This is a genomic window from Bradyrhizobium sp. 76 (assembly GCF_023073025.1).
GTDB lineage: Bacteria > Pseudomonadota > Alphaproteobacteria > Rhizobiales > Xanthobacteraceae > Bradyrhizobium.
The window spans coordinates 1-57,671 of sequence record NZ_JADPIS010000091.1; the positions used below are offsets into that span (position 1 = coordinate 1).

The window sequence follows — 57,671 nt, forward strand, 5'->3', positions numbered from 1 at the left end:
TGGTCGTCTGCTCATCGTCTCTCCTGTTCACGGCGATTATCGCCGCCTTCAGGCAGAAACTCCACTTAGCGACCTGTTCAAATTTGCGAAGCCGGCTCTCTTGCCCTAGTTCTCACGCGAGCAGCACAACACGCAGATAGCCCAATGTCAATCTTGCAGCACAGCAATACCGAATTGGGCTAGTTAATGGCGCGTCGAGATCGCGAGAATTCGTGGTGAAGATAAGGAGCGTCGGCAAAGTCGCGGTAAACGCTGCATAATCGCGCGCAAGATGCTCTATTTTCCGAGCCAGAGTGCACTAGCTCAATGCGCGGCTGGTTACATTGCGGGCCGGAAATGCCGACCGCCTCGACGAAAAATGGCCCTGAACTCCGGATCTGCAGGAGCGATCAGCGCCCGCCTCTCTCAACATCCGGCGCAACTGACAACACCAAGAATTCAAGTGCTCGAAAAGGAAAGGCAACGAACAGCGGCGCTACGATGGGCTGAGTCGGAACACCCGGTCCCCGTCCATGGGTCTCTCGCGTACGAGGAGGTGATCGCGTTCGCGGACATGTCGCTGTACTCCCATCCTAACCACCTTGACGGAGCATACTGGAAGGCAAACGGCTGGGCCGCCGTCATCCAAGGTGTCGGTAATGCTGCAGTAGATTGCCGCGCGGCCTTGTCATACGGCGAAGGAGGTTTGCGCTTTGCGCGTTTTTGCGAGGTGCGACGAAGGTGCGCATCACTAACAGTGCGCACGAGTCAGTCGCCGTGGCGCCGCACATCGCCCATTTTAGGAACCCAGCCACTGGGCACGGTTACATCGCGACCCTGATACTGCGAACGGCTCCCTTACTCCCAAGCCGAGAGGGGAGCGTGGCCAGGTATTGGCATTTCGATTGGTGAAGACCGCCGCCTTATGCCTCGTTCTGGCGGAGCCGTTCCGCACCAACGACGGAAGGCAAAGGCCCTTGCGTCGAATATCTCATTCTCCCCGATATCTGGGCGGGCGCTTTTCAAAGAAGGCATCCATCCCCTCTTGCTGGTCCGAAGTCGCGAAGGCCACCCGAATTGCCTGTCGTTCGAATTCCACACCGGCATCCAGAGGCGTCTGATATGCGGCGAGCACGGCTGATTTGGCGAGTTCTACGGAGCGCGGCGGCTTCTGCGCAATGAGGCCTGCGATCTCGAGCGCTCGCGCGCTCGCCGTGCCGGTGGGGACGATGTCCGCGATGAGCCCGGCACGCAGCGCGGCCTGAGCAGAAATTGGCTGACCGCCCAGAACCATCAACATTGCCAATGATTTTCCTGCTACGCGGGTCAATCGTTGAGTGCCGCCGTCGCCAGGGATCACGCCTATATTGATTTCTGGCTGCCCAAACTGTGCATTCTCGCCCGCCACCACGATGTCGGCGAGCATGGCCAGTTCGTTCCCGCCGCCGAAACATACACCTTCAACGGCTGCAATGATGGGCTTCACGCAGGTCGTAATATCTCTCCAATTATTCCGCCTGATAGGGTTGTTGATGGCTTCGAACCCGCGCTGCTGCATTTCCTTGATGTCCGCGCCCGCACAAAAGAAGGCGTCACCTCCTGTGAGCACGATGCAACGTACATCCTCGTCGGAAACGGCAGTGCGGCAGGCTTGGGCAATATGTGCGATGAGTTCATTGCTCAGAGCGTTTCGTTTCGCATGTCTATTCATGCTCAACAGCCGAACATGTGGGGACGGCGTGGACGCGATGACGAGGTCTGATGTGGTCAAAGGATGATCCGTGAAGGTTTGGCTTGGAATTTATGGCGCTTCTTCGCGCTAGCCGCGAACGAAGGTCACGGCGGCTAGCCGAACGCCCTTCTATTGCGGGCCTCGGCAATGGCCTCGACTGAGAATCCGAATGAGGACAACACCTCGTCGGTGGCAGCACCGATCGGTGCTGGGTGGATCCGGATGCCTGGCGGGGTACGCGACAGGCTAATCGGAAGACCGGCCAACGGAACGGTTCCGCGCCCGGGTACATCTACTTGCCACATGATGCCATTGTGCGCAGTTTGGGCCTGACTGACGGCGTCCGCGATCTCATTGACGGCCGTGCAAAGGAGATCCACCTCAGACAGTCGCTGCACGACCGCCTCGGTCGTGAGTGAGGCTATCGCCTCCGCGCAATATTCCTGAACGGTCGAAAGGTTCGCAACCTGACCTTCGCGGGTTGACAGCTCAGGTCGCGTGCTGATGTCGGGCAGACCGAGCGCTTGGCACATCAGCCCAAGCGGATTGTCACGGAACAGCATAACCACCGAGACCCAGCCGTCTTTAGTTTTGAAGAAGATCGACTGACTGATCCAGTTCGTCTTCGTTCCGTAAATGCTCTCGCTCGCAATTTCACAGAGTTGCATGGCGAGTGCAACATCGTACAGACAGGTCGAGACGACTTGGCCGAGCCCAGAGGTTTGACGTTCAATAAGGGCGGCGAGAACACCTTGTACAAGCGACATTGCAGCGCCGTAGTCAACGATAGGCGAATTGGTCAAGTGAGGCGGTTGATGCTCTTCAAGCCCGCCGCGAGCAAGCCCGCTGAAAGCCTGCGCCAACATATCCTGGCCGGGCCGGCTCGCCAGAGGCCCGCTTTCACCGAAGCCGAACCCAGCGGCATAGACCAACCGAGGATTGCGCGCGCTCAGTTCGGGGAATCCGAGGCCTAGTCGCTCCATCACGCCCGGTCGGAAGTTATGCATGAGCACGTCGGCCTTATCGACCAGCTGAAGCAGGATTTCCTTGGCGACTGGATTCTTGAGATCCAAGGCGAGTGTACGCTTATTGCGTCCCATGGCTGCATAGTAGGAGCTCATTCCCCCAACCCGAGTCGCCTCGAAATCGAGCCCACGGGTGATGTCGCCCTGGGGTCTTTCGACCTTGATGACGTCCGCGCCGAGATCGCCCAAGACTTGGCCGGCAAGAGGGACCTGCATCACCATTCCCACTTCCAGCACGACAATTCCGTTGAGGGCGCCGGCTTTGGGGGCGAGCGTGTTGTCTGCGGGTTCAGCGATCACTTGGCGACCTCTCTAATGGATCTGATTTTGGTTGGCCACGAGCCGACACACGAAAGCTACAGCACAACCCTAAACAGGTCAAATCATATGCTAGCCCAATGTTTCATTGATATACCCCAATATATGTGGAATTGGATTGCGGCGCGGTCGAGCACTGTCCCCCGGGAATTCCGGTACCAACGCCGCTGACGCGTAGAGCGATGATGAATTCGCCATCGCGCCCGCATGGCATTTTTCGACAAACCTAATTTGGATGGACATCGATGACTTTGAATTACATCGCCGGGGAATGGCTTGCTGCGTCAAACGCAGTGCCGAACGTGAACCCTTCGAACACGTCCGACGTGGTCGGGGAATTTGCGCAAGCTTCGGCAGCCGATGTGGAGCGAGCGATTGACGCGGCATTCGACGCTTTGCGAGCCTGGTCCCATTCAACCATCCAGACCCGGCACGATTGCCTCAATGCGATCGCCGCCGAGATCCTTTCACGGAAGGAGGAACTTGGGCGGCTTCTCTCCCGCGAAGAGGGTAAGACCCTTCCAGAGGGGATTGGCGAGGTCACGCGTGCAGGACAGATCTTCCACTTCTTCGCGGGTGAATGTCTGCGTCTCCCAGGCGAGAAGCTGCCGTCCGTTCGCGCTGGGGTGGACGTCGAGATTACGCGAGAACCCGTGGGCGTTGTGGGGCTCATCACGCCCTGGAATTTTCCCGTCGCGATCCCTGCCTGGAAGATTGCTCCTGCTCTCGCGTGCGGGAACACGGTCGTATTCAAGCCAGCAGAGCTGGTGCCAGGATCGGCGCACGCGTTAACGGAGATCATCTCGCGCGCAGGTATTCCGCCAGGTGTGTTCAACCTCGTCATGGGCCGCGGCTCCGTCGTTGGTGAGGCCATGCTGAAGAATATCAAAATTGCCGCGATTTCATTCACCGGCTCGACCTCCACGGGGGAACACATCGCGCAGAGTTGTACGACGGCTCATCCGATGAAAAAGGTTCAGCTTGAGATGGGCGGGAAAAATCCGATGGTCGTTCTGGACGACGCCGACCTCAACGTCGCCATCGAATGTGCAGTGAACAGCGCCTTCTTCTCGACGGGCCAGCGTTGCACTGCCTCCTCCCGCTTTATCGTGACAGATGGCGTCCACGACGATTTCGTTGCGGCAATGGCAGAACGTATGAAATCCCTCGTAGTGGACGACGCCTGCAGAGCCGGAACCCACATTGGCCCGGTGGTCGATCAGCGTCAGCTCGATCAAGATCTCAGCTATATTCGTCTAGGCCAGGATGAAGGCGCCAAGCTCGTGGCTGGCGGCGAACTGCTTAGTCGAGATATGCCGGGCTTCTATTTATTTCCTGCCCTCTTCGCGGAAGTCGACAATCGAATGCGGATCGCACGAGAGGAAATATTCGGACCCGTTGCAACGGTGATCCGTGCTCGTAACTATGAGAATGCCCTGGAGATCGCAAACGATACCTCGTTCGGACTGTCGGCTGGGATCTGCACTTCGAGTCTGAAGTACGCGAGTCACTTCAAACGCAATGCTCAAGCGGGGATGATCATGGTCAACCTGCCAACCGCGGGGGTGGACTACCACGTTCCGTTCGGCGGCCGTAAGGGCTCGTCCTACGGACCGCGCGAACAGGGCAGATATGCCGCCGAGTTCTACACGACAGTCAAGACGTCCTATTCCTTCGGCGGCAACATCTGACCAGGTGCCACTCCCGGAAGACACAGCACAACCAGAATGCGCTTGGCGCATTCTGGTTTCAGATGATGGACATGTCAGCTTCGTTGGTGGGCTCTAACGATCCGGCCAATTGCCGCAAGGCCCACTCGAGATCCTCGATACGATCTGGCACGCCGATCGAGATTCGCAATCCCGAGATCAGCGACGGATCGACAAGCAGAGCGGAAGACGGCGTGGTGATCACTCCGCGTTGCAATGCTCGGGCGGCAACATGCTCGACGGCGCCACTCGGCAAATCCAGCCAGACGTGAAAGCTCGGTGGATGGTTGGGCCTAACATGCGGCCGTAGGATCTGTGAAGCGAGTTTGACGCGGTTCTTTGCTTCTTGTGCCAACGACTGACGCACCTTGGCGGCAAGGCCGTTCTCGATCCACTCGGAGGCGATCATGGAGGAGATGGGAGACGCCATCCAAACGGTCGCCCGCATGGCCTGATGGATACGGGGTATATACTGTTCGGGCACGACGAGCATGCCCAGGCGTAGGCCGGGCGCCAGACATTTCGACAGCGTATTGACGTAGAACGTCCGCTCCGGAGCCAGCGAGGCGAGAGGAATGCTGGCCTGGTCCAAGAAGCCGTAGGCATCGTCCTCGATGATTAGGATGTCGTGCTTGCGTGCAATTCGCACAATCTCCTGGCGGCGAGCGGCTCCCATGATTGTGGCCGTGGAACTCTGGACCGTGGGCATCGTGAACAGCACTCGCGCATTGCCCGAAGCCGCCGCTCTGTCGAACGCTTCCGGAACGAGGCCTTCGCTATCCATTGGAAGCCCGACCAGCTCAAGCTTGGCGAAATGAGCGTACGATTTCATGCCGTGGTAAGTGGCGGCCTCGACGAATACCTTGTCACCCGGCTGACAAATGGCGCTCAGTGTCAACGAGAACCCGTGTTGCGCCCCATTCGTGACGACGAGATTGTCAGGTCCGGTATCGAAGCCGGTATCGCGCAACAGCCTGGCGAACTGGCTACGATGATCCATCACCCCGGACTGAGAGAGGTAGCCGACATAATCGGAGATGTCACTGGGGAACGTCCACCTGCTATCTGCGAGCACTTTCGGCAACCGCGAGGGGCCTGGTATGTTCAAGCTCAGGTCGATCACCCGCCCGCGAGACTGGACGCTCTGGCGCTGTTCTGCAACAAACGTCCCTCGGCCAACGTGGCCAACGAGCAGGCTTCTGCGTTGCCCCTCTGCGTAGGCCTTGATCACCGTGCCGACGCTGAGACCGAGGCGCTCCGCCAAGTCACGCTGAGTCGGGAGTTTCGCCCCGACAGCAAGCGACCCGGACGAAACGTCCTTCTCAATAGCCTCGAGTAAACGGAGAAAAGCGGGTGCCTTGCCGGGGCGCAGTTCGGGATACCATTTTTGCATTTCAACCGCTTATCTTAGAGGACCTTGACCTTCAACTCCCGAGGCCGAGCTCGCAATCATGAATTTGGGCGAGAAGCCGCTGATTTTCAACGGATTTCCGGCGTGTCGAAAGACGGCGGAGCGCTCCGGATACAGGAGAGGTCAGTGACCGCCGCCTCGCCGCCCGGTCACTTGCTCCATGAAGGACCCAAGCGTCACTTAGGTAGACCTGCCTCGATTTTGAAACCTAAAGTACCTTGACCGAAAGGAGCTCCGTCTTTTCGTCCGCGATAAGTGGGTTGCGCAATGGTCGGCCAAACGCTTTCGATTCCACCTCGAAAACGTCACCGCTGCGCGGCCTGACCCCGGCGGCGAAGCTCAAAACGCTCGCGCCGAAGAAATGCACGTGAACATCACCCGGCCGACGGAAACCGCGATACTTGAAGTGGTGATGTTCAAGGTTGCGGATGGTATGTGACATGTTGTCTTCGCCGGAAATGAATTTGTCAGACCAGATCGTTGAACCGGCCCGCGATACGCGCACGGTACCCGTTACGTCACTCGGGAGCTCGCCGAGCAAGGCTTCGGGACCGTAAGAGCACTCGCGCAATTTTGAATGGGCGAGATAGAGATAGTTCTGCTGCTCCATCACGTGATCCGAGTACTCGTTGCCGAGGCTGAAGCCCACACGCAGGACCTCCCCTTGGTCGCCGATGACGTAGAGGCCCACGACCTCTGCTTCATCGCCGCCATCTTCGGCCCACGCCGGCAAACTAAGCGGATGCTCGGGAGGCACCGCCCACGAACCATCCCCCTTGTATGCCCACTCGGGCTGCACCCCGATGCTTCCATGATCCGGCTTGCCACCTTCAAGACCGAGTTTGAACATGCGCATCGAGTCGGAGAGATCATCTGCTGCTAATTTTGCGTGCATGGCATCTCGAGATTCGGCGCTTCCGAGATGCGTTAGGCCCGTCACGGAAATGGTGCAGCGGGACGGCTCCGCATGATCGAGCGGCAGAAGCAACCTCTTCTCGGCAACAATTTCGTCATAATCGACTTCTCCCTCACCCCCCCGTGCCGAAATAAGTTGTTCCAAGGACGCATCCGAGCGCGCGGCTTCCAGCGCAAGCTCGCGGACGCTCGTCGCATCTTTTACGACCACCGGCTGGGCACCATCATTGAGAATGGCGCCCACCTGCCGACGGCCTTCCGGCGTCACAAATTGAACTAGTCGCATCTCGCGTTCCTTACACCTCAGAGGGCTGCAGGCGACCGCTGAGCATCAGCAGCGCCTCAAACAAATAATAGCTACCGAAGATAAGCTCGGCATTTTTGACGTAGTCCTCGGGCCGAGAATCTTCCCGTTTGTTGAAGCAGCCCTCGACCAACATGCCGACGGGTCTGTTGTCATCGTCTCCCAACGGGGTGAGATAGCCATCGACGAGAGCGGCGGCCGTCTTTTCCGCAGCATCTTTGTATTTTTGACGCTTGCCTTCACAGGGCGCGACCGAACTCAGCTTGAACAGAGTAGACGCCATGAAGGCGCTCGCGGCTGTGTCTCGTTCAGTATTCGGGGCCGCAGGATCGTTGAAGTCCCAGTAAGAAATGCCATCGGCTGGCACGTGATCAATCCACCAATCCGCACCCTTGACTGCGGCAGCAAGGAAGCGCTCGTCGATGCCTCCCGAGAGGCAACTGATGGTCGCACCCAGCACGCCCCATGCCTGCGCCCTCGCCCAAACGCTGCTTTCGCTGTATCCCTTGTGCGTATAGCGTTGAAGCACTTCGCCACTCTGCACGTCTAGGGAAGAGGATTGAACGAAGGCACCATCTTCTCGTTGATGGATTGAGAGAACCCGGGCTGTATGTTTGGCGGCGACGTCCAGCATTTGGCTGTCGTTCGACTCCCTTGCAGCCCAAAAGAGCAGCAGAGATACGACCAGGCTATCGATGCTGCTTGCGGTCGCTCCAACATGTGATCCTTCTTCGGCATTCGCTCCGAGCGGCACCAAACCCAGCTTGGGGTCGAATCGATGTTTGATGTCTCTTGCCGCCGCGAGACCCAACTCTCGCGCTGACTTGCTTCCTCCGAGCAGCGCCCCCAGGCCCGCACCGTAGTAGAACGTCGCAGCCTTGAAGGCTGTGTCGGCATTTACGCGGGATACGAGACGCTTACAGACTTCGTCAGCCAAATGCTTGCAGCGCTCGCCCTCCTCGTCTCGCGACGCAAGCCACAACATTCCGAGCCAGTAGCCGCCGGTCCAATCACCATGAGCTGTCGTTCTCCAGATTCCGGTATTTGGATCAGCCCAATGCGGGAAACCATCGCCCACCTGCTGCGCTGTCGAACGAATGCGATCTTTGATGCGCTCGATCGCTTCATCCCAGTTCCTAGTCATCTCACGTCCTTGTTGCCGTTATCGGGCGCCTCTGTGGCCACTCCATACACATGGCAAGGTTTGCATGATTATTGAGATATATCAATTGCGGATTGGTTCAGCTCTCTTGGTTGACATCGGGGCATTGCCCTCTTATCGTCGCCCGACTAGCCCGCACTGGCTTGCCAAATTGCTCGTCGGGTCACGATTGGTGCGACGGTCTCGATCGCTGTCCTAAACAGCGCTCACATGGCCACTCGCGACTGGCTATCGGTCCGAGTCGCAACGGGCATCGGCCTCGAATACTGCGAACGTTCCCCTGCAGGAGCCGCGCGAATTCGTCCTCACAAGGCTAACGCAACGCCCAACAAGTTTCGGCTACGATCTGGCCGGACGCTTCGCGGTCGGAATGTACGAAGATCGGGCGGCGCCACCCGGCAAGAGCTCTACAATTGGTACAACCCTCTGTCGTGCCTAAGAGGAGGCCGGACATGCCGAAGATCACCCTTCCGAGACTGACGCGCGTGGAGGCTGAGCAGATATCAACGAGCATTGGAACGAAGACCTGCAGGTGCGTCGAGCCTGCGAGCGCCTCGGCCGACATGAGAGACCAGCTTCAGTAGATCGTTCGAGACGAACATTCCGCAGGTCATAGCCAAGATGAACAAGTTCTATCTTGAGCACCAAGAAAGTCTGCGTGCTTCTCCATCGCCGTCCTAGTTGTGTCCGGGATCGAGGACTTCGACTAGGAGGAGATCGCCGCGCCGTACAGACTTATCGGGTGTCGCACGCAGAATGCCGACCTGCTTTTACCTGCAATCTGATTAGTATGTCCGCGGAAGGACCGGATGGAGCCACACTCCTGCGAGTGCTTCGAAGATGGTCCCCCGCAGTTCAAAAAAGCACGCCTGCTCGGAAAGCTTCTGACGGAATGGGTGGCATCGCATGCCCTCACTGGCCCGGAACCTGAAAAAGAGGCCGCTGCTGGACTTCTCCAACAGCGGCTTAAGTCGAGGGAGGAAGCAGACAAGCCCGGTCTGCCAGCGGATCCGGCGTGCGCTCACATGTAGACCGGGTTCAAATCACGTGTAAGATCGGCGAATGATACGATGAGTAAAATCGGGTATAATGCGTTGAAAGTGACAGGCGTCGGGAAACTTGCCAGTCTTCTGCCCGTCGGCCGTAAAGGGGCGTCGTTGGAAATCTACGCACCATCTTTGCGCAGCCTTCCGAAGGGCTCCATACTCGTGATGGCTACCTTGCCCATTATCGATTGGAATGACTGTCTGCTGCGCGGCTTGCAAAACGTTTCCGAGATAACGCGCGCCCACACGTACGCGGCCATCATGATGATCGATCCGTTCGCGTGTTGGGAGGACGTTGCCGAAGCGTTGAAAAAAGCTGGGGTCAGCGGAGTAGTAAATTTCCCACCAGCGTCCATGATTGAGCGATCTGCGGCTGGCGAACCGGTCGATTCCGGCCAGGAGCTCGAACTTCGGCGCATGGAATGGTTTGCTAGCCTGGGGTTTAAGATCTTGTTCGCCGCTGCCGATGATGCTGCAATGATATCGGCAGAGAGACGACTTGGTCCGCATCTCCATGGCATTGTCTACTTGCCGGAAACGGCTCTCGCGCTGAGGATTTGCGACGAGATGGAATTGGCCAGGCTTGACCAACAGGGGTCGTCGACCCCAAAGTTCGCGCTCTTGGACGTGACAGCTTCAAGGCGGCCGTTGGGCAAAAACAAGAGGGCAACTGCTACTCCAAGATCCTCAGCCCCTTGATCTTGTTGTACAGAGTTTTTCTTGAGAGCCCCAGATACCGGGCAGTCTTCCCTCGATGCAGCTTGTTTCGTTTCAAGCCCTCGATGATCCACTCGCGTTCGGAGAACGCGCTTGTCGGCTTCAGAGGTGATGACGCCGTCAAGAGTGGCCTCAGGACATCAGCCGTAATGTGCGTTTGTTGCAACGTCACCAGCTGATTCACGATCTGGCGTAATTCTCTCAAATTGCCCGGCCAGTTGTGGCCTGCGAGCGCCAAGAACGCAGAATTTTCTATACCGAGCGTCTGGGCATTCGAATCTCCTTTAGCCTCCACCGTGAAATGCTGAACAAGTTGCGGAAGGTCCTCGAGACGATCGGGCAGCGGGGGTAACCCAATATCCAGCCCGGCAAATAGCGCAACAAGCCGAGGGCATAGTACAGCGTTAAGAGCCCCCCCGCGAGCAACGGTTGCAGTTGCAATGATCCGTGCAGAGGAACGTGCCAGTGCTACGCTATTCAGCGGCGTGAAACTGCCGGTTTCCAGATAGTCGGCAAGACGCTCTTGCCCGTCCCGCGACAATTGATCGACATGCATGAGCAGGATCGTAGAATCCGTTGCGGTTTCCAGGAGCGACACTTGGCGTCGCCTGGTCTCAGTCTGCCCGGCGCCGAACAGGACGCCGACCGTATCGATGGCTGGGCCGGGCCGACATTGAAACAGCGCAGGCTTGGTCAGTTTCTTGTCGCTGAAGGCGTGGACCAGACTGGCTATTCGTCGCTTTCCTGACCCCGCCTCGCCCCACACCAGCACAGGACTGGGATGGCCTGCCAAGCGCCTTGCGGTCTCGAGCACGCGCTTCATGATTGAGGATTGCGCGATCACACCGTGCCTGAATCCGCTCAGTTGGAGCTGACGCTCGAGAAGATCGACCTTCTCCCGCAACAAGTGAATGGTCTTGAAGCCTGAAGTCACCTCAAGGACCGACATTTCCAACGGGACGCGGTCGAGCGACGAGCCGCCGATGAAGCCCTGAACACCTGTTTCGCGGCAGATATCGAGGAGTTCGTCAGGCTTCGTAATTGGCCCGCCCCCCATCAGGCAGATCGTGTTCCTGTCGATGGATTGAGCGACGCGAGCAACAGCGCTTGTGCGCGCGGCGAGCTCGGACAGGCTGATCGTGGGGTCGCATCCGCTTTCGATCGGCCGGTTGAGATTGAAATTGATGCAGATGGCCTCGACGCCGGCTTCGACCATGCGCCTTGCCTCGGGCTGGGTGCGCGTATAGCCGATTGCCATCAGGCCGTGTTGTGCAGCTTTGACCAGGAGTTCGATTTCCCGCTCGTAGCCAAGGCCGGACTTTTCCAGCAGAGATCTTCTGTAGTCATCGATGTGGATCACGGAAGGAAAGTTGGTGACTCCGGAAAAGCCCCAGCTGATGATGCGCTCGAGAAAGCGGTCGATGTCGAGCTTTGGATCGAAGGTACAGGCCCCGAAAAAGACTGGCAATTTCGTTGAAGGCAGGATCTCGGTCCGACCGAAGCCAGCCACGAATTCGTTGCTGTTGCGGATCGGAAGAATTGAGGCAGGTGAAGAGCCACCCATTGCGCGAAACCGGCCAGCATTGAGCGCAAGCACGAAATCCGCGCCCGCCCGCTCGGCAGCTCTGGCGGCCATGCCTGATCCGATCCCCGCCCCGAGTACAAAAGAACGAGAGTTCCGGAAGAACCGCCTGATCCCGCCGCCCTTGACCTGGTCCACCCGCGTGTGCATGCCGTCCCGCCTCCTGCAGGGCAGGTCGGAAGGCTAGCTCCAATTTGCCGGCGCATGCAACCGTCGCAGCGCATTTCCGTTCATCATGAAGAGGTGGCAGTCCGCCGGCGAAGCCGCAAGACGAACCTTGCCCGACCTACTGGGCGCCGCCGCGTTCGGTGCCTTGGCAACCATCGATTCTCTGCCAGCATTGCCGTAGATGTAGGTGACGCTGCCAAGATGCTCGACGAAATCGACGTCGATCTCGATCCCAATATCGGTCTTCTCGGCCGCGGATGGAGAGAAATCATCGGGGCGAATTCCGACCGTGATCGGCTTGCCGACAAGCGACTGGTTCGGCTGGACGGGGACGAGGATTGTCGCGCCTGCATCGAGCTTGACGCCCATGCCCGTCGCGTGCGCTGATTCGATGTGGCCGCTGAGAAAGTTCATCTTAGGCGAGCCGATGAACCCGGCGACAAAGCGAGATGCCGGATTGTGATAGAGGTCGTGCGGACTGCCCACTTGCTCGATGTTGCCGTCCTTGAGTACGACGATCTTGTCGGCCATTGTCATTGCCTCGACCTGATCGTGGGTCACGTAGATCATGGTGTTGCCAAGCTGCTTGTGTAACTTGGCAATCTGCACCCGCATCTGCACCCGCAACTCAGTATCGAGATTCGACAGCGGCTCGTCGAACAGGAACACTTTGGGTTCGCGTACAATGGCACGCCCAATAGCCACGCGTTGCCTTTGTCCGCCTGACAGTTGCCGAGGCTTGCGTCCCAGCAGATGATCGATCTGCAAGAGTGATGCAGTCTCGGTGACCCTGGCCTCAATCCCGGCCTTCGGAACTTTGGCCATACGCAGGGGGAAGGCAAGGTTCTCGCGCACGGTCATGTGCGGATAGAGTGCGTAGCTCTGAAACACCATGCCGATGTTTCGGTCGGCGGCATCAACGTCATTGACGACTTCATTGTCGATCAAGAGCCGCCCGCCGCTGATACGCTCGAGCCCTCCGATCATTCGGAGCAGCGTCGACTTGCCTGAACCCGATGGTCCAACGAACACGACGAATTCGCCATGTTCAATGATCAGGTCGACATTCCGCAGGATTTGGATCGTCCCATAGGCCTTATTGATACCTTCCAGGCGAACGTCGGCCATCACGCTCTCCTCGGTCGCTGGCTTCCAATGGTGGCTCGGGCTATCCCAACCTCAGACAGGCTGGACACGATGAAATCGGGCGATACCAGTGAGGGATCATCTCGGGGCGGCACGCCGGTCGTGACCAGCACGGTCGGAAGCCCTGCTCTCTTGCCAGCCTGAATATCAGTTTGAATCTGGTCTCCGATCATCAAGGTGGCGCTGCGTACCGTGCCCAGGCGGGAAAGTGCAGTCTCGATCATATGCGGCTCCGGCTTACCAACAATCAAAGGCTGCACTTTCGTGGCAGCAGCCACGGCCGCGATCGTAGCTCCTGCCCCGGGCTCGAATCCACCTGCCGTCGGCAACAGGAGGTCGGGGTTGGTGCCAATAAAGGCTGCTCCATTTAGGATCGCGTCGACCGCAATCCGCAGCTTCTCATGCGTAATTTGTCGATCGAGCCCCATGACCACGGCGTCGGGCTTTCGATCCGTCACCTCGAGCCCCGCGTCTGTCATGGCTTTCGTAAGGGATGGCGCGCCGATGACGAATATACGCCCAAACTTCGGGTATGTAGCGCGGATGAGCTCGGCGGCGGTGATGGCGCTGGTGACCACGTCCTTCGGCGCAATAACAAGCCCAAGGCCTTCCAGTTTGCTGACGACATCTGCTGGCGTGTGCGTCGAGTTGTTCGTCACGAAGCAGATGGGCAATCCGGCTGCCTGCCACCGTCCAAATGCCTCCACGGAATCGACGATAGCCGCGTTGCCGCGGTAGACGACGCCGTCGAGATCCGAAATGATACCGTCCACTTGCGGCCAAATGGGGGGAGAAGCGACACTAGCCATTCATCAGCATCCCGCCATTCACGTGTACGATCTGCCCGGTCATGTAGGAAGCTGCAGGACTTGCAAGAAAAACAGCAAGACCTGCGATATCCTCCGGCACGCCGACCCGTCCGAGCGGGATACGGCCCCCGTGACGTGCCTCGGTTTCCTCGCGCGGGCGCCCATGCATCGGTGTATCGATGATCCCGGGCGCAATGGCATTCACATTGATCTTGTGTGGGGCACATTCATAGGCGAGCAGCTTGGTGAGGTCGTGAACAATTGCTTTCGACAAACAATAGTCGGCGCCGCCCGCCTGGTAGTTAAAGACTGCACCTTGGGACGATAGCGAGGATCCGATATTGACGATCCGGCCCCCTTTGTCCTTCATGAAGCGCTCGATCGCGAGCTTTGAGCAGCGCAGGACCGCGACCGAGTTGATCTGGATGGTCCGCTCGATTTTGTCCGCATCGCCATTCAGGAGCGGTTGGGCAGATTTGACGCCCGCATTGTTAACCAGCACATCGAGCCGGCCAAAGTGCTTGGCGACCGCGTCCAGAACCCTGTTAACATCGTCCTCGCTTGCGACATCCATCGCCATCGGTAGTACGCCGTTGCCATGGGGCAGGCTTGCCAGAGTGCTCCTGAGAGTTTCCAGGTTGGCATCGGTGGCAAGGACATTCGCTCCACCAGATCGAAACGCATTCACGATGGCAGACCCGATGCCGCCCCCGGCACCGGTCACGAGCACCGTTCTGTTTGAAACTGAGAACTGTTCGGTCATTCCAACTCCAGGATCGTTTGGGATTTCAGAAACTCGTCAACGGTCTCGGCGCTCGGCATGGAGCTTTGCGCGCCGCGTCTAGTCACACAGAGCGCGGCTACCGCCAGCGCTTTCCTAACTGCTTCTCTCAAGGGCAGCCGTTCGGCCAGTGATGCGGCGAATGCTCCGTTGAAGGCATCGCCTGCGGCGGTAGTATCGACCGCTCTCACGGGAAAGGCTCGCAGGGCAAAAGAGCGGGTCTTATCAGCATAATAGGCGCCCTGTGCCCCGAGGGTGATCAGCGCGGCACCTGGCCCGAGATCAAGAAGCTTGGACGCAGCGTGGGCGGCACCTTCAAAGTCGTCGACCTCGATACCTGTCAGCTCAAAAGCCTCTGTCTGGTTCGGTGTGACGAAATCAACACAGCTCCACGCTGTCGACGGAAGCCCGGACCTCACTGGCGCCGGATTGAAGATCAGCTCGAAGCCCTTGTCCCGCTTCAGCTCGAAGAGCCTGTTGAGCGCTCCGACCGGCATACCCATTTCGGCGACCACGATCGCATTGTGCTGAATGAATTCCGCGGCGTTCTCAATCATCTGCGGCGTGACGTTTAGGTTGGCGCCGGGATCTATGACAATCATGTTAGTGCCGTCGTCACCGACCATGACCAGAGCGGAGCCGGAGACTTCGCCCGGCGCGATTTTGATCGCGTCGGCGCAAACGCCGGCCTCTGTCAGGGACTGCAGGAGCCAATGACCCGCATCATCATCGCCAAGGCGCGTGTAAAAGTGCGGTCTCAAACCAAGCCGAGCCGCGGCCACAGCCTGATTGGCGCCTTTCCCTCCAGGGTGACGGGTCAGCGTTCCCATCAGGCTTTCACCTGGCGTTGGCAGCCGCTCGACATTGAAGCAGAGATCGAGGTTTGTCGTTCCGAAGAACATCAACGGCCTGGCACTCATTTTACAGCACCAAAGGTAAGGCCACGCTCCAGGTGGCGCTGGCCGATGACGATCAGGATCACGGGAATGATCATCGTCACGACCAATCCTGCCGCCATGACGGGATAGAATTGCACGCCCGGGTTTAGCAGCTTGAGCAGAGCGACGGTTACCGGCGCCTTGGTCGAAGAGAGGATCAGGCCGAGGGCAAAATTGTGCCACGCGAGCAGGAAGATGAGCAGAGAGGCCCCTATCAGACCGGGTTTCAAAAGCGGCAGCACGATGTGCAACACGACCCTGACCGGCTTGGCGCCATCCATGGCAGCCGCCTCTTCGATGTCCTTTGGGATATCTTCGATATAGGAGCGGCTCAGCCAAACGATCATCGGCAGTGTGACGACCTGGTAGACCCAGATCATGCCGATATAGGTGTCATACAGGCCAATCGTCTGGAAAACGCTGAACAGGGGGATGACGACCAGTAGGACCGGGGCAAAGCGGAAGCCCAGAATGAAGAAGGCAATGTCTTCTTTGAGGGGAATGTCCCGCCTTGCCAGCACGTAGCCGGCAGGGACCCCCACGAGCAGGGACACGAAGACAGAGCCAAGCGCTATGACGACGCTGTTCGTGATCGGGGTCAGGAAATCGATCTTGATAGTGCCGTAGCTGGTTGCTCCGGCTTGGGCGACGTCAAACAAGACGCGAAAGTTTTCCAATGTCGTCGAGAACAAGAAGGTCGGCGGCCAGGTCATGACCTCTGCCTGCTGCTTGAGCGACATCATCACGATCCAGACAAGCGGGAAGGCCAGGATCAATGCGCAAATGCCGACGAGCAGGTTCAGGATCAAATTGACGGAGGCGGCGCGTTTCAGTCGCATACGTTGGCCCTCAGCTGACGCGCTGCCGCACGACGCGCCACAGCTTGACCATGGCGAACGTTCCCACCAGCACGATGATCCAGTTGACGACCATGAGGGCTGCACCACGCCCGAAGGCGAGATTCTGGAATGCGATAATGTAGGCGCGCACGGAAAGAACGGAGGTGCTATCTCCAGGCCCGCCTTGCGTAGTGCCAAAAATGATGTCGAACTGATTGAGCGATTCGATCAGTCGAAACACCGCGGCGATCAGAATGTAGGGAGCGATCAGCGGCAACTCGATATGCACAAAGGTTGCCCACCCCTTTGCGCCATTGACACGCGCGGCCTCCCTCACTTCTTCATTGATACCCTGAAGGCCTGCGAAAATGATCAGCGCAAAGAATGGCGTGTAGGTCCAGACGTCAATCAGGACGAGCGAGAACATTGCGGTGTTGGGATCTGAAATCCATGCAAAACGGGCGATTCCTGCAAGCGAGAGCAGATAGTTAAGGATCCCGCTTTGCGGGTCCATCATCGTCGTCCACATGAGCGCTACGCTCATCGGAGGCAGCACGAGGGGCAAGAGGATGACCGGCCGCATCAGCCGTGCAACGATGACTTCGGTCGCGAACAATTTTGCAAGTGCAAGACCGAAGGCAGCCTCCGCAACCACCGCCGATCCGGCGTAGACAAGAGTTGCCCGAATGCTGTTCCAGAAATCATCCGACTTGATCAGCGCTGCATAGTTGTTGAGGCCGACGAAGTGGACCAGCGGTCGACCGAACTTGAGATCCGTCAGCGACTGAAAGACGCCATAGAAGAACAGAAAAAGAAAGCCGAGCAATATGGTGATCGCTGGCCCTATCGCGGCGATGCTCCACCAGTCAAGATGCGACTCCTCGGCGCGCGCGGCCGCCTTATCGTTTGACGCAACAAGTGGGCTGGCTGAAGACTGCAGCGTCACGAGCCCGTCGGATCCTCGAAGGTCCATCTCAGTCTATCTCTAAAATGCATGGGGCGGCGATGAGCTCGCCGCCCCATTTGTTTCACATTGACGAACGGATTTCCGAGGCAAGGGCGGCCAGCGTCGCCTTCACGTCGGCTCCGTTGACCATTTTCTGCATGGCTACGGCCCATGCGTTCATTGCTTCGGCAAAGCCGACGCGGGCTGTGAAGGCGAGTTGCGCCCGTTCCTGCACGGTTTTAAACGTGTCTACGAAATTGTTGAACTCTGGCTTTGCCGCATAGTCGAGCCAGGCCTTGTCGCTCCAGGTCGAGGCGCGCGGAGAGTTGACGAGCTTGCCGGCGATGGCGCCGTTCAGCTCGACTTGCTTCGATGTTGCCCATTGGATGAACAGCCAGGCGGCTCCTTTTTTCTGGGACGCAGCGTTCATCGCAAGCGACCAGATCCAGATATTCGACTCGAAGTTCTTGCTAGTCGGTGCGTGCAATGGGGGTGCGAACGCGATTTTGCCGGACGCGGGCTTGCCAGCCACGTCGTTCCAAAACCCGAACATATTAGAATCAATCGCCATCGCGGTGCGCCCTGAATTGATGCCATCAACGACCTGGTACCAGTTGTCATTGGCAAAGGACGGCGCCGCGCATTTCTTGATCATGTCCACATAGTCTTTGTGGAAGGCGATCGACTCGGGCGAATCCAGCCCTGTCTCCAACTTGCCGTCCTGGACGACGAAATCATGCACGCCATAGGACCTGGCAATCGAGATGGCAGCTGTGTGGATGCTGCTCCAAAAGCGCACGCCGCGCACGCCCAAAGGGGTGATGGCGGGATCCGCAGCCTTCAGCTTTTCGCAGGCGGCGGACATCTCTGGCGGAGTCGTTGGGACCCCGATGCCGTATTTGGCAAGTATGTCCTTACGGTAGAACAGCTGGATGTTCTCAAAGCCATGCGGGATCGCCCACACCTGCCCGCTTCCCGGCTCGATTTGGCCTTCCTTGACTTTCCAGGTCAGCGCATCCCGCAATGCAGGGAAGAAATCCTTGTAGTCGTAGCCCGCGGCCGTGAGCTTAGCGTCGTTCAGATACTGATCGAGCGGCTCGAGCAACTGGCCCGGTGCGAGATCCCAGGCCGGTTGAATGCCCGTGCCCACCACGTCCCAGCTGCGGGATTTTGTACTGAGCTGGATGGTCAGCTTATTCCAATAGGCATCGTCGGGATACAGTTCGGGCGTCACCTTGATGCCGGTGAGCTTCTCGAATTCCGGCAACTGGGCCGCGACCGCGTCGGCATACGGATGAATGTCGTAGGCCCAGACGATCGACGTACCTTCGAACTGGCGCCAGTTGATGTCGTCCGCCTTAGCTTGGGAAAACGCCATGGCCGTTCCGGCCAAAAGCGTGGAGCAGATGAGAGCTTTTTTTGCAAAACTAGCCGTATGGCCGCGCAAAGCGGCGAGCGTCCTTGGCATGATTCCCTCCGATGGGGTCTTTGGCCCGCAAACCACGCGCCCCCTCCTCTTCAAGCGGCCGCGGCGTTACCGAGGCTAATCTTCGCGCATCCAACGAAAGCGGCCTTTGAGGCTCGGATTGGGTAAGGTTGGGTAAGTCAAAAAGTCGGGCGATTGGGAAAGTATCAATTGGAAGAAGCGGAGTTTGGAATGGGCCCCGGTTGACGACAACAGCCTGGCGACCGCTGTGATGGCTGCGTTTATATCCCAGTTCGAGACGAACAGCACTAAGGCGCACAGGGCGAGCATGGCGATCGATGCTCCGTTGCCGTATACGATATGCGGCTTCTGGAGCGCGATCCAAGCGGCGATATGATGGGCGTTAGTGCAGCCAAGAGTAAGCGCTCAGCCGGGGCCCTATTGAGCCTGGCTTGACGCCTTGCGGAAGCGCCACGGCATGAGGTCGCCGATTCTGCTATGGGGATGGCCGTCGAGGATCGCCTCGAGTGTTTCGGCGATGTAGGCGGCCGGATTGACGTCGTTGAGCTTGCAGGTGGCGACGATCGACGCGAGCAAGGCCCAGTTTTCTGCCCCGATTTCATGACCGGCGAAGAGAGCGTTTTTTCTGGTCAAGCAGACTGGCCGGATGGCGTTCTCGACCGGGTTGGTGTCGAGCTCGAGACGCCCGTCTTCGAGGAAGCGGGTCAGCCCCTGCCAATGATTGAGCGCATAGCGGATATCCTCGGCGAGGGTCGAACCGCTGGAGATCATCGACAGCTGTTTTTCGAACCACGACTTCAACGCGGCTACCATTGGCAGCGAGTGCTCCTTGCGCGCGGCCAACCGTATGTCCGGCGATGAGCCGCGCACCATGGCTTCGATGGCGTAAAGCTGCGCGATGTGCCGAACAGCGGCCTCGGCGATTGGTGACTTGCTGTTGCGCACCAATTTGACGAAGCGCCGGCGCAAATGGCTCCAGCAATGCACGAGCGTCCATGGCCCTTGCGGTCGAACGACTTCGTTCAGCCGGTCATACCCGTCATAGGCATCGCATTGCAGGTAGCGTCCGCCAAAACCGTCGAGGAACTGCTCAGCAAAGGCACCGCTGCGACCGGGGGCATATCGGAACAGCACGATTGGCGGACTTGCCCCGCTGTGGCCGCGGTCGTCTGAGGCGATCGCCCAGAAGTAGCCTTTCTTCGTTTGGCCGCGCCCGGGATCGAGTACCGGCGCCTTGGTCTCATCCATGAACAGCCGATCCGCCATGGCCAGGTGGTGGCGCATGTGGTCGGCGATGGGCTGAAGATGGAAGCAGGCGCGGCCAGACCAGTTGCCCAGTGTCGCCCGATCAAGCCGGATTCCCTGGCGCGCATAGATCTCGGCCTGACGGTAAAATGGCGTATGGTCGCCAAATTTGGAGACGATCACGTGCGCGATGGCCGCTTCGGTCGGCAGCCCGCCGGGCACGACGTGCTCCGGTGCGTGCGCCTGCACGACGGGGCCCGAGCAGCGGCGACAGATATATTTCGGGCGGCGCGTGACCAGCACGCGCCATTGCGCCGGGATCACGTCAAGACGCTGGCTGACGTCCTCGCCTATCTTCGTCATGGCGCCGCAACCGCACGGGCAAAGCGTGCTCACAGGCTCGATAATCCGCTCCACCCGCGGCAAATGGACAGGCAAGCAGCCGCGATTGCGATGAGAACCATGATCTGGCGCGTTCCGTGATCGGCCCTGGATCGCCGCCTCGGCTCTCTCCTGCGCGGCATCCAGGATGCCTTGCGCGATCTCCACGTCTTCGAGCGGCAAATGATACTGATCTGGTCGCAGCTTCTCGGATTTCGCGCCGAACCTGTCGCGTCGCAATTCGCCGAGAATGATCTCCAGGCGGCGTCGGGCTTCTTCCGACGCCGCCAGCGCCCCCTGATGCTCGCTCAAGGCCGCCTGCGTTTGCGTCAAAAGCGCCTTCAGGCGTTCGTTTTCGTCGCGTAGCGCCGCGATGCTCATGCGCTATTTCGAGCACATCGCCGCCGCGTGTGCCACGATCAAAATAGCTGCCGAGTCATTCTGCCGCAGTTATCCCGCCGCCTGAGGGCGCCGTGCTTCTTCCGGGCGGACCAATCTCCAATCCAGCCCTTCGAACAAGGCAGCGAACATCGCGGGCGACATTCGCATCACGCCGTCTGCGATCGTTGGCCAAACAAACTTGCAACCTTCGAGGCGCTTGTGCACCAACACCAGGCCCGTTCGATCCCAGACCAAAATCTTGATCCGGTCCGCTCGTTTCGATCGGAACACGAAGGCTGCGCCGCTGAACGGATCAAGACGGAGCACCTCCTGCACCTTTGCCGCAAGCCCATCGTGGCCACAGCGGAAGTCGATCGGCCGCATTGCAACGTAAATCTTCAGATCAGCACCGGCCCCAATCATCGTGACGCTCGCACCGCACGGATCACCCGGGAGAGCTGCTCACCATCAATGTCCGTATCCGTCCGCAGCACGACATCACCGATCGCGATCTCAAGCTTGATCGCCGGAGTCTGACGCTCCTCCAACGCATGTTCCACGACCAGCGGCGCGAATGTCGGCGGGGACGCCTCGCACGGCGGCAACATGCCTCGTTGTCGAAACCGCCGTCGCCAATCGTAGATCTGCCAGCGCGTCGCTCCGTGCTTGCGCGCCACCTCGGACACCTGGGCACCGGGCAACAGACTCTCGGCGACGATCCGAGCTCTCTCAGCTTCCGAACGCACGCGGCGCCCCGACGGTCCTTCAAGAACTTCCAGCCGCCTCACCAACCGCGCCGATGGGCCGTCCAAATGGACGTCCTTTTTGCTGTCCAATCCCATCCCAAACCTCCGTCCAAGCCGGAGGCTTCTTCGCATAGTTATCCATATCCCGAAGCATGGGTTCCGGCTAAGCGCTTACAGCCAAGAGGTATGGGCGTAGCAATATTCGCGTTGAAGCGGTCGCCGCCCTGCACTGCAATCGTGTCAGGAGAAAGCGCTCAAATGAGTCTGCACCTACTCCATCCCGTCACAGGTGGAGAAGTCGTGAGATGCCCGGACGGATCGTCGTGCATGGCAATCAGCAAGCAACATAGACTCTAGAGAAGCTTGTGCGGCTTGGACCGCCCGCATACTCGCCTTCAATGAGCCGGCTCAACCATATCAGGAGGGGTCTCGTCTATTGGTTGAGACGGATCCTCCGATCCGTTTGCGGGCAAGAGGTATCAGCAGCCCCGATGGGATTGGCGGGACATCGGTCTCGGCGGGCAGTCTATTGGTCCCCAATCCACGCTAAACCTAACCGAAAGTACTGGCGCATTCATGCGACCTCTCCGCTGACGAGGATCGAGGAGCGATCGGTTGCGACAGGTCGGACGAGGCGAGGTACCGCAGCAATCAGACGTTTGGTATAGTCCGCCCGTGGATTGAGGAAAACCTCATCCGTATCGCCACTCTCGACGACGCGTCCATGCCGCATGACCATGACCCGGTCGCTGAGATGGCGAATCACGCCGAGATCGTGCGAGATGAAGAGATAGCTCATACCGAGCTGCGCCTTGAGATCCCCGAGCAGATCGAGCACCTGCGCCTGGATCGAGACATCCAGAGCGGAAACCGGTTCATCGCAGACGATCACGGCTGGCTTTGGCGCGATCGCACGCGCGATCGCGACGCGTTGGCGCTGGCCGCCCGAGAGCTCCAGCGGCCGGCGATCCAGGAATGCTGGCGATAGGCCCACCGACTCGAGCAGCTCAATAATGCGCAGGCGACGCTCCGACCCGGTGTCCACATCAAGGAGGCTGTCAGATATGATGCGGCCGACGGTCCAGCGTGGATCAAAGGAGCTGAGCGGATCTTGATAGATCACGGAGATCGAGCGGCGTCGCGCCCTACGCTTGCGTTCGGCGATTTCGCTCCACGCCTCTCCCTGGAACAGAACGGCTCCCTCGTCGGGAGTATCCAGAGCCATCGCCAGGCGGGCTGTGGTGGATTTACCTGATCCTGATTCCCCCACAAGGCCCAGCGTTTCGCCTGACCGAAGCTCGAAGGACACACCGTCAACCACCGTCCGCGCGACGCCATCAGGGCCGTTGAATCGCTTCACAAGATTGGTCGCACTGAGGATGATTGCAGTGGCTTTGGGCGAGGGTTGTTGTTGCAGCGGGCTCAGAGACTTGGGTAGCCGTGCAATCGCCGTGGACGACAAACGGGAGCCGCGGGGACGTCCCGAGGGTACCGCGTTCAGGAGCTGCGAGGTGTAATCGTGTTGCGGGTCGCCGAAGATCTGCGCAGCTGGTCCACGCTCGACGACCTCGCCTTCGCGCATGACCAGAACATCATCCGCCATGCGCGAGACCACCGCCAGGTCATGGCTGATCAGGATCAGAGCCTTGCCCCGTGCCTTGGTTTCCTCGAGCAGCGCCAGCACCTGTGCCTGCACGGTCACGTCGAGCGCGGTGGTTGGCTCATCGGCGATCAAGAGGTCTGGATCGAGTGCGAGCGCCGACGCAATGAGGGCTCGCTGGCGTTGGCCACCGGACAATTGATGCGGCAGCTGCCGGGCTTTGATCTCAGGCTCAGGAACCCCAACGAGTTCGAGCAGCTCAACCACGCGGCGTTTGAGTTCCTCACGGGAGTGGACAGCACGATGGAGAAGGAGGCCCTCGCCGATTTCTCTGCCGACCTGACGGAGTGGATCGAGCGAGAGAAGGGCGTCCTGCAGCACGAAGCCGATCTTCTTGCCCCGGATGAGCCGCCATGAACGTTCATTGAAGTCAGTCAGGTCTGTCCCTGTGAAGTTCATCTCGTGCGCATGAACATGTGCCCCATGGCCCGCAAGCCCGACGAGAGCGCGCGCGGTTACGCTCTTGCCCGAGCCGGATTCGCCGACGATCGCGAGGCAACGCCCCGATCGAAGCGAGAACGACACGCCACGCACGGCCGTGCCGTTTGGATTGTCGCGTCCGAATGACACGCGCAGCGAATCTACGTTGAGAAGACTTGGCTGAGGAGGCTGGGGAGGAAGAACATGCAACATGTCAGCCCTTTCCTTCGAGGCGGTTCTGCAGATAACGTCCGATCACCGTCACGCTGAGAGCAAAGATCACCACTGCCAGACCCGGCATGATCTCGAGCCACCACGCATAGATCACGTAGTTGCGGCCAGCATTCAGGAGCGCCCCCCATTCAGGGGCTGGAGGGGGAACACCGAGTCCCAGAAACGCAACGCCCGATGCCCAGATGATGGCCTGGCCGACGCCAAGCGTGATCATCGCGGTCAACGGGTTCATGGCATTCGGGAGGATGTGCCTTCGCACGATACGCCAATACGGGTGTCCAAGCGCCTTGGCTGCCTCCACATATCCTGCGCCCTTAACAGACAGGACCTGCCCCCTGATCATCCGGGCATAACCCGGGGCCGTTCCGATCCCGACCGCGATGACCAACGTCAGCACAGTCGTGCCGAAAACGGCCACGAACAGAAGCGCAAGGAAAAGCACCGGTAGCGCGAAAAGTGCGTCGAGCAAACGGCTGAGAACATTATCGATGGCTCCGCCGCAAAGACCGGCGGCGAACCCCAGAACGAGTGCAATTGACACGCTCAACGCGGTCGCGCCAAGACCGATGGTCAGGGACTGCCCTGCCCCTTCAACAATGCGGGAGTATAAATCGCGACCGGACTGATCAGTCCCCAGCCAGTGGCTGGGCGACGGGGCCTGTAGTGAGGACGTCAGGTCAATCGCCAGCGGATCATGGGTCTGTAGCAGCCAGGGCGCGGCCGCCGCTGTTAAGAAGAACGTAACGATGGTTATGGCCAAGCAAACCCGCAAAGGAATTGCCTGTGCCGTTGAAAGTGCTTCCTTCCAATAGTGAGATTTGAGGAGGTCTGGTAGCGCGGCAGAGCAGGTCATGCCAATTTGATCCTTGGGTCAACGATATTGTAGGCGAAATCGACGGTCACGCTGACAATGACAAACAGGCCAGCGGAGACCAGAATGACGCCGGAGACGACGGGAACGTCGCGCGTGGATGTAGCGGCGACCAGGACGCCGCCAAGTCCCTGTCGGGCAAAGACGGCCTCAATTAAAACGGCACCGGACAGAAGCTTACCGAACGCCCAGCCTGACAAGGTGATTGCTGGCAAAGCTGCATGGCGCAGGACATGACGAAACCGCACGCCGAGATCGCCCATGCCTCGCGTTCGCGCCGAAGTTACAAAGGGCAACTCGAGCAAACGTGTGAATTCACTCGTAACGACTTGCCCGAAGAGCCCAGACAGTTCCAACGCCAGCGCCAGGGTTGGAAGAATGAGGCCGATCGCCGAATTGCCTCCCACCACAGGAAAGATGCGAAGCTGTACGGCAAAGACGACGAGCAGGATGGTAGCTAGCCAGTAAGGCGGCACGGTCGCCAACAGAACCTGCATCCCGCTCAGCAGCTTCGCCCAGAAATTATCTCTCCCGGCTGCAAAAACTGTGGTCAGAATAGTGATCACCCACGCGGTTACGAGTGCGGCGACCGCAAGGAGGACGGTTGGCCCAATCTGTTCGGCAATGATGGCTGCCACTGGCCGATGCTGGTGGTAGGATTGGCCAAGGTCCCCCTGCAAAATCCCGGAGATGTATTTCGCGTATTGCAAGAAAATCGGCTGGTCGAAGCCATATTTTGCGTTGATTGCCGCAAGCTCTTGTCGAGGGGCCGCCCCTACATTGCCGCTGACGACGTTGAGGATGATTTGGGCGCGGTCACCTGGCAGCAGACATTGGACAAGGAAGGTGAATGTTGCCGCAGCCCATACGGTCGCTGCGGCGGACAGGATGCGATGTGCGAACCACACGGCCTGTCTGCGGGCTGCGACTTTCACGGGGCGGATTTCTTGTCGAAATAGCTATCATAGAAGACCGGCTCGCCGACGGAGCCGCGGTCGAGCCAAATGTCCTTTAGATGTGCTTGCACAGCTAGAGTGACGTCAAGGACTGCGAACCCCACGACAGGAGCGTCAGCGACGATCTTGCGCTCTGCTTCCTGATAGAGCGCGGTTCGCTCAGCATTGTCGAAGTGTTTTTCGGCCTTCTGAATAATGTCCCACAGTGCCCGGTCCTGGTAGCGGGAGGGATTGAAGCGATTGAGCTCACCATTAAGGTCAGGCTTCCAGGAGATGCGGAAGATTTCAGCGCCGGGAGCAACCCAGTAGAGAAGGACGACCTCGTAATCGTTCGGACCGAGATTTTTCCCGGCGAAGAAATCGGCCTGGTTCGTTGGCTGAAGCCGCACGTCGAAGCCGGCAGCCTTTGCTTGCTGTTGGATCACCTGCACGGCCTGCTCACCGTCGGGCTTCAAGAACGAACTCGAATAGGAGATGCGTACGACGAGCGGCTTGCCATGCTTGAGGCGAACGCCCCTGCTGTCACGCTCGCTCCAACCTGCCTGATCCAGGAGCTGATTGGCTTTGCCGACGTCATACCTGTATGACGGGGCAAGCTCGCTGATATATTCGGGCGAGCTTTGGCTTAGCGCGCCGTTGCCTTCAAACGGCAAGGAGCCCAGGAACGAGGACTCGACCGCGGCTTTTCGGTCGGCGGCATAGGCAAACGCCTGGCGAACGAGCAGATCGTCAAAAGGCGAGCGAGCCGTATACAACGCCAAGCGCAGGGGCGTGCCACCCGTAATGTGCCGCAAGACAGTGAAGCGCGAGTTGGCATCTTTCCAAGCGACGGCTGGAACGTCGTAAGCTGCATCAGATTCCCCGGTTAGCAGAGAGCCATACCGAACGGTCTGATCGGGGAAGAACTTCCACTGGATCCCGTCAACGTAAGCCGGTCCCTGGTGCTTGGCTGTTGCCGGCGCGGAGTTGTAGTCGGGATTGCGGCGGAATATAACCTCTTTTCCCCGATTCCACTTCTGGACGATGAATGGACCCGATCCGACCGGGTTCTCGCAGTTCACCGCAAGTCCACGCTTGAGCGCCGTTGGCGACAGAATGCCCTGGGACGACTGGGCCAGAACATTGAGCAACGGCTGGAACGGCGCCTTTAGCGTTAGTCGAAGTGTCGCGGGCGCGATTGCCGCTGCCGATTCAAAGTTGTCGCTGAGGTAAGGAGCGGCCGTCGGATTGCGGAGGTCCGGATTGGTGCTGAGCCAGCCATTGATGTTGTCGGCAACTGCCTGTGCATCGAGCGGTGTCCCGTCGGTGAATTTCACGTTCGGCTTGATCTGAAACGTGTACACTTTCTTGTCGTCGGAGATGGTCCATGATGTGGCCAGCCATGGCACAATCTCCCCGTCCTTGGTCCGGGCGACTAGATTGTCGCTATATTGCCGCTGTAGATACCATTGCTGGACCCATCCTCCGAACAAGCAAGGCGGCTCCTGAAAGTGGCCATATCGAATAATGCCACCGCGCCTCGTACTATCGCTCGAACCGTCCTGAGCAAAAGTGCTGGGCGCATAGGCGATCTGCGACAGCGTGGAGAGCGCGATTGCAATGGCTGCTGCCTTTTGCTTTCTGTAAGCGTGTGGCTGGCCCGCGAGAAACGCAGATGATTGTGTGTTGGACAGAGACATATCGAACTCCAAGCTATTGATAGTGAAACCGCGAGGCAGACGGGCGATCAGGCCGTCGCCCGCTCTTGCGACGGAACGCCCCCTGGGAGCGCAAGGCCAAAACGGTCACGCAAGGTTTCTTCCCGATACTCGGTGCGAAACAGTCCGCGGCGCTGCAGTGTTGGAACGACATGATCGATGAAGGCGGGCGCACCATCCTCCAACACATCTGGGATGATGTTGAAGCCGTCAACTGCGCCGGCGCGGTACCATGCCTCGATCGAATCGGCGATCTGTTCCGGTGCGCCCGCGATCACGCGATGGCCGAAACCTTGAACGCTGCCTATGATCTCCCTAACTGTCCGGCCTTGGCGTGCCAAGCTTTCGATGGTGCGGTGATGACCCACCGAAAATGGGACATCGTTTGGATCGGGCAGCAGTTCCTCGGGAATGGGTTTGTCAAGGCTGAGCTTTTCGGGCGCCACATTGATGCCTCGCGCCAAAGCGACAAGCGCGCCGGGCAGATCGAGTAATTCGTCGATCGCTCTCTTGCGGCGATACGCCTCCTCTTCCGTGCCGCCAACGAAGGTGACCAGGCCCGGCAGTATGATCGGCGCCGTCCGCCGGCCGAGTTGATGCGACAGCGCACGCAGGCGTCCGGCCTCGCGCAGCGCTGTCTCCAGGTCGCCCGCAGCAGCGAACACCAGATCGGCGCTGCGCGCAGCGAGCCGCAATCCGTCGTCCGAGCCTCCCGCTTGAACGATGATCGGGTGCACTTGTGGCGAACCGGGGTGCGTGAGCGGACCGCGGACGCTAAAGATATTGGTGTTGGGGTCGAGCAGTCGAAACTGGGGATCGGCGTAGATTCCAGAGGTCTGATCCCCGACGATTGTTCCATCTCCCCAGCTCAGCCATAGCCCTCGGACGGTTTCGACGAAGTCTTCGGCGCGCTTGTAGCGCTCCTCGCGACCGAGCTCGCGTCCACCGAAATTGCCGACCGTCGCGGGGCTGGAGGTCGTGACAGCATTCCAGGCGACGCGGCCGCCGCTAATGACATCAAGTGATTGGAAACGACGCGCCAGGTTGTACGGCTCATTGTACGTCGTCGATGCGGTTGCAATCAGTCCGATGTGCTTCGTCTCACGTGCGATTACGGTGAGAACAAGCGTAGGTTCAAGCCCGTTGAGTGGCGGTCGGCGGGTAATATCCCAAGATATTGCCGGGGTATCTGCAAGAAACACCGCGTCGAGCAAGCCGCGCTCCGCCACCTTCGCTGCACGAAGGTAATGCTCGATGTCAAAGAAAGCGCTCGGATTGGTGCTCGGCCAACGCCATGCTGCGGCGTGTCCGCCCGCGCCGTGAAGATTAAGCCCAAGATGAAGCGTTCGGATTGCAGAAGACATGAATTCTCCAGGCGCGGGATGGCATGCGCAGTTCAAGGGGTGTGTTGGCTCGGCTACGCTATCTGGCTGCTTCTTCCGCTCTCTCGCAGAGAACGAGCGGCATCCGAGGACGTGGCGAGGCCGCCGGTCGAGATTAGCGGATCAGGTGAAGCAACTCGCGCGCTCAAAGAGCCCGAACACTTGCCCAAGCGCGAGCCAGCTGGACCTCTGACGAATTCGATCGAGCGACGGGTGGCCGGGGGACATCGCGTATTGTACTTGCCCGAACCTCTGCTGGTGAGCCTTACAATGCGTGCAACTCGCGCGATGACCAAAGCTGCTGTCATGACAACTCCACGGCCGACACCGGCGGCCTTCGATCGCGAGAGAATCAAGCGACGGGACATCAAACGCAATAGTTGCGTATTTCAATCTGCTACCGCGGGCTGGCATACTCTTCTACGACAGCCTCGTTGTCTTCGAGCTTGCAGGATTTGTGCGCGTGCAGCCTGCTTGTCCCAGTTTCGGAGCGCGATCCCAAAGTCACGCCGAGGCGAGTGATTGCAAATCTGGTATGTCTCTTGGAGCACCGTCGTTCGGGGCGCGCGCACGGTGTCGGCGATGGGGATCCTCGCGTGTCCCTCGATAGGGTAGAAGAATTCTCGGGCCGATCGGCAAGGGACATAGCCCCGCGGCTTGCCGGGCACCCTTGTTGCGCGGGCAGCGCTCTCCGCCCGAGCATCGCCAGCATGAGCTTTAGTGGCCTCGCGTGCCTCTGTGGTGTGACTGTCAAAGCGCGTCACTCGAAACGTGATCGACTTGGGCGCGCGAGATCAAGCGTCTTGAGCAATTGTCTTGCCTCCTGACCAAGCCTGCGCTCGCATGTCTCCCGAAACCGGCGCGATCAATAGGGAGCTGAGATAGGGCGCTCCGCCAACCCAGCAGCGACGCCGCTGCGCGCTGGTCGATAGCTCGTTCGCCGCGGCGCTTTGCTCGTCAATCGCCGCGGGCTGCCGACGTCACATAGTTGCCGACGTTGCTCACGACCTTCTTGATCGAGGCAGGATGCTGACGACTTCGCCGGAGATGCCGTCGGCTCAGCCACCTGGGTTGCGCTGCGCTTCTGGGACACCGACCTGACTGGTCCACCGCTGCTGTTCATTCGTAAGCAGCTCTTGACGTGTAATGGAATTTAGAGCCCGCTTGAAGCGAACCTGTCGCGTGCATCCTGAATAGAATGCGACAGATCCCGCGACAGCTCGATGATCGGTCCAGCTGCGGACGCACCATCAAGGTCGCGCATAATGGCCCCGATGCAGCAATTGGCTGCTTCCAGCACCGCTAATGAGACCGACATTTCTGCGGGGTGCGAACCCGAGCAAAATCGAATTGCGCCAGAGCGGCACCTAATCCGCGAAGGTGTTCAGCGGCGGAATTGTACGCCTGCCAACCTGGTTTCGGGAAAGCAAGGAGGGTCATTGCAACGGTCTCTGCTGCGCGACTGAATGAAGGGATCGTAGAAGCGATAGTCTGTAACCAATTGAGGCTACGGTTCTTGTCGAATGTCTAGAGCCCGCCGCGGCATTGAAGTGAGATCGTATTGACCTTATGCGGCTCAAGAACGTAGCCCCGCTTGTGCGGGCAAAAAATCCGCGACCAGAGCGTTAGAGAAATCTTGTTGGCCTTCTGGGGGAGGAAATCCGCAGCCAAGCGGCAATTCCGGCCCCGAATCGCTTATGTCAGTCGAACGGGACAACGCGTTTCCGTTCATGGGCGAGGCAGGCGTCTCGGCTCGGTGCGGGCGGGCAGGGTCGGTTCCCTGCATCAACACTGCGGGAAACTTGCTCCAGGCCTAGTGTAACTCGCCGGTAACGAACTGGGCTCGTCCCATGCCGAATGACCAATCTTCGTCCGCATTGATCACGAAGCTTATCATGAGGTCAGTTGGCGCTACTCCACAGGACGACGACAGCCTCTCGGCCAGGACGCGATAAAACTCCAATTTGGACGCCTTGTCGCGCGGTCGGCTCGTCAACTGCAACATGACCAATTTATCGGTCCGATTGATATCAAGACCTGTGTCAAGCGCGACAATGCTGGACTTGGGGTGCTGATGCACCACCTGATAGCGGTCGCGGGGCGGCACGTGGAGCGTTTCGACCAGAACTTCGTGAGTGACATCCAAAAGCCGTTGGATCTCCGCATCACTTCGTCCCTCGATCAAATCGAACCGTAAAAATGGCATGGCGATGCTCCTCACTGCCGGCTCAACTAACAAAGCTGCGGCGGGCAACCAAGGTGGACCGAGCAATGAAAAGCTGCAATACTCGGTGTATGTTTTCTCTGCCGAAATCGACATCATCATTCAAGATGACGGTCATCTATCTTTAAGATGGACGACGGAGCACTCCAACTCACGCGGCCCGAACACTTGCCAGGAAGCGATCGACATCCGCTTTCAGCAAAGTGGACTGGTGGTTCAGCCCACCTGCAGCCGCAAGCACACCAGCCGCAGCCACCCCGGTTTGGGCAGACGCCTCGCTCACCCCGACGATGTTGCGCGATACGTCTTCGGTGCCTTGCGCGACCTGCTGGATGCTGCGTGCGATTTCGCGCGTCGCGACACCCTGTTGCTCCACGGCGGATGCAATCGCAATTGCGATCTCGTTGATCGAGGATATCGTGCCGCTCACGCCCTCGATTGCTTGGACAGCCTCGCTCATGGCGCCCTGCATGCCGTTGACTTGGGTCGAGATCTCCTCCGTTGCACGTGCGGTCTGCCCTGCGAGCGACTTCACCTCGCTTGCCACGACGGCAAACCCCCTTCCCGCCTCGCCGGCACGGGCGGCCTCAATGGTTGCATTTAGCGCCAGCAGGTTCGTCTGGCTTGCGATCGCAGTTATTAACTGAACCACGTCTCCGATCTTTGATGTCGCGGCTACAAGACCTTGAATTGTGATATTAGTCCGTTGCGCCTCTTCAACGGCGCCTCCGGCGACCTTGGTCGAACGCGCCACCTGATTGCCTATCTCGGCGATCGAGGCCGAGAGCTGCTCAGTGGCCGACGCGACCGACTGCACGCTTGAGCTGGCCTCTTCTGCAGCAGTCGCAACCACTCCGGACTGGCGGCTGGCAGATCTCGCCGTCTCCGACATGCCTTGGGACGTCGTCCTCATAGCGGAAGCCGAGTGAGAGAGGGCATCGAGTGACGTGCTTACACCTTGCGCGAACTCGTCGGCCAGCTTGCCCAGGAGGCCCCGTTTTTCCGTCTCGGCCATCAATTTCATCTCGTCCTGTTCCTGGCGAAGGCGAGCGGTCTCTATCATGGCGTCCTGAAACACTTTGACGGTCGTCGCCATCTCTCCCACTTCATCCGCACGCGAGAGCGCAGGAATCGCCGATCTTGTATCGCCACTGGCGAGCTTTCGCATCGCCCCCGTGAGACTGGCGATCGGCCGCGTGATACTGCGGCTGAGAAGAATTGACGTGGCCACGACAAGAGCAAGGGCTATAAGGATGAGAAGGCCAATGCGCTTTGCTTCTGCCACGAATATCGCGTCTACGTCGTCCAGATAGATGCCGCCCGCGACTGCCCAGTCATAGGGCTTGAATCCAACAACATAGGCGATCTTGGGAAGTGGGTCGCCGACGCCGGCACGGGGAAAGCTAGACGCGACAAAGCCGGATCCGCCGGACTTCACAAGGTCGACTTGCAGCCGGGAGAAAAAGACACCGTTGGCATCCGCGGTGTCCTTCATGCTCTTGTTCTGAAACTTGGGATTGGGATGCGCGACCAGTACGGAATCCATGTCGAGGGCATAGAAATAGTCGTCCTTGCCGAAACGCAATGATTGAAGCAGTTGCTTGCTCCGTTCCAAGGCCTGCGCATCGGAGAGCCCTGCCGCTCGGGATCCCTGGTAGTCCAATTCAAGCACCTGCTTCGCCAGGAGGACGAGCTGCTGAAGCTTGTCTTTTCGGTCCTCGAGCAGGCTGCTCTTGAGGGCCGACAAGCCGACCCCGGCCACGGATGCAACACCTAGAACAGAGAGAACCACCATCAACATCAGCCTGGAAGAAATCTTGAACTTGGCAAGCATGAAAAATCCTCAACACGCTGAGTCCGACCATCACTACGCCTCATCTATCGCACATTGATAAAAATTGCCTTTAGCCCACAGGGCCACCTTGATATCAGGGCCAGTCGAACAAGGGCGCTGGGATGCGAGTTTATGCAAGCCTCGTTGCGATCACTGCGGTTCGCGGCGAACCATTACCAGTTGAGATGACGGTCATCTCTTCTCTAAATGACGACGCGCGCCGCATGGTTCCCCAATGCGTCTTTCACGCGGCCCACATTGGTCGTTAGGATGATTGTGACGACATTCAAAATGTTGCTGCTGCTGGCTTCAAGAGTGGACTGGAATGGATCTCTCCGATCTCAAAGTGTTCGAGACGGTTCTGCGTCTTGGAAGTATCAGCCGTGCGGCAACGCAGCTGTGTACTGCTCAATCCAAAGTCACAACTCGTATCCGAGTGCTTGAGGGCAAGCTTGGCATTTCACTCTTCGAGCGTCACGCACGGGGCGTAACGCCAACCCCGGCAGCCCACAGGGTCCTCCCCTATGTCGCGAGGCTTTCAAAACTTGCCGCGGATGCCCGAGCTGCGGCACGGGATGATGGTGTGCCGAGGGGCACTCTGCTGATCGGAAGCCTCGAGACGACCACCGCGTTGCGATTGTCTCCGCTTCTGCCAAGGTTTGCCAACGCCTGTCCCCACGTCCAGCTCACGATCACGACCGGAAACACCACACGCTTGTTGAATGACGTCCTCGAGTATCGTCTCGACGGCGCGTTTGTCGCGGGCCCGGTCGATCACCCGGACCTGCATCAACGGCCTTTCTTCCACGAGGAGCTCGTGCTGGTAACGGCCCCTTCGGTCCGGACAAAGGACCTGGCTGCCATCGGGCCCTTGAAGATGATCGTCTTTCAGACCGGCTGCTCTTATCGCACCCGTCTGGAGACGATGCTGATGGAAATGGGGATCACTCTGTCCGAGCCGCAAGAGCTTGGTTCTCTCGACGCCATCATCAGTTGCGTCTCCGCCGGCCTTGGTGTCACCTTGATGCCGAGAGGTGTCATTGCAGCTGCCGCCCGGGACGGCAGGGTCGCTGCGCATGCGTTGCCGCCTTCCCGGACGGCCGTTGAGACGGTGTTCGTCTGGCGAAAGGATGTCTATGTATCGAGCGCAATGACAGCCCTGTTCGATCTGATCGAATACTGGCCGTAACTCGAGCCGTCCAGCCTAGGACCGCCGCTCGCCTTCGAAGTAGTTCAATAGGCCCGTGCCTGGTGCGCAGTTGACATACTCGAAAAGCTGGTTGTTCTCCGGCAGCACGAAGACTTCATGCCAGGTTCTGAGCTGGTTCTTCGCGCCGAACTTGCGGTAACGGGCCATTGCGGCGCGGAAGATCGCCCCGTGCGACGGATGATGCTCAGCCCAGTTCTCCATGTGGCCGAGCGAGAGAAAATATCCGAGCGCATGAGTCTCGAGCTCGGGTGCCCCGCCGACATCGCATGTTTGCTGAAACCGCAGCGAGCAGCAACCCGTTGCCTCAGGACTTTCGCGCAAGAAGTCCATTCCGCGTTCGAGGGGAGCTCGCAGGTCGCGCATGTAATCTTCGGTTTGGTCGGCATCGCAGCGCCCCCAAAAGGCCGCCGATCGAATGACGGTGAGGTTCCGGGGCGTAGCGATCCGCCACCGATTGGACCTGGTCTCGCGCGGCATCGCCGATGGGAGCTCAGGCAGCGCCGACGGCAAGGGATCGACCGCGGCGAGTGGGATCCGGTCGCGCATCGCGCCGTAGTAGCCGCAATACGGTGTCGGGTAGAGCGCCACTTCGTTAGAGCGACTCATTCCGGCTGGATAATCGTTCCAATACAGCGTCTCAAGGCGTTCAATCGGAACGGTCAAGCTCTCACGGAAGTAGCCCGTTGCCTCCGAACACCTCGCCGAATCGTTCCACCAATTTGCCACGCGACTATCTTCGAGCCAATCATCACGACGGGTCCGGTCAACCCAATAGCTCGCAACCACATGCGTATAGAGGCCGTTGTGATCGACGAACCACGCATGATCGTGCACGTGCGGGCCGTTCGGCAGGCTGACGGCTTCGGACATCCACCGTATGAAGCCGGACTTGTAGACGGCTTCCGCGTTCGGTCCCTGGATGCCGTGAAATGCAACACACAAGGCGTCGCATTTGCGTGGGAAACCGACGGACCAACGCTGGACCACCGGCTCGAAACCTTTCGGCTTACGCAGCGGATTGATCCGCTCCAACACCTGAAAATTCATAGCGAGCTCCGTTCCCTAGTGGATTCCAAAATATGCCTTGTGAAGCTCGGAGTTCTCTTTCAAGAGTTCAGCGCTTCCTTTGGCGACAACGAGTCCTTGTGCCAGCACGTAGCCGTAATCGGCCACGTCGAGCGTTTGACGCACGTTCTGCTCGATCAGCAGAACCGAAAGTCCGGCTGTCTTCAGTTGTCGGACTATTCCGAAAACCTCCGAGACAAATAACGGCGACAGTCCGAGCGAGGGCTCGTCGAAGATCACGAGTTCCGGATCGGCCATCAGCCCTCGCGCGATGGAGAGCATCGACCGCTCACCGCCGGACAGTGTTCCCGCGAGCTGGCTTCGCCGCTCCTTCAGACGCGGGAACACCTCGAACATCTCCTCCATCCGGGCCGCAACACGCCTGTCGTCACGCATGATCAATCCGCCCACCTTGAGGTTATCAAGGACGCTCATGCGCGGCATCACGCGATTGCCTTCCGGGACCGTCGCGATCCCGAGGGCCGCGATCTTGTGGGTAGGCATGTTTGTAGTCGCTACGTGCCCAAAGCGAACCTCGCCTTTCCGGATCCGGGTCAACCCGAGGATGGCCCGGATCAACGTGCTTTTGCCGGCGCCGTTGGCGCCAAGGATCGCCGTTACCGTACCGGGCCTGACCTCGATGGTCACGTTCTTCAGGACGTCAGCACGATCGTAGCCGGCGTTGATCGCATTGGCCGACAATGTCCGCGCCGCGGTTCGTCGCACGCTGATCATTGCCCTATTCCGAGATAAGCCGCCTGCACTTCGGCGTCGGCTATCAACCCATCAAAACTGCCTTCGAAGACTTTTCGGCCGAAATTGAGCACGATGCAGCGATCGGAGACACGCCGGATAACGTCCATTTCGTGCTCCACCAGGACCACGGCGAGGTCCGGCATCTCGGACCTGAATGCGAGGAGATCGTCCATGAGTTCGCGCGTCTCATCCGGGGTCATACCGGCGGAGGGCTCATCCAGCAACAGCAGGCGCGGCCTGCCGATCAGCGCCCGGCAGATCTCGATCCGCCGACGATCGATCATCGGGAAAGAGCTCACAGGCTGGAACAGCCGGTCGGCAATCGCGGCGTTGAAGCGGGACGCAATCTCCCGTGCGCGATTGACCGTCTCCCGCAGCTCTCTGCCCCACCGAGCGCGCCGAAACAGATTTGTAAGGAGACCGAGATCGCAATGGCAGAGGGCTCCGACCGCAATATTGTCGAACACGCTCTGATCGAGCATCAGCCTCGATCGCTGAAAGGTTCGCGCGACACCGGCACGACCGATCATCTGGGGCGCACAGCCAAAGAGGTCGCGGCCATCGAGCCGGATCGTTCCCGCGTTCGGGTCGCAAAGTCCCGTGATGACGTTGAAGAATGTCGTCTTCCCCGATCCGTTGGGCCCGACCAGCCCGATCGTCTCGCCGCGGCGGATTTCGACGTCGAAACGGTCGAGCGCGACCAGCCCGCCGAATGTCTTGGTGAGACCGGCACAATGCAGCAGAGTGCTACTCATTTTGGCGCTCCGTCGATGAAGCGGGACAGGTCCCTCACCGGACGAGGCAGGATGCCGCCCGGGCGGAACAGCAAGATGACGAGCACGAGCAAGGCGAACAGCAACAGGCGGAATTCCTGGATCGACTGCAGTTTCTCCGGCACTTCCAGGATGATCAGGGCGGCTACGACGGAGCCCCACAAATTGCCGATTCCGCCCAGCACCACGATTGAGAGCATCAGCAGGGAGTCCCCGAGGCCCGCGCCGTTGGGTGTCACGAACCCGTTCATCATCCCGTACAGCGCTCCAGCCATGCCGATGATGGCGTTGCCGAGCACAAAGCCGACGACCTTCCACAGCCGGATCGACAGGCCGAACACCGCCGCGGCGGTCTCATCGCTGCGGACTACGTCCAGGGCGATGCCGACCCACGAGTTTTCCAGGCGACGGACGAGGATGAATACGAGGCCGAACATGCAGACCGAGAGCGTTGCATAGGGCAGATAGAACGACACGCTCCATGGACCAATCTGTTTGAGCCGGGCGAAATCGAGCCCCATGATCGAGAAGCTTCCGATCTTCAGCCCCTGGGGCCCGCCGAGGACGTCGTTGACTTCGAGCCAGGTCCGCAGCAGCACGCCGAATGCGATCGTCACGAGCGCGGCATAGTGCCCGCGCGTTCGCAGCACCGGCAGCAACAGCACGAGGCCCATTGCACCCGTCACAATCGCGCCGATCAACGGCGCAAATGTGCGCGGAACGGTGGTGTATGCAGTCACTAGGGCGGCCGTATATGATCCCACGACGAAGAAGGCCGCGCCTGCGAAGTTGGCGATGCCGGCGAATGCGAGCTGCAAGTTGAGAGCGATGCAGGCAGTGGAGAAGAGTGCTACCGTTGACAACATGAGAAGCGCGTAGTGATCGGCGTGAAACAGGACAATCAGGATCAACGCACACAGCAATGCCATGCCATTGGCAACGCCTCGGTAGTCGCCGCAGGTGGCGGCAATCTCCCGGCCGATCTGCGTTCGATCCGACACTCCAAACGCCAGAACGAAGGCTGCGAGCAAGGCGAGAACGACGGGCTGGGATTCGGCGTGCATCATCACGCCGCCGCCGGAAAACAGGAGCGCCACCACGGCTGCGACGAGAGCGCGCGGATGACGACGAATCCGTGGGACGGAGAGCGAGGGAGCCGGGCTTGAAAGGCTGCTCATGTCACACCCGTTCGCTGCGCTGTTCTGCAATGATTCCTGTCGGGAACAACGCAATCAGGATGATGATGACGGCAAAGGCCACCACATCGCGATAAGCGCTCGAGATCGGCATCGCCACCACAACCAGCGTCTGCACGCCGGCGAATAGAAATCCCCCGATGATCGGCCCGATCAGGCTTCCAAGACCGCCCACCACAGCCGAGGCGAATCCGATAATGCCGAGCAGAACGCCCATGTTGAAGCTGATCTCGCGGTAATACAGCCCGAGCATGCAGCCGGCAAAGGCGGCGAGCCCCGATCCCAATGCGAAGGTCCCCAGCACCACGCGCCGCTGGTCGATGCCTGCAAGGCGTGCAACCTCGTCATCCTGGGCCACGGCGCGGATCGAGAGCCCGAACCGGGTGCGGGTCACGAACAGATGCGTTCCTACCACCAACAGCAGTCCGGCACATACGATGATCACACTATCGATACCCACACTGAAGGAACCGGCATTGATCATGCCGCTCGGCAACAGAGCCGGAAAGGGCTTCGGGTTGCCGCCGTTGGGCACGCCAAGCCGGATGGCCTCGCGTAGCACGGTGCCGGCCATTAAGGTCGCGAGCAGCACATTGATGCTGGGGGCGCCGCGCAAGGGGATCACAAGAATCCTCCCGATCACGATGCCCGCGAGCGCCCCGGCGCCGACCGCAGCCGCCAAACCGGTGAGCAAGGCCAGCGCAGGGGGCAGCGCAAAGAGAGCTCCCGAAACGCCGGCGGCTCCCAAGGCTGAAAAACTTCCGAGCGTCACGACGTCACCATGCGAGAACTTGATGACGTCGAGCACCCCAAAGAACAGCGAAAATCCAACGGCGATCATTGAGTAGATCACCCCCAGCATGAGGCCGTTGAACAGCTGCTGCGCTACGATCCCGATGTCCATCAATGTCTCCGCACGCTAGGGCGACGCATGACGTCTGGTCAATTGAGGCGGAGTTTTCGTTTGCTGGCGGCATATTCGCTATCCGGCCAATAGACCCATTTACCATCCTGGGCGACATAGACGTTGGCCCTCAGAATGTTCTGCCTGTGGTCGTCGAAATTGATCTCGCCGACCAGCGACTTGTATGCCTTGGTCGTATTGAGCAGGTCCTTGACCTTGGCGCGGTCGGGGCCAACCTTCTCGATCGCATCCATGATCAGAGTGGCGGCGGAGTAGGCGAAGGGGCCATAGGCGTCCGGGTCTTCGCGAAAGCCCGCCTTGGCGTATGCTTCGAGAAACGCTTGACCCTGCTCATATTTGGTGATGGGAGCACCGTTGTGGAAGGAAATCGTTCCTTCCGCCGCGGCACCTGCGCCTTCCAGGAAGCCTGCGTTCATGATGCCAGAGACGCCCGCAAGCTGAGCGGTGACACCGACCCGATCCATTTGAGCCCGCAATCGGACGCCGAGCGGCGTCAGGCCGCCCACCATGATCAGATCTGGCTTCAGCTCCTTGATCTTGGTGAGCTCAGCCGTGAAGTCCTGCTGATCCGGGCTGACCGGAAAAGTCGCGACGATCTCGCCGCCGGCCAATTTGAGATATTCGCTGAAATATTTGTTCTGTCCCTTGCCGTAGTCGGTGGTGTCGTGAACGACAACGTATTTCAGGAAACCCTGCTTGGTGAGGAACTCCGCTGCGAGCTTGCCTTCATTGATCATCGTCCCGTTGACGCGATGAATTTCGTGGTAGTCGTTGCCATAGGTGATCTCGGGCAGGATGGCGCCCCACACCACGACCGGCAATCCGAACCGGGCATAGGTATCAACCGTCGCGATGCCTACGGCAGAGCAATAGTGGGTCACACCGGCGATGATGCTACGATCCGATGCGGCCTTGGTTGCGACCTGGATGCCGATATTCGGCTTGCATTCGTCGTCCAAGGTGACGAGCTCGAAAATGTACTTTGCCGATGGGTCGGCGTTTCTCAATTGCACGGCCAACTGCGTGGAATTGCGGCCCCCGATACCGGGAGCTGAATTCCCGCCCGACAATGGTCCAATAAACGCAAGCTTTACGGTCTCCTTGGCCAAGACCGGAACTGTTCCGGTCGCCACCGCGACCAGCGCGCCGCATGTCAGCAGCAACAATTTGTTTATCAGCTTCATTGGCAATGCCCTCCCCTGCTCGGAAAAACTGTATCCATCCCGCACGAGCGAGACAGTGCGAATTTTCGCAAATGGGCGTGCGCAACGGAGCACGAGCAGGTGGACCGGCGATGATCGCCTACAATCGAGACAGATTGCTGCTGCTTTGGGCAACGGGTTGCCTTCGACGAGGCGGATGCGGACGCAAAAAAAACACCCCGTTGCAATCGGCAACGGGGTGACTGGGCCGCAGGACATCTGCGACAAGTCGAGGGAGGTAGTCTTCGCAATCACGACAGCCAGGGGCTCATCGCAGACGTCGAATTACTCCTTCATACCATCGCCACGGCAAATTCCCGCGGGGTGTTCGTGCAAAGGGTCTTGCACGAACACCTTGATGGCAATTGGCGGCTCATGCGATCTGGCGGCTGGCTGCCGGTGTGCTGCCGAATTCACTGGAAAGGTCGACTGCGATAGTCCTAGGCAGGCAGAGGACATTAACCGCCGCGGTCATCAGTGCGATCGCGATGGGATAGATCAGGCCGGCGTAGATGTTGCCGGTGTAGCTGACGAGCGAGAGGCTGATCAGCGGAACGAAGCCGCCGAATATCCCGGTGCCGATGTGATAGGGAAGCGATAGCGAAGTATATCGCAGCCGCGCCGGAAAGAGCTCGACGAGAAATGCGGCATTCGGCCCGTAGACCAGCGCTACGAAGATGAGTTGCGCCAGGATTAGCGCGGTGACAACCACGTAATTGTGCGCAGCCGTGGCGCTTGCAATCCCCATGTAGATGGGAACGTAGAGCGCGGCGGCGAGCAGCAGGCCGGTGACGATCAGCGGGCGGCGTCCGATGCGGTCTGACAGGGCCCCGCTCACGACGATCAGGGGCGTGCCAAGGGCTAGAGCAACGGCGACGCAGACATTCGCCGTCAGGAAGTCGACCTTGAGAACGCTCTGCAGGAAATACAGCGCATAGAATTGCCCGGTGTACCACACGCATCCCAGACCCGCCGTCGCGCCGAAGAGAGCATAGAGCGCATAACCCAACCCTTGTCTCGTGCCAAAACTTTCGCGAACCGGCGCGCGCGAGACCTTGCCGGCCTGGCGCATCTGCTCGAAAACCGGCGACTCGCTCAGCTTCAGACGAAGATAGACCGAAAACACGACGAGAAGTGCAGACAGCAAGAACGGGATACGCCAGCCCCAAGCACGGAAACCTTCCTCCCAGAGCGATAGCCGACACGCCAGCACGACCAGAATTGCAACGAAGAAGCCCAAGGTGGCTGTGGTCTGGATAAAACTGGTGAAGAAGCCTCGACGGTTTACCGGTGCATGCTCAGCCACATAGATGGCAGCGCCACCGTACTCGCCGCCGATGGCCAAGCCCTGTACCAAACGGAGCAAGACCAACGCGACAGGTGCAGCAAAGCCGATAGTTTCATATGTCGGCAAAAGGCCGACCGCGGTGGTCGAAATCCCCATTAAGATAAGTGTCAGCAGAAACGTGTGCTTGCGTCCCAATCGGTCGCCAAGACTGCCGAACAGGATGGCACCGAACGGCCGGATGACGAATCCGGTCGCAAAGGTCGCAACACTGATCAAGACGGCGGCGGTGGGATCATTGGCGGGGTAAAAAAGGGTCGAAAAGAACACGGCAAGGCTTCCATAGAGATAGAAGTCATACCATTCGATAACCGTGCCTGCACTTGAGGCAAGCACCACCGTCCAGATGCTCAGGTTCGGGGCGTCCGCTTTAGGTTCGCTCATCATATCTCTCCATCGGCCTTGTTGGGCACGTGTTTTCCCGGGCGCGCGCGCCGCAGCGCACGCCCCTTCTCCACCCGGCAATATGTAGAAAGTTGCGGACCCGTTAGGCCGCGATAGAATTTCGCGTCGGCGCATAGCGCGCAAGACATGCGCTTGCTTCTGCCGAAATTCGCTTCACCAGCTCACCGGCGGTTGGAATGTCGTTGATGAGACCGATTGCTTCTCCGACCGTGACATTGGCCGTATCGTAGTCGCCGGAGACCCACGCCTTCTCGACGCGCTGCAGCTCGGCTTCTTGCAGTGTGCGCAGCTCGTCTTCCCGGCCATGCCACCTTTCGATGAAGCCGTTCTTCATCAGGCGTCCAGTGTACTCCGAGGGCCAAGCCTTTTTGCGGACAACGTCGTAGACACGTGTCCGGATCGTTTCATCGCCGGTGGCTGCCAGCACCTTTTCCTTGGCGTTGCGATGAATGACCGACTCTTGCGTGGCCCAAAACCGCGATCCGATCAAAGCACCGTCGGCACCTAGCATTAGCGCGGCGGCGAGACCGCGCCCGTCAGCAATGCCTCCGGCGGCAAGAAGGAGAACGCGCGGCGCTCGTTGCGCGATCATATCGGCGACTGCAGGAACGAACGGCATCGTCGAGCGCGCCGTGAGTCCGTGGCCGCCGGCCTCCGTACCCTGTGCGATGATAACGTCCGCGCCGACGTCGATCGCCCGCTGGGCATGCTCGAGCGTATGCACCTGACAGATCAGGGGGATGCCGGCCTGCTTCACTTTCGGGGCATATGGCGCAGGATCCGAGAACGACAGCATGATCGCTTTCTTGTGCCGCTCCAGAGCGAGATCGAGCAGACCCGGATCGTTCGCCAGCGCCCAGGTGATGAATCCACAGCCGACGTCCGGGCGGCTCACCTTTGCGGACTGTTCTTCGAACCAGGCGCGGTTGGCATAGCCGCCGCCAAGAAGGCCGAGAGCACCTGCCGCGGAAACCGCGGAGGCCAGCTCGCCGCCGGAGGCCGGATCCATCGGCGCCAGCACGATCGGGTGCTCGAGCCCAAAAAATTCGGTCAGTCTCGTATTGATAGCCATGTCTCTTCCTCTCCTAGGCTTATGCCCGTCTCGGATGCTGGGAAGCTAGATTGGCTGTTGACAACATAAAAGTGATTATTATTGATCAGAGTCATCATTCCGGGAGATGACCACATGGACAGCACGGATCTGAATTTCTTTTCCGCGGTCGCCACGGCCGGCGGAATCGGCCGCGCCGCCCACAATCTCCACACCGTGCAATCGAACGTGACCCAGCGAATTCGAGCGCTGGAGAACCAGCTCGGTGTCCGACTTTTTGATCGGTCCAAGAAAGGCGTTACGCTCACCTCCATGGGCAACAGGCTGCTTCCTTACGCCAAGCGCATCAGCGATCTGTTGGCCGAGGCGCATTGCGCAGTGAAGGACGAGGCGTGGCCGGGCGGCGAGCTGCGCATTGGATCAATGGAGACGACGGCGGCGTTGCGCCTACCACCGTTGCTCACCCATTACGGCATCGCTTATCCCGATGTTGACGTCCAAATCGAGACAGGCCCGACCGCAGCGCTGGTCGACTGCGTATTGTCTCGGAAGCTTGACGGAGCTTTTGTCTCTGCACCGGTCACGCACGGTGAACTGACCTGCACACCGATCGTGGAGGAGGAGCTGGTGCTGATCACGCCGCCGATGGTGACGTCCCCCCAACACCTCGGCAAATTCTTGGCTTCGGGAAGCGGCCGGAAGGTGATCGTGTTTCGTGCCGGTTGCTCCTATCGACAGCGTCTGTCCGAATATCTTGCGCATCGTGGTTTCGTCGACCTGCGCTGGATGGAAATGGGAACGCTCGACGGAATCATCGGTTGTGTGGCGGCTTCGGTCGGGCTGTCATTGGTGCCGCGCGTCGTCGCCGATTCTGCCGAACGACAGGGCTTGATCCGCCTGCATTCGCTGCCGAACGGGACCGGCAGGGCCACCACGGTGTTCGTTCACCGCAAGGACGCATTCGTGTCCTCCGCTCTGCGGGCGTTCATGGAATGCGCCGGATCGGGAACGAACCAAACAGCTCCGCCCGAGCAACCGGCAGTGGCGCTCAAGCAGCCTCGAAAGACGGCCTCGCCGCCTTGACTGATGCCACGATAAAGCGATGCACTTCTGCAACCCGCCGCGTTTCGTGCGTATCGGGATGCGACGTCAACCAGTAATTCCGCACGAAACGAATGTCGGGAAGCAGACGCTGCAATTCGGGATAGCGCTGGGCCACGTAATCATGAAGGATTCCGACGCCGTGTCCACCACGAACGGCCTCCATCTGCGCAACGACGCTACCGCATTCATAGCGTCGCGACATGAGCCGGCCGAGCACTGAGGCATAGTCCAATGCCCTGCTGTAGACGAAATCCTCGACCTGGGTGACGAACAGGCGGCCGGCAAGATCGGCCTGCGTCTTGATGGGACCCTCGCGCGCGAGATAAGTATCAGCAGCATAGACACTGAGCGTGTAGTCGGTGAGTTTGGACAGGATCAGCTTACCCTGCTTGGGCCGGTCCAGCGTGATCGCAACGTCGGCCTCGCGCCTTGACAGGGAGAATGTGCGCGGAAGCGGCACGAGTTGAATGACAAGGCCCGGGTGCTTCGCGGCCAGCGCGCCCAGCCGATCGGCGAGGAAGTAGTTGCCAAGCCCGTCCGGTGCCCCTACGCGCACGGTTCCGGTGAGGGCCTCGGCGGCGCCTCCAATGCTCGATCCCACTTTGAGGAATTCGCTCTCTGCGCGCTCGGCAGCGGCGACAAGCGCCTCGCCCGCCGCCGTCAGCGTGCAGCCTGTAGTGTGTCGTTCGAGCAGTTTGGCATTCAAGCTACTCTCCAGCGCGGTCAGTTGCCGGGCGACCGTTGCATGGTTCAGCCGTAGGCTTTTCGAGGCCTTCAGAATCTGGCCGGCACGCGCCACTTCTAGGAATATCCGAACGCGCTCCCAATCCATTGACTACACTTTCTGCACAACGGAGCCGCGAATTCGGCCGTTGATGCCGCATTTTTATGCGCTGCATATCTGGCTCGATCAAGCATCATGTTAGGGAGAGCAGCCAATGTCCGTGACTATTCTGAACTTCATCAATGGCGAGCTGGTGCCGAGCCGCGGCCCTCGCACCGCGCCGGTTTACAATCCCGCGACCGGCGAGCAATCGGCAACGCTCGGACTTGCCACGACGCAAGACGTGCGGTCGGCCGCTGCAGCCGCCCGCAAGGCCTTCCCGGGCTGGGCGAACACACCGCCACTGCGCCGTGCTCGTATTCTCAACCGTTTCCTGCGGATCATGGAGGATCGAATCGATGAACTTGCCCAAGTGATCACCGCCGAACACGGCAAGGTGCTTTCGGACGCGAAGGGCGAGATCCAACGCGGCATGGAGGTGGTGGAGTTCGCGACCGGCGCGCCGCAACTGCTCAAGGGAGAGATCACCGAGAATGTCGGGACCCGTGTCGACAGCCACTCGCTGCGTCAACCGCTCGGGGTGGTCGCTGGCATCACGCCATTCAATTTCCCGGCAATGGTCCCGATGTGGATGTTCCCGGTTGCGCTGGCCTGCGGCAATACGTTTATCCTCAAGCCGTCGGAGCGCGATCCCTCGGCCTCGCTCGTGCTTGCGCAGTGGCTGAAGGAGGCCGGGCTGCCCGACGGCGTGTTCAACGTCGTGCATGGCGACAAGGAAGCGGTGGATGCCATCCTAACGGATCCCGATATCGTGGCGGTCAGCTTCGTCGGCTCGACGCCGATTGCGCGATACATCTATGAGACGGCGACCAGCCACGGCAAGCGCTGCCAGGCGCTGGGCGGCGCCAAGAACCACATGATCGTGATGCCTGACGCCGACATGGACCAGGCCGTCGACGCTCTCATGGGCGCGGCTTATGGCTCCGCCGGCGAGCGCTGCATGGCGATCTCGGTAGCCGTTCCGATCGGAGACATCACCGCCGATCGTCTGATCGAAAAGCTGGCGCCCAAGGTCCGCGCGCTTAACATTGGTCCCGGTACCGACCCCGAGGCCGAGATGGGCCCGCTGGTGACGAAGCAGCACCTCGACAAAGTCCGAGGCTATATTGACGCCGGCGTTGACGAAGGCGCGAAGCTGATTGTGGATGGGCGCGATTTCCATCGCCAGGGCTACGAGAAGGGCTACTTCATCGGCGGCAGCCTGTTTGATCGCGCGACCACGGACATGAAGATCTATCGCGAAGAGATATTCGGACCGGTGCTCGTGGTGGCCCGGGCCAAGTCTTATGACGACGCGGCCGACATGATTAACCAGCACGAGTTCGGCAACGGCACCGCAATCTTTACCAGGGATGGCGATGCGGCGCGTGAGTTTGCGCATCAGATCCAGGTCGGCATGGTGGGCATCAACGTACCGATCCCGGTGCCGATGGCATTCCATTCGTTCGGTGGATGGAAAGCCTCTCTGTTCGGCGACCATCACATGCATGGCCCCGAGGGCGTTCGCTTTTATACAAGCTGAAAACGATCACGACCCGTTGGCCGACCGGCATCCGGGCCGGCGCCGAGTTCGTGATGCCGACGATGTCCTGATCTTCTCCGAATGGAAGGCCGTGGCAGCTCCACGGCCTTCTCAACCCGGCCCTCAAATGGTGAACTCTGGCAGTCGCCCCAGAGAGGTGAATTCGGCCGATCAATCCGTGAATATCGCCCTAGAATCGTCCGACCAGACTCGAAATTTGCCGCCTCGATCTCCATCGGCGGCCCCTGTTGTCATGCTCGTTCACTCAACTGCATTGGGCTATTGGCAACGCTCACCCGTCGACCAGAAATTAGATCACCCAAGTGCGGTGCCGCTTTTCGGCTTCGATCAAAAAAGAAATTTTGGGCTCGCACGCGCCAATTTTGCCGTGAACAAATTTCAGACAAAAGTTGAGCTTGTCCAAGAGCTCTTCCGCAGCCGCTACTACATCTGACATGCCCGCTAGGGATCGATGATGGTAAACTGCATTTCGGGCCTCACGCACTTTCTCAAATTTCGCACTGAAGTCGGCCGCGCTGAGCGGATCGAATTTAGGCGAGAATATTGACCAGTGATCTTCAATCAGCTGCCTGATGTGATTTAGGTGGCAATCATGCATGAACTCATAACCGTTCTTCATTGCGTCTACAGGGCCGTGAGGGAACTTCTTGCCCTCCATATCTAAAATCACGGCCCCAATTCTGAAGGCTGCGTGCCTCGCAAGGGGAACGGCTCCAATATGGGTGATATTCTTTGCTTTCCCGCCCCGCGTCAGTTCCTCGTAAATGGCTCTCCACCAGCGCGCATGTTTGTAATGTTGCTCTAAAGTCACCGCGACGGTCGAGCGCAGGGCATTCTCGAAAGAGTGAAAGACGGGAAAAAGCTGAGCATGCTCAGCGACTTTGCGGTTGTAAACTGAGAAAATCGCGGGGCGCCAATCGTTGGGGCGATATCGGAGGATTGTGCCTTTGGTTCCCTCCTTGACTTCGATCAGGGAGGCCTCAAGTAAGTAAGGACTTACGAGGGTCAGATCCGATTGAAAGTCCTCAACTTGGCTAGGTGTTGGGGAAAATGGCAAATAGTTGGTAAAGAACTTGGTTAAAAATTCGTAAGAGATATCCGGCATTTAGGTTATGACCGACTGTTTTTTAAGGAACTTGACAGGGATACGTGAGTTAGCGATAACCCTGACCACTCCGGGAGTGATGGCGCGTCGCGACATTTGCCTTTGAGCCGCTACCTGAGTCTAAACATCTTTGAAAGAGGCTCCCGAAAGGGGGCCTCTTTCGCCGTTTAGGCCCTGTAATCCCCAAAATTCACAGAGACCTTCGACGCGCGGACGATCTGTCATATGCTTAGCGTCAAGCAATCTATAGGTTGTAGAGCAACTGCCAAGGGTTCAAAAAAGGCGAAAAGCGGCCAGCGCCGCCATCATGATTGCCAGGATCCCCACAGGCGAGATTGAGGGACGGCAAGAACGCTGCCGCCGTGGCGCATGGGCGGCAGAAAGCGTGCTGACCAGCATGACCCCCAAGCGGCACAAAGAGATTGCTCAGCAAGCTGCTGAGAGAGCGCTGGGGCAAGAAAGCTAAGTAGGTTTCTTCCTATCCCAAATCGAGACAATTTCTGCCGACCTCTCGTTCTGCGCACTGTCCTGCGCTTTTAGTCGCGGGAATGCCTTTATCTCCGCCTTCTGACCCGACAGATAACCAGCTGGCAGCGAACTAAGTTGCTCGATTTCACGCTCAGGCAGCGACAGATCAGTAACGATCTGCTCTTTCGTGCGAACGCCTTCATCTATCAGCGTCTCGAATCCGCGCCGCAATACTCGCGGCTCCTCAGATTTTAGAACAGCGTCCAAAGGCTCTTCGCCGCGCCATCCACGCCGATTGTAATTTATCCATAGTCTCTTGGCTTGATCCTGGTTGATAATGCCAATGTGCTCGCAACGCACGATCATCATGGCAATTGACACCTTCCACCGTTCCTTGCGTGCCATCATGCCGTCGAGGGTCGCGGCCCAAAGCTCGTCAGAAAAACTCTTTGCCGGTAGCAAGAAAGCTGCCGCAAAACGGTGAGCCTGTGTCTCCAGTATTTTCCAGTCAGCTGTATTTTTTACTCGCCTGCGATCGACCTTCCGGTGAAGCAGCAAATGAGCGAGTTCGTGCGCAGCATCAAAACGAGATCGGACGGCACTCGCTTTATCCTTTCCAAGCACTACGAATGGTGTTCGATATGACGTCGACCACTGCGAAAAAGCGTCCAAAGAATCGGCAGCTACATTTATGCGGGCGGTAACTACGCCGCTATTCTCCAATTCCAACAATAGATCTGGAATGGGTCCTGATCCAAAGTTCCACCATTCGCGACACTCATTGGCGATGTGCTCAATCTGCGCCGACGTCAGCGTCCTAAAATCGTCGGGAGCATGGATAGGCGGAAGAACAAGATTTGGAAAATCCAAAAATTGCTTTTGGTATGCGGTAATTTCCTTCAGCCACCTAAGCCGTGGATGACATCGTTCCCGCGCGATTTGCGTGGCGCTTGCATTCGAGCGCCAAAACGTCGGATCATCTTCGTCGACGACTGACCGATTGAGAAAGAAACTCCTCGGGAATCCCAACTTGTCGCACAATCTATCCATGACGTCGGCGCGCGGGGACTGCGGACCATTTTCGTATTGAGAGATCGCGGCAGAGGAAACGTTGATCATTTCAGCAAGCGCTACCTTTGTCAGGCCAAAAGCCTGACGTGCCTCGGTAAGACGTTCGCCAACAAATCCGGAAGTACCAATTGTCATGTCTCTTCCTGATCGCCCTTCTTTTTCCCAGGACGTTTGATGAGGGGCTGGGCAATGTCGCGCTGCGGCGCTTCAATTCCCATTTCGCCGTGTTCGAACCGCGCAATGATCTCAAGTACAGGAAAATTCAAGCCCCAAGCACGATACGATTCGTCTGCGACAGCGAAGTTCAAGAATCCGAGTCTTTGGCTATCTTCGTCAAACTTCTTGCCAGTTGGCCCGTGGATGACGATGCCGCTCAATTGGGCAACCGTGAAAATCTTCGGATCGACGTCGCCTAAGTCGAGCTGAGGCGCATTGAGAAACGTGTTCACGGCTGAGAGCGTTTCGCGAAATTTAGCCGGACGGGCAAAATCAGACGGTGTTTGCACATACGATTGAACCATGGTGACGTCGCCACCGCGGACCAACGTATAGTTCCAGCTGTTAATACTGATCTTCTGTCCCGTTGAAATCAGGCCGGTCTCGCTGGCCGTGCGCTGAAGGGCGGTTTCAGCGACGTAAAAGCGCTGATCCAGCAACATTGCAGCGCGCTGATCTTCGAGAATTCGGGGGTCGTTGATGACCGATTGAAAAGAGTCGTCGTAAGCCCACTCGAACGCGTTTTGAAGCCGCTTCCAAAAGGTCAGCTTCGTGTCCCTCAGGAGTGTCCGCCAGAAGGCGCCCAAAATCTCATCGTCGGTCACAGCGCGATCCTTGAATCGATGGTCGATTTAAGTATGATGCACATTTGGTGCTTCAAAGTAAAGTGTTGTGTTGATCTTTCCTAGCCGGTAAGCCAAGGTCGCGCCTGAGGCCGCTGGCGATGTCTGGACGTGGATGGCGGAGGCAAGCTGATCGTCTCATGGCATGGTGGCGACCCCAGCCAGCATACCGGCATCGCGCGTTCGTGGTGACTTGAAGGCCGCCTTGCCAACCGTGTCCAGCTCACCACGGACGGCCACAAGGCCTACTTGCAGGTCGTCGCAGCTGTCGCGCTCTGGCGGTCTACAACTTCTGCCGTGTCCACAAAACGCTCGGCGGCCACCCCGGCAATGGCTGCGGGCTTGATCGACCCGGTTATGAAGATGACGGACGTGGTTGCGCTGATCGATGCGGCCAATCCGGTCCGGTTGTTCGCGGACCCTACAAGAAGCGCGAAGCCGACGAGAGTTCAAACTGAGACACTACCGAATATCCGACCACCTCTCCGATAAGAGGGATCGCCGCAGCCCGCACTCTCCGGCCGGCTTCGACATGAAGCCGCCAGGCGCGCTCGGCGCCCTTAAAGCGCTGAGTTGATCGATCATTCCAGAGCAACTCGATCGTGCCTTGCAGTACTAGGACATCGCCGACGACAAAGTCGACAAAAAGCAGTCCCGCCCTGGGATTGGACACAAAATTGCCAAGCGTGTTGAAAAAGGAATTACCCGCAAAGTCCGGAACGGTGATCTGGTTGCCAGCCACGTCAATGAAGCCTGGCTTGCCGCCGCGGTGAGAAATATCGCAATCGAACGATGATCCATCATCTGAAGCCGCACATGAGGCGACGAAGAAGGTCGCCGACTGGCGGATCAGCTCTCGTGCCGCATCGTCCAAGACGTCGAAGGCCTCCACCTCGCTGGGACCGAGTTGCTCCGGTGCCGCGGATGGTGCCGAGCTGATATGGCGCGTGTGGATGTATTGAGGGCAATTGCCAAAGCTCTGCACGACCGCCACCTCGAAACTTGTCTGGTCGAGGGTGATCAGCGTTCCGTTCATGCGGTTTCGCCGGCGATTGGTCAGGTCTATGCCCAGCACGCCCAAGCTGGCGCCCACGGAAAGATTCGTTCCGAGCAAGTCGAAGGTCTTCGGTAACGCTTCGATGCGCAGCCGTCCTGGATCCGGTGAAGAGACGAATCCGCGCGGGCCAAACAGGACCGAAGGGATCGGCCAGCCCGCCCGGTCCGACGAGCCGACAAGGAGGTATTCGAGTCCTGCGAAGAATTCACGGTGCTGATCTGGCATCCACGTGCGGATGGAGGTTTTCCCGCGCTCGCTCACTCTGTCCGCCACGCCGACGCGTCGCTGCACGTCGATCTCGCCCTGGTGAAAAGGAGACGAGCTCCGTTCGGAAAGGCTGGTCATGACCGCACCTCGAAGAAGATTTGCCGATCAGCTCGCAGGCGCGCTTGGCATCCGCTGAAAATTCGGAAGTGCTTCCAGCCGCCCCAGCCAGGCGACAATGTTCGGGTAGGAGGACAGTTCAATGCCTCCCTCCGGAGCGGCCCGTGTGTAGCTGTAGCAAGCGAGATCAGCCACGGTCGGATGGGTTGCCGCGAGAAATTCGTGCTTCGCAAGATGACCATCCATCACGCTGAACAGAGTGCTGGCGACCCCGGCCGCTTGCCGGCCATCGACGGGCAAGTTGAACACCTTGCCCAGCCGAGCTGTTGCTGGTCCATATGCCAGCTGTCCCGCTGCCACGGACAGCCAACGTTGCACGGCAGCCGCACTGACGGGATCTTCCGGAAGCCAAGTCTCGGTAGTGTCGTAGCGCTTGGCCAGATAGATCAGGATTGCATTGGAATCGGCAACGACGGTGCCGTCATCATCGACGACAGGTATCTGCCCGAACGGGTTCATTGCGAGATAGGCCGGCGTCTTCCGCTCGGCAGGGGGCGTTGGGATCAACTCGTAAGGAAGCGAGAGAAGCCCGAGCATGAGCTCGACCCGGTGGCTGTGTCCCGACAATTTACCGCCATAGAGCTTGATCGTAGCTGACATTCCCAACTCGCTTTCGCTATTCAAACGATGTCTCGGTACTTATCATTTCCCATTCGGACGATAATCGAATGTTCCTTCAATTTACCATTGCGGTTTTTGCAACGATCCAGACGAGCAGAATGACTGGCCGCCTTTTTTCCCTCTGAACTCGCGCAACACGTTCTTCTGAACCTCTCCGATCGTATTCCGGGCAGCTCGCTCACGCAGAAATCGTTGTTCGGCAGATTGTAGGGAACCAGCCGTCCTTCAGCACCGCCACGCCATCCCTTTAACCTGCAGCGCCTCCTGCCGTCGGGACGGCGGCAGCGACAACTCGCTCGCCGAAATCAGGATGTGGCAGTCCGACGACGGCGCTTTCGAGCACATCTGGAATGCGGTCGATCTCGAGTTCGAACTCCTTCGGATGAACGTTGTAACCGCTCGAAATGATCACATCCTTCGCGCGCCGACCTTCAAAGGGAGCCGACGGCGGAACGCACGAGTTCTGTCGGTCACCGCTCCAACAGCTCGCTGAGAACGCGCTTCATCTCGGCCCCCCTTGATGGATCACTCAGTCCGCAACTGCCCGCTCAAGCTCGGCCACTCTGGGTCTGACCGTCTCCTGCTGCGAGGACTGGACCGGCCGTTCGTCCCCCTCGCCTGTCTCCATGTCGATAAAAACGGCCGGCTCGCGCTGCGAACGGTCAATCGTCAGCGAAAACACATCGAAACGATTATAGTAGCCTACGACATCGTGAAATTGCTTCGGTTCGACGCATTGCGCGACGTCAATATCGGCATATGCGATGCCTTCGCTGTCTGAGAGGACGTCGCTGATAATCTGCCCTGTTGGATCGAGGATCATCGATACAGCATGCGGTGTGCCCTCGATCAGATCCAGCATGGCGGGGTTAGCCTGTCCGAGCGCGTCCTTCATACCTACGTCCATGCACGCGGACGAAACGATGTTGAAGCATTTGGCTTCAAACGAATGAGCTCCCGCCCGGATCTCGATGGCCCTGCGTAGGTCATAGCCCCCCTTCTCCTTGGAGGGACGCGTCGGCCAGATCGGCGGGTAGGTCGAAATATGAACTTGCTCGCCCTGCGCCATCAATGAATAGCGGGCAAGTGGATTCGTATTCTCACCACAAATCAGCATGCCAATGCGGCCGATGGAGGTCTGCGCGACGCGCAACCCACGCGCATCTCCGGCAGCCCAGATCAGCTTCTCGTAAAAGGTCGGAACGAGCTTGCGATGATGATTCAGGATCGATCCATCTTGACCGATCAAAAGATTGGAGTTCCAGATACAGCCAAGGCTGGCAAGCGTCCCTTCCGTAAAACCGATAGAGACCACGACGTTGTGGCGCTTGGCCGCCATCCTGACCTTTGTCAATTCCGCGCTGTCGAGCCGCAATGCCTGGGCCGACAACGCTCTGAAGAAATCATGAGACATGATCGGCGCCTGCAGCGCCGCCCACACGGGAAAGCCGGGAATGAACGATTCCGGGAAAGCAACCAGCGAGGCACCGTTGCGTGCCGCCTCGGCAACGAGGTCGCAGGCCTTGTCTGCACTTTTGGCCGCGTCGAGGAAAACTGAAGATGTGTGGCACGCGGCAGCTTTGAAGCGCGGCAAATTCGACGTCATTTGAGACGATCCTCTCGGTTTCTGGCACCACAGGTTAGTCTTTCGCCGGCGGGTGGCGAATGCGGAAAATCTGCACGAGCGGTTGCGCGTCTTCAGACGACCAGGACCGGCACGCGATAGATCGCGTTGCGTCGGCCGCCGGCCGGCTGATTCTCGCCCGATCGCGAGATCGCCCGAGACAGGAGACCGCAGCATCCCTCTTTTACTATCCAATCACAGGTGAACTTGGTCCAGGATCGTCCTGACACCTTCTCCAAGCGGCATCCCTGCCAGCTCCGCCCTTCATCGGCGCTCAGTTCGACCGCCGCAATTCCGTCGTCACCCCAGGCCCATCCCCAGACCTGCAAAACCTCGTCACGCCTGAGCTGACGATTCGGCTTTGGCGCCACGATGACCGATTGAGGAGCGATCGCCCACACCGGCTGGGTCGAGCCGTCCGGCGCGAGGTCGTTGTACCATGTGGTGGTGAAGACGCCCGGAGCCCGCTCCGAGCGCAATTCGAGCTTGCGGAGCCATTTGACGCTGTTCGTGCCGTAGAAGCCCGGGACCACCAACCGCAACGGATACCCGTGCTCAGGAAGCAGCGGCGCTCCGTTCATCTCGTAGGCGAGCAAGACGTCGTCGGATATCCGGGAGAGCGGCAGATCCTTGATGTAATGTCCGCACGCGATGCCTCCGAAGTCGCCGGAGTCCGCCCCCTGTGACCAAACGAAATTTGCGCTCCTCGCCACGCCCGCTGATCCTAGCACATGATCCAGACGAACGCCCGCCCAGCGCACGTTGCAGACCCGCTGCGTGGGCTTGTCGGGCGCCAGCGGGCTGCCTGCACATTGATGCACCGAGACCACCTCGGTCTTTGGAAGCGACTTGAGCTGACCGACGGAGAAGCTCGCGGGCGTCTCGACCAGGCCGGCGATTTCCAGCGTCCAATCATCCCCATGAGTGACATCGAGAACACCGAGATGGCACAACACGATGCAGCCTTCGACTGGCGTGATGCGGTCGGTCAGCAGATGCGGTTCAGAGGGAATTCGGCCGAAGAAGCCGCGTACCTTGTACGTAAAGTCGTCAGCCATCGCAGCGCTCCCTCGCGCCGGCATTCTAGTACATCACGGGAGGACGTCGACCGTAAGAAACTCCGCAGATACACTTGCGCGTATTCGATCACCCGAATTCGTTCAGATACGCTCTGTCCGCCTTGAAGATCTCATGAAGGAACCGCAGCAGCGTACGCACCCTACCCATATATTCGATATCCTCATGGACGGAAATGTAGAGCGACCGCGTGACCACCACATCTTTCATGAGCCATACAAGGCGAGGATCCTTTTTTGCCGAGAAGAAGGGCAGAAGGCCGATGCCACGCCCGACAGCGATCGCATTCTGCTGGGCTGCCATGCTGGTCGATCGAAAGACGACGCTCTCCGGCACCAGGACGTCGTGCAGCCACTGCACCGGCTGGATAGCCACGAGATCGTCGACATAATCAATGAAATCGTGACGCTTCAATTCTTCCATGGTGCCCGGCGTCCCCCGTTCCACGATGTACCTGGACGACGCGAACAGCCCAAGCTTGAACTCGCCAGCTTTTTTGACCGAAAGTTTGGGGCCCACGAGGGGAACGAAGCTGATGCACACATCCGCCTCGCGTTTGGTCAGATTGATCAGATGCCTTTCGGTCACAAGCTCCACGACAACGCCCGGGTGCTTCTCATTGAATTGGACCAACTTCTCGGCAAGGTAGAAGGCGGCAATACCCTCCATGCTCGTCAGCCGGACGCGACCAGTGGGCTCGGCGGGCGTGGCGCGGAAATCTTCCGATATCACCAGGGCCGCGCCCTCAATTTTCTCGGCCTCTTGGTAGAGCTTGTGCCCGTCCTCCGTCAGCACGAACCCGTTCGGCTTGCGGTCGAAAATCTTGATACCAAGATCTCGCTCAAGCTCTGAAATGCGCCGGCTGACCGTCGTGTGGTCGACTTTGAGGCGCCGCGCGGCCGGCATCAACCGCCCCTGCCGGGCGAGTTCAAGGAAGAATTTCAGGTCGTTCCAGTCGAACATTCGCTCCTGCGTGCCAATCCGGAAGAGGCCAACGACGAAAATCCGACGGTGGGTGACCGCCTCGCCCGCCCGATCAAACAATCTTCTACGGCGGCTTTCAAGGTGCCTGAAGGCGATTTCCGTGCCTTCGGTGCCTGAAGCCACGGGGCGCAGCCCGCTCTCGCGCTCCAGCCGCAACGATCTCGGCCGTTATAGCTCTACCATTCCCTGAGGCACGCATTCTCGTCGATACAGATACTCGAGAATTTCCTTTCTATACTGCAGACTCCCGGCGTGGGTCGCCAGTTTGAGCCGGTCCCGCGGTCGCAAAGTATCAATCTCCCAAATCCGGCCGATTCGCGCAGCCGGTCCGTTCGAGAGCGCGACAATTCGATCGCTCAGGAAGATCGCTTCGTCTATGTCGTGCGTGACCATTACAACCGTGGTCGGGGTCTTTTCCACGATGCGAACCAGTTCGTCCTGAAGGCTCGACTTGGTCAGCGCATCGAGCGCGCCGAACGGCTCGTCCAACAGCAGCACCTTAGGCTCGACCGCAAAAGCGCGAGCGATGCCCACCCGCTGCTTCATTCCACCTGACACCTCGAATGGGTATTTGTTGATGGCGTGCTCCAGGTGAACAAGCTTCAGCGCCTGCTCTGAGCGATCCTTCAATTCGGATGCCGCGGCACCCTTGAAGGCCTGTTTGACCGCAAGGCGAACATTTTCGTAGCAAGTCATCCAGGGCAATAGAGCATGGCTCTGGAAGACCATTGCGCGCTCCGGCCCCGGGCCAGAAATCGTCGTCCCGGCGCAGCGTATTGCACCCTTTGTAGGCGCCAGAAGGCCAGCAACAATGTTTAGCAACGTGCTCTTGCCGCAGCCTGAATGGCCGATCAAGCAGACAAACTCGCTGTCTTCGATAGCGAGCGAGATTCTATCCAGCGCAAGAAGCCCCTTGCCAGAACGGTCAACAAACGACATTGACACATCGTTGATCTCGAGATCCGCCATCGTCCTATTCCCGGAAGCTGAGGCTTTCGCCTATTCGCTTGAGCAAAATATCTAGCGCCAATCCAATGCCGCCGACCAGGACGATGGCGACGATCATGCTCGCGATCTGGAGATTATTCCATTCGTTCCAGATGAAGTACCCGATGCCGCTCTGTGCGCCGACCATCTCGGCAGCCACGATGACGAACCAGGCGATACCGATCGAGATCCTCATTCCCGACAGGATCATAGGCACACTGGCGGGAAAGACGACGCGCGTGACATGCTCTAATCGTGGAAGACCGAATACGCGCGAGACGTTCAGCCATTCAGCCCGCACGGAAGCTGTCCCGGTTGCCGTGCTGATCAACATCGGCCAGACTGCACAGATGAAGATGATGAAGATCGTCGAGACGGTGCTGTCGCGGAACGTATAGAGCGCCAGCGGCATCCACGCGAGTGGCGATACCGGCCGCAGGATCTGAATGAAAGGATCCAACGCGCGATGGCAAGCAGGCCATAGACCGAGCAAGAAGCCTAGGGGCACCGCGACGAGTAAGGCCAGCGTGAAGCCCAGTGCTACGCGGCCCATGGAATAGGCCAGATGCCATGCGATGCCCAGATTGTTGGGATTGTCGTGATCGAAGGCGTGTGTGATCAGATCCCGGCCGCGGAGCGCGACGATCCACGGTGAGGGGATCGCACCGGCCTGCTGACCCGGCGCGCTCTGGCCGGCAAGGCGGGCATATTCGGCGTCGGCAGCGCTAACACCTCCCGACGAACCGGCGGTGAACCAGCCCCAGACGCTTACAAATATGATGAAGATCGCGACCGAGGATACCCAGGGCTGCTGCAGCCGGCGTGACACCTCCATCAGCCCCCCTTCCGGACCGAAGCCAGGTAGTCCTGTGGCTTATTGGAATCGAATTCGTTCCCGAGAATCCTTTCGGTGCCGAAGCCGACCGCTGGCGGCGTCACGCCCTGCTCGCGCATGATCCGAGCGGCATCGGTCGCCAGCATCACCTTTTCGGCGAGCACCTTATAGTCGACATCCTCCTTTAGCATGTTC

48 protein-coding genes and 1 pseudogene (1 of these 49 running past the window's edge) are annotated in these 57,671 nt (G+C 59.0%); 5 read left to right on the forward strand and 44 right to left on the reverse strand.

The features are described from left to right. Window positions 1-970 precede the first annotated feature (970 nt). Together IVB48_RS22655 and IVB48_RS22660 are read right to left on the reverse strand one after the other, a co-directional pair. Window positions 971-1,750, reverse strand: a complete 780-nt coding sequence (locus tag IVB48_RS22655) for an enoyl-CoA hydratase-related protein (RefSeq protein WP_247403079.1) — start codon at window positions 1,748-1,750, stop codon at window positions 971-973. Window positions 1,751-1,824: 74 nt separating this feature from the next. Next, window positions 1,825-3,036, reverse strand: coding sequence for a CoA transferase (locus tag IVB48_RS22660; protein ID WP_247337848.1), 1,212 nt, complete (start codon window positions 3,034-3,036; stop codon window positions 1,825-1,827). Window positions 3,037-3,299: 263 nt separating this feature from the next. Between IVB48_RS22660 and IVB48_RS22665 the strand changes: the two genes are divergently transcribed. Next, window positions 3,300-4,745: an aldehyde dehydrogenase family protein gene (locus IVB48_RS22665; protein ID WP_247403081.1), complete on the forward strand. Its 1,446-nt coding sequence runs from the start codon at window positions 3,300-3,302 to the stop codon at window positions 4,743-4,745. Between the two features lie 58 nt (window positions 4,746-4,803). On the opposite strand, the gene IVB48_RS22670 is transcribed toward IVB48_RS22665, so the two are convergent. The 3 genes from IVB48_RS22670 to IVB48_RS22680 form a co-directional block, all read right to left on the reverse strand. Beyond that, window positions 4,804-6,156: a PLP-dependent aminotransferase family protein gene (locus tag IVB48_RS22670; RefSeq protein ID WP_247285578.1), complete on the reverse strand. Its 1,353-nt coding sequence runs from the start codon at window positions 6,154-6,156 to the stop codon at window positions 4,804-4,806. A gap of 226 nt (window positions 6,157-6,382) precedes the next feature. Continuing rightward, a complete protein-coding gene (gene araD1, locus IVB48_RS22675) occupies window positions 6,383-7,375 on the reverse strand; it encodes an AraD1 family protein (protein ID WP_247285577.1) in 993 nt (330 codons plus the stop codon). A gap of 10 nt (window positions 7,376-7,385) precedes the next feature. Continuing rightward, window positions 7,386-8,537 carry a glycoside hydrolase family 88 protein gene (locus IVB48_RS22680; RefSeq protein WP_247403083.1) on the reverse strand — a complete coding sequence of 384 codons (1,152 nt, stop codon included), beginning with the start codon at window positions 8,535-8,537 and terminating at the stop codon, window positions 7,386-7,388. 1,088 nt (window positions 8,538-9,625) lie between these two features. Here IVB48_RS22680 and IVB48_RS22685 point away from each other — a divergent pair. After that, window positions 9,626-10,300 (forward strand): hypothetical protein, encoded by a 675-nt coding sequence (locus tag IVB48_RS22685; RefSeq protein ID WP_247403085.1) that lies wholly within the window; start codon window positions 9,626-9,628, stop codon window positions 10,298-10,300. Here the strand turns inward: IVB48_RS22685 and IVB48_RS22690 are convergent. The 18 genes from IVB48_RS22690 to IVB48_RS22775 all read right to left on the reverse strand — a co-directional run bounded on the left by IVB48_RS22690 (window position 10,275) and on the right by IVB48_RS22775 (window position 33,005). Then, window positions 10,275-12,050, reverse strand: coding sequence for a phosphoenolpyruvate hydrolase family protein (locus IVB48_RS22690; RefSeq protein ID WP_018457744.1), 1,776 nt, complete (start codon window positions 12,048-12,050; stop codon window positions 10,275-10,277). The genes IVB48_RS22685 and IVB48_RS22690 overlap by 26 nt on opposite strands. A gap of 33 nt (window positions 12,051-12,083) precedes the next feature. Further along, window positions 12,084-13,196, reverse strand: a complete 1,113-nt coding sequence (ugpC, locus tag IVB48_RS22695) for a sn-glycerol-3-phosphate ABC transporter ATP-binding protein UgpC (RefSeq protein ID WP_247285573.1) — start codon at window positions 13,194-13,196, stop codon at window positions 12,084-12,086. Next, on the reverse strand, window positions 13,196-14,023 hold the full coding sequence (locus IVB48_RS22700; protein WP_247403087.1) for an HAD-IIA family hydrolase: 828 nt from the start codon (window positions 14,021-14,023) through the stop codon (window positions 13,196-13,198). The genes ugpC and IVB48_RS22700 overlap by 1 nt, the downstream gene beginning before the upstream one ends. After that, the gene (locus tag IVB48_RS22705; RefSeq protein WP_026233437.1) at window positions 14,016-14,786 is read right to left on the reverse strand and encodes an SDR family oxidoreductase; all 771 of its coding nucleotides are present in this window, start codon (window positions 14,784-14,786) and stop codon (window positions 14,016-14,018) included. Before IVB48_RS22705 ends, IVB48_RS22700 begins: the two co-directional genes overlap by 8 nt. After that, complete coding sequence (locus IVB48_RS22710; protein WP_018457748.1) at window positions 14,783-15,724, reverse strand: ribokinase; 942 nt, start codon at window positions 15,722-15,724, stop codon at window positions 14,783-14,785. The genes IVB48_RS22705 and IVB48_RS22710 overlap by 4 nt, the downstream gene beginning before the upstream one ends. Beyond that, on the reverse strand, window positions 15,721-16,581 hold the full coding sequence (locus tag IVB48_RS22715) for a carbohydrate ABC transporter permease (protein WP_247403089.1): 861 nt from the start codon (window positions 16,579-16,581) through the stop codon (window positions 15,721-15,723). Before IVB48_RS22715 ends, IVB48_RS22710 begins: the two co-directional genes overlap by 4 nt. A gap of 10 nt (window positions 16,582-16,591) precedes the next feature. After that, entirely contained in the window at window positions 16,592-17,527 is a 936-nt protein-coding gene (locus IVB48_RS22720; protein WP_247403091.1) for a sugar ABC transporter permease, read from the reverse strand. Between the two features lie 82 nt (window positions 17,528-17,609). Beyond that, window positions 17,610-18,995, reverse strand: coding sequence for a sugar ABC transporter substrate-binding protein (locus IVB48_RS22725; protein WP_247403093.1), 1,386 nt, complete (start codon window positions 18,993-18,995; stop codon window positions 17,610-17,612). Window positions 18,996-19,391: 396 nt separating this feature from the next. Further along, entirely contained in the window at window positions 19,392-20,981 is a 1,590-nt protein-coding gene (locus tag IVB48_RS22730; protein ID WP_247403096.1) for an IS66 family transposase, read from the reverse strand. A 69-nt stretch (window positions 20,982-21,050) separates the two neighbouring features. Continuing rightward, entirely contained in the window at window positions 21,051-21,404 is a 354-nt protein-coding gene (gene tnpB / locus IVB48_RS22735) for an IS66 family insertion sequence element accessory protein TnpB (RefSeq protein ID WP_247368121.1), read from the reverse strand. Next, window positions 21,401-21,823 (reverse strand): transposase, encoded by a 423-nt coding sequence (locus IVB48_RS22740; protein WP_247403100.1) that lies wholly within the window; start codon window positions 21,821-21,823, stop codon window positions 21,401-21,403. The genes tnpB and IVB48_RS22740 overlap by 4 nt, the downstream gene beginning before the upstream one ends. Window positions 21,824-22,301: 478 nt before the next feature. Beyond that, a complete protein-coding gene (locus IVB48_RS22745; RefSeq protein ID WP_247403102.1) occupies window positions 22,302-24,020 on the reverse strand; it encodes an ABC transporter ATP-binding protein in 1,719 nt (572 codons plus the stop codon). A gap of 1 nt (window position 24,021) precedes the next feature. Then, window positions 24,022-24,894, reverse strand: a complete 873-nt coding sequence (locus IVB48_RS22750) for an ABC transporter permease (RefSeq protein ID WP_247403105.1) — start codon at window positions 24,892-24,894, stop codon at window positions 24,022-24,024. Then, entirely contained in the window at window positions 24,891-25,847 is a 957-nt protein-coding gene (locus IVB48_RS22755; RefSeq protein ID WP_247403108.1) for an ABC transporter permease, read from the reverse strand. Before IVB48_RS22755 ends, IVB48_RS22750 begins: the two co-directional genes overlap by 4 nt. Beyond that, a complete protein-coding gene (locus IVB48_RS22760) occupies window positions 25,844-27,547 on the reverse strand; it encodes an ABC transporter substrate-binding protein (RefSeq protein ID WP_247403111.1) in 1,704 nt (567 codons plus the stop codon). The genes IVB48_RS22755 and IVB48_RS22760 overlap by 4 nt, the downstream gene beginning before the upstream one ends. A 47-nt stretch (window positions 27,548-27,594) precedes the next feature. Continuing rightward, window positions 27,595-28,929, reverse strand: coding sequence for an NtaA/DmoA family FMN-dependent monooxygenase (locus IVB48_RS22765; protein ID WP_247403114.1), 1,335 nt, complete (start codon window positions 28,927-28,929; stop codon window positions 27,595-27,597). A gap of 1,831 nt (window positions 28,930-30,760) precedes the next feature. After that, window positions 30,761-31,153: a tautomerase family protein gene (locus IVB48_RS22770; protein WP_247285611.1), complete on the reverse strand. Its 393-nt coding sequence runs from the start codon at window positions 31,151-31,153 to the stop codon at window positions 30,761-30,763. A 169-nt stretch (window positions 31,154-31,322) separates the two neighbouring features. Next, the gene (locus tag IVB48_RS22775) at window positions 31,323-33,005 is read right to left on the reverse strand and encodes a methyl-accepting chemotaxis protein (RefSeq protein ID WP_247403117.1); all 1,683 of its coding nucleotides are present in this window, start codon (window positions 33,003-33,005) and stop codon (window positions 31,323-31,325) included. A gap of 325 nt (window positions 33,006-33,330) precedes the next feature. Between IVB48_RS22775 and IVB48_RS22780 the strand changes: the two genes are divergently transcribed. Continuing rightward, entirely contained in the window at window positions 33,331-34,194 is an 864-nt protein-coding gene (locus IVB48_RS22780; protein WP_247403120.1) for a LysR family transcriptional regulator, read from the forward strand. 15 nt (window positions 34,195-34,209) lie between these two features. On the opposite strand, the gene IVB48_RS22785 is transcribed toward IVB48_RS22780, so the two are convergent. The 8 genes from IVB48_RS22785 to IVB48_RS22820 all read right to left on the reverse strand — a co-directional run bounded on the left by IVB48_RS22785 (window position 34,210) and on the right by IVB48_RS22820 (window position 42,954). Further along, window positions 34,210-35,262, reverse strand: a complete 1,053-nt coding sequence (locus IVB48_RS22785) for a phenylacetaldoxime dehydratase family protein (RefSeq protein WP_247403123.1) — start codon at window positions 35,260-35,262, stop codon at window positions 34,210-34,212. 15 nt (window positions 35,263-35,277) lie between these two features. Continuing rightward, the gene (locus IVB48_RS22790) at window positions 35,278-36,015 is read right to left on the reverse strand and encodes an ABC transporter ATP-binding protein (RefSeq protein WP_247285561.1); all 738 of its coding nucleotides are present in this window, start codon (window positions 36,013-36,015) and stop codon (window positions 35,278-35,280) included. Next, window positions 36,012-36,791: an ABC transporter ATP-binding protein gene (locus IVB48_RS22795; RefSeq protein WP_247403126.1), complete on the reverse strand. Its 780-nt coding sequence runs from the start codon at window positions 36,789-36,791 to the stop codon at window positions 36,012-36,014. The genes IVB48_RS22790 and IVB48_RS22795 overlap by 4 nt, the downstream gene beginning before the upstream one ends. Next, window positions 36,788-37,906: a branched-chain amino acid ABC transporter permease gene (locus IVB48_RS22800; protein ID WP_247403128.1), complete on the reverse strand. Its 1,119-nt coding sequence runs from the start codon at window positions 37,904-37,906 to the stop codon at window positions 36,788-36,790. Before IVB48_RS22800 ends, IVB48_RS22795 begins: the two co-directional genes overlap by 4 nt. An 82-nt stretch (window positions 37,907-37,988) precedes the next feature. Continuing rightward, complete coding sequence (locus IVB48_RS22805; protein WP_247403131.1) at window positions 37,989-38,909, reverse strand: branched-chain amino acid ABC transporter permease; 921 nt, start codon at window positions 38,907-38,909, stop codon at window positions 37,989-37,991. Window positions 38,910-38,947: 38 nt separating this feature from the next. Further along, the gene (locus tag IVB48_RS22810; RefSeq protein WP_247403134.1) at window positions 38,948-40,387 is read right to left on the reverse strand and encodes a branched-chain amino acid ABC transporter substrate-binding protein; all 1,440 of its coding nucleotides are present in this window, start codon (window positions 40,385-40,387) and stop codon (window positions 38,948-38,950) included. Between the two features lie 118 nt (window positions 40,388-40,505). Then, window positions 40,506-41,861 (reverse strand): MFS transporter, encoded by a 1,356-nt coding sequence (locus tag IVB48_RS22815; protein ID WP_247403136.1) that lies wholly within the window; start codon window positions 41,859-41,861, stop codon window positions 40,506-40,508. 103 nt (window positions 41,862-41,964) lie between these two features. Further along, window positions 41,965-42,954 carry a nitronate monooxygenase gene (locus IVB48_RS22820; RefSeq protein WP_247403139.1) on the reverse strand — a complete coding sequence of 330 codons (990 nt, stop codon included), beginning with the start codon at window positions 42,952-42,954 and terminating at the stop codon, window positions 41,965-41,967. Window positions 42,955-43,068: 114 nt separating this feature from the next. Between IVB48_RS22820 and IVB48_RS22825 the strand changes: the two genes are divergently transcribed. Beyond that, window positions 43,069-44,016 carry a LysR family transcriptional regulator gene (locus IVB48_RS22825; RefSeq protein WP_247403142.1) on the forward strand — a complete coding sequence of 316 codons (948 nt, stop codon included), beginning with the start codon at window positions 43,069-43,071 and terminating at the stop codon, window positions 44,014-44,016. On the opposite strand, the gene IVB48_RS22830 is transcribed toward IVB48_RS22825, so the two are convergent. Next, window positions 43,982-44,869 carry a LysR family transcriptional regulator gene (locus IVB48_RS22830; protein WP_247403145.1) on the reverse strand — a complete coding sequence of 296 codons (888 nt, stop codon included), beginning with the start codon at window positions 44,867-44,869 and terminating at the stop codon, window positions 43,982-43,984. The genes IVB48_RS22825 and IVB48_RS22830 overlap by 35 nt on opposite strands. Window positions 44,870-44,975: 106 nt before the next feature. Here IVB48_RS22830 and IVB48_RS22835 point away from each other — a divergent pair. Continuing rightward, window positions 44,976-46,474: pseudogene (locus IVB48_RS22835) on the forward strand (CoA-acylating methylmalonate-semialdehyde dehydrogenase). A gap of 239 nt (window positions 46,475-46,713) precedes the next feature. Here the strand turns inward: IVB48_RS22835 and IVB48_RS22840 are convergent. The 12 genes from IVB48_RS22840 to IVB48_RS22895 form a co-directional block, all read right to left on the reverse strand. Further along, window positions 46,714-47,529, reverse strand: a complete 816-nt coding sequence (locus IVB48_RS22840; RefSeq protein ID WP_247403148.1) for a hypothetical protein — start codon at window positions 47,527-47,529, stop codon at window positions 46,714-46,716. 462 nt (window positions 47,530-47,991) lie between these two features. Beyond that, entirely contained in the window at window positions 47,992-49,203 is a 1,212-nt protein-coding gene (locus tag IVB48_RS22845) for an XRE family transcriptional regulator (RefSeq protein WP_247403150.1), read from the reverse strand. After that, entirely contained in the window at window positions 49,200-49,889 is a 690-nt protein-coding gene (locus IVB48_RS22850) for a hypothetical protein (protein ID WP_247403153.1), read from the reverse strand. Before IVB48_RS22850 ends, IVB48_RS22845 begins: the two co-directional genes overlap by 4 nt. 439 nt (window positions 49,890-50,328) lie before the next feature. Continuing rightward, window positions 50,329-51,309, reverse strand: a complete 981-nt coding sequence (locus IVB48_RS22855) for a pyridoxamine 5'-phosphate oxidase family protein (protein ID WP_247403156.1) — start codon at window positions 51,307-51,309, stop codon at window positions 50,329-50,331. 27 nt (window positions 51,310-51,336) lie between these two features. Continuing rightward, complete coding sequence (locus tag IVB48_RS22860) at window positions 51,337-51,948, reverse strand: glutathione S-transferase (protein ID WP_247403215.1); 612 nt, start codon at window positions 51,946-51,948, stop codon at window positions 51,337-51,339. 268 nt (window positions 51,949-52,216) lie between these two features. Next, window positions 52,217-52,381, reverse strand: coding sequence for a hypothetical protein (locus IVB48_RS22865; protein WP_247403158.1), 165 nt, complete (start codon window positions 52,379-52,381; stop codon window positions 52,217-52,219). A 117-nt stretch (window positions 52,382-52,498) separates the two neighbouring features. Next, on the reverse strand, window positions 52,499-53,575 hold the full coding sequence (locus tag IVB48_RS22870; protein WP_247403161.1) for a carbon-nitrogen hydrolase family protein: 1,077 nt from the start codon (window positions 53,573-53,575) through the stop codon (window positions 52,499-52,501). Window positions 53,576-53,667: 92 nt separating this feature from the next. Further along, on the reverse strand, window positions 53,668-54,651 hold the full coding sequence (locus tag IVB48_RS22875; protein ID WP_247285540.1) for a molybdopterin-dependent oxidoreductase: 984 nt from the start codon (window positions 54,649-54,651) through the stop codon (window positions 53,668-53,670). 88 nt (window positions 54,652-54,739) lie between these two features. Next, a complete protein-coding gene (locus IVB48_RS22880; RefSeq protein ID WP_247377015.1) occupies window positions 54,740-55,633 on the reverse strand; it encodes a LysR family transcriptional regulator in 894 nt (297 codons plus the stop codon). A gap of 189 nt (window positions 55,634-55,822) precedes the next feature. Further along, a complete protein-coding gene (locus IVB48_RS22885; protein ID WP_018458426.1) occupies window positions 55,823-56,623 on the reverse strand; it encodes an ABC transporter ATP-binding protein in 801 nt (266 codons plus the stop codon). 4 nt (window positions 56,624-56,627) lie between these two features. Further along, complete coding sequence (locus tag IVB48_RS22890) at window positions 56,628-57,476, reverse strand: ABC transporter permease (protein ID WP_247403163.1); 849 nt, start codon at window positions 57,474-57,476, stop codon at window positions 56,628-56,630. Beyond that, window positions 57,476-57,671, reverse strand: partial view of a CmpA/NrtA family ABC transporter substrate-binding protein gene (locus tag IVB48_RS22895; RefSeq protein WP_247403166.1) — the final stretch only. It continues 1,229 nt past the right edge of the window; only the last 196 of its 1,425 coding nucleotides appear in the window; its start codon lies beyond the right edge, outside the window; its stop codon occupies window positions 57,476-57,478. The genes IVB48_RS22890 and IVB48_RS22895 overlap by 1 nt, the downstream gene beginning before the upstream one ends.

Coding starts and splice junctions, on each gene's coding strand:
- IVB48_RS22730 (WP_247403096.1), bottom strand. CDS start 20,981: ATGAGCATCGCGGCGCTACGCGACGAAAACGAACGCCTGAAGGCGCTT.
- IVB48_RS22750 (WP_247403105.1), bottom strand. CDS start 24,894: ATGACCTGCTCTGCCGCGCTACCAGACCTCCTCAAATCTCACTATTGG.
- IVB48_RS22875 (WP_247285540.1), bottom strand. CDS start 54,651: ATGGCTGACGACTTTACGTACAAGGTACGCGGCTTCTTCGGCCGAATT.
- IVB48_RS22745 (WP_247403102.1), bottom strand. CDS start 24,020: ATGTTGCATGTTCTTCCTCCCCAGCCTCCTCAGCCAAGTCTTCTCAAC.
- tnpB (WP_247368121.1), bottom strand. CDS start 21,404: ATGATTGGGGCCGGTGCTGATCTGAAGATTTACGTTGCAATGCGGCCG.
- IVB48_RS22765 (WP_247403114.1), bottom strand. CDS start 28,929: ATGTCTTCTGCAATCCGAACGCTTCATCTTGGGCTTAATCTTCACGGC.
- IVB48_RS22885 (WP_018458426.1), bottom strand. CDS start 56,623: ATGGCGGATCTCGAGATCAACGATGTGTCAATGTCGTTTGTTGACCGT.
- IVB48_RS22815 (WP_247403136.1), bottom strand. CDS start 41,861: ATGAGCGAACCTAAAGCGGACGCCCCGAACCTGAGCATCTGGACGGTG.
- IVB48_RS22670 (WP_247285578.1), bottom strand. CDS start 6,156: ATGCAAAAATGGTATCCCGAACTGCGCCCCGGCAAGGCACCCGCTTTT.
- IVB48_RS22805 (WP_247403131.1), bottom strand. CDS start 38,909: ATGGACATCGGGATCGTAGCGCAGCAGCTGTTCAACGGCCTCATGCTG.
- IVB48_RS22715 (WP_247403089.1), bottom strand. CDS start 16,581: ATGCGACTGAAACGCGCCGCCTCCGTCAATTTGATCCTGAACCTGCTC.
- IVB48_RS22690 (WP_018457744.1), bottom strand. CDS start 12,050: ATGCACACGCGGGTGGACCAGGTCAAGGGCGGCGGGATCAGGCGGTTC.
- ugpC (WP_247285573.1), bottom strand. CDS start 13,196: ATGGCCGACGTTCGCCTGGAAGGTATCAATAAGGCCTATGGGACGATC.
- IVB48_RS22710 (WP_018457748.1), bottom strand. CDS start 15,724: ATGAGTGCCAGGCCGTTGATGTTCTTCGGAACGACAAACCTCGATCTC.
- IVB48_RS22705 (WP_026233437.1), bottom strand. CDS start 14,786: ATGACCGAACAGTTCTCAGTTTCAAACAGAACGGTGCTCGTGACCGGT.
- IVB48_RS22685 (WP_247403085.1), top strand. CDS start 9,626: ATGAGTAAAATCGGGTATAATGCGTTGAAAGTGACAGGCGTCGGGAAA.
- IVB48_RS22795 (WP_247403126.1), bottom strand. CDS start 36,791: ATGAGTAGCACTCTGCTGCATTGTGCCGGTCTCACCAAGACATTCGGC.
- IVB48_RS22680 (WP_247403083.1), bottom strand. CDS start 8,537: ATGACTAGGAACTGGGATGAAGCGATCGAGCGCATCAAAGATCGCATT.
- IVB48_RS22785 (WP_247403123.1), bottom strand. CDS start 35,262: ATGAATTTTCAGGTGTTGGAGCGGATCAATCCGCTGCGTAAGCCGAAA.
- IVB48_RS22870 (WP_247403161.1), bottom strand. CDS start 53,575: ATGACGTCGAATTTGCCGCGCTTCAAAGCTGCCGCGTGCCACACATCT.
- IVB48_RS22830 (WP_247403145.1), bottom strand. CDS start 44,869: ATGGATTGGGAGCGCGTTCGGATATTCCTAGAAGTGGCGCGTGCCGGC.
- IVB48_RS22890 (WP_247403163.1), bottom strand. CDS start 57,476: ATGGAGGTGTCACGCCGGCTGCAGCAGCCCTGGGTATCCTCGGTCGCG.
- IVB48_RS22725 (WP_247403093.1), bottom strand. CDS start 18,995: ATGCCAAGGACGCTCGCCGCTTTGCGCGGCCATACGGCTAGTTTTGCA.
- IVB48_RS22740 (WP_247403100.1), bottom strand. CDS start 21,823: ATGGGATTGGACAGCAAAAAGGACGTCCATTTGGACGGCCCATCGGCG.
- IVB48_RS22665 (WP_247403081.1), top strand. CDS start 3,300: ATGACTTTGAATTACATCGCCGGGGAATGGCTTGCTGCGTCAAACGCA.
- IVB48_RS22860 (WP_247403215.1), bottom strand. CDS start 51,948: ATGTCAGCTACGATCAAGCTCTATGGCGGTAAATTGTCGGGACACAGC.
- IVB48_RS22775 (WP_247403117.1), bottom strand. CDS start 33,005: ATGCTTGCCAAGTTCAAGATTTCTTCCAGGCTGATGTTGATGGTGGTT.
- IVB48_RS22820 (WP_247403139.1), bottom strand. CDS start 42,954: ATGGCTATCAATACGAGACTGACCGAATTTTTTGGGCTCGAGCACCCG.
- IVB48_RS22855 (WP_247403156.1), bottom strand. CDS start 51,309: ATGACCAGCCTTTCCGAACGGAGCTCGTCTCCTTTTCACCAGGGCGAG.
- araD1 (WP_247285577.1), bottom strand. CDS start 7,375: ATGCGACTAGTTCAATTTGTGACGCCGGAAGGCCGTCGGCAGGTGGGC.
- IVB48_RS22880 (WP_247377015.1), bottom strand. CDS start 55,633: ATGTTCGACTGGAACGACCTGAAATTCTTCCTTGAACTCGCCCGGCAG.
- IVB48_RS22840 (WP_247403148.1), bottom strand. CDS start 47,529: ATGCCGGATATCTCTTACGAATTTTTAACCAAGTTCTTTACCAACTAT.
- IVB48_RS22845 (WP_247403150.1), bottom strand. CDS start 49,203: ATGACAATTGGTACTTCCGGATTTGTTGGCGAACGTCTTACCGAGGCA.
- IVB48_RS22770 (WP_247285611.1), bottom strand. CDS start 31,153: ATGCCATTTTTACGGTTCGATTTGATCGAGGGACGAAGTGATGCGGAG.
- IVB48_RS22760 (WP_247403111.1), bottom strand. CDS start 27,547: ATGTCTCTGTCCAACACACAATCATCTGCGTTTCTCGCGGGCCAGCCA.
- IVB48_RS22825 (WP_247403142.1), top strand. CDS start 43,069: ATGGACAGCACGGATCTGAATTTCTTTTCCGCGGTCGCCACGGCCGGC.
- IVB48_RS22700 (WP_247403087.1), bottom strand. CDS start 14,023: ATGGCTAGTGTCGCTTCTCCCCCCATTTGGCCGCAAGTGGACGGTATC.
- IVB48_RS22780 (WP_247403120.1), top strand. CDS start 33,331: ATGGATCTCTCCGATCTCAAAGTGTTCGAGACGGTTCTGCGTCTTGGA.
- IVB48_RS22790 (WP_247285561.1), bottom strand. CDS start 36,015: ATGATCAGCGTGCGACGAACCGCGGCGCGGACATTGTCGGCCAATGCG.